General features: G+C 70.8%; 46 protein-coding genes and 1 tRNA gene (2 of these 47 cut by a window edge). 23 read left to right on the forward strand and 24 right to left on the reverse strand.

Translation table 11 applies throughout. The features are described 5' to 3' along the window. Positions 1-2887, reverse strand: partial view of an FAD-binding and (Fe-S)-binding domain-containing protein gene (locus ABD912_RS07895; RefSeq protein WP_345149833.1) — the 5' portion only. 134 nt of this gene lie to the left of the window's left edge; 2887 of the gene's 3021 nt are visible here — the first part of the coding sequence; it begins with the start codon at positions 2885-2887; the stop codon falls past the left edge of the window. 34 nt (positions 2888-2921) lie between these two features. Next, positions 2922-3944 carry a hypothetical protein gene (locus tag ABD912_RS07900; RefSeq protein WP_345149834.1) on the reverse strand — a complete coding sequence of 341 codons (1023 nt, stop codon included), beginning with the start codon at positions 3942-3944 and terminating at the stop codon, positions 2922-2924. A gap of 170 nt (positions 3945-4114) precedes the next feature. Between ABD912_RS07900 and ABD912_RS07905 the strand changes: the two genes are divergently transcribed. Further along, positions 4115-4789, forward strand: a complete 675-nt coding sequence (locus ABD912_RS07905) for a GntR family transcriptional regulator (protein WP_345149986.1) — start codon at positions 4115-4117, stop codon at positions 4787-4789. Positions 4790-4937: 148 nt separating this feature from the next. Then, positions 4938-6323: an MFS transporter gene (locus ABD912_RS07910; protein ID WP_345149835.1), complete on the forward strand. Its 1386-nt coding sequence runs from the start codon at positions 4938-4940 to the stop codon at positions 6321-6323. A 111-nt stretch (positions 6324-6434) separates the two neighbouring features. On the opposite strand, the gene tgt is transcribed toward ABD912_RS07910, so the two are convergent. Beyond that, positions 6435-7781, reverse strand: coding sequence for a tRNA guanosine(34) transglycosylase Tgt (gene tgt, locus ABD912_RS07915; RefSeq protein ID WP_345149836.1), 1347 nt, complete (start codon positions 7779-7781; stop codon positions 6435-6437). 184 nt (positions 7782-7965) lie between these two features. Between tgt and ABD912_RS07920 the strand changes: the two genes are divergently transcribed. Then, positions 7966-9129, forward strand: a complete 1164-nt coding sequence (locus ABD912_RS07920; RefSeq protein ID WP_345149838.1) for an FUSC family protein — start codon at positions 7966-7968, stop codon at positions 9127-9129. Between the two features lie 32 nt (positions 9130-9161). On the opposite strand, the gene ABD912_RS07925 is transcribed toward ABD912_RS07920, so the two are convergent. After that, positions 9162-10013 carry a DUF6707 family protein gene (locus tag ABD912_RS07925; RefSeq protein ID WP_345149840.1) on the reverse strand — a complete coding sequence of 284 codons (852 nt, stop codon included), beginning with the start codon at positions 10011-10013 and terminating at the stop codon, positions 9162-9164. Between the two features lie 10 nt (positions 10014-10023). Continuing rightward, complete coding sequence (locus tag ABD912_RS07930) at positions 10024-10563, reverse strand: NUDIX hydrolase family protein (RefSeq protein ID WP_345149841.1); 540 nt, start codon at positions 10561-10563, stop codon at positions 10024-10026. 103 nt (positions 10564-10666) lie between these two features. Here ABD912_RS07930 and ABD912_RS07935 point away from each other — a divergent pair, with 103 nt between their 5' ends. Beyond that, positions 10667-12151: a DHA2 family efflux MFS transporter permease subunit gene (locus tag ABD912_RS07935; RefSeq protein ID WP_345149842.1), complete on the forward strand. Its 1485-nt coding sequence runs from the start codon at positions 10667-10669 to the stop codon at positions 12149-12151. Between the two features lie 97 nt (positions 12152-12248). Here the strand turns inward: ABD912_RS07935 and ABD912_RS07940 are convergent, their stop codons facing one another. Continuing rightward, positions 12249-13364 (reverse strand): oxidoreductase, encoded by a 1116-nt coding sequence (locus ABD912_RS07940; protein WP_345149844.1) that lies wholly within the window; start codon positions 13362-13364, stop codon positions 12249-12251. Positions 13365-13461: 97 nt separating this feature from the next. Here ABD912_RS07940 and ABD912_RS07945 point away from each other — a divergent pair, with 97 nt between their 5' ends. The 3 genes from ABD912_RS07945 to ABD912_RS07955 all read left to right on the forward strand — a co-directional run bounded on the left by ABD912_RS07945 (position 13462) and on the right by ABD912_RS07955 (position 17284). Further along, a complete protein-coding gene (locus ABD912_RS07945) occupies positions 13462-15117 on the forward strand; it encodes a hypothetical protein (protein ID WP_345149846.1) in 1656 nt (551 codons plus the stop codon). A 188-nt stretch (positions 15118-15305) separates the two neighbouring features. After that, the gene (locus ABD912_RS07950) at positions 15306-16085 is read left to right on the forward strand and encodes an SDR family NAD(P)-dependent oxidoreductase (protein WP_345149847.1); all 780 of its coding nucleotides are present in this window, start codon (positions 15306-15308) and stop codon (positions 16083-16085) included. Positions 16086-16120: 35 nt separating this feature from the next. Beyond that, positions 16121-17284 carry an acyl-CoA dehydrogenase family protein gene (locus ABD912_RS07955; protein WP_345149849.1) on the forward strand — a complete coding sequence of 388 codons (1164 nt, stop codon included), beginning with the start codon at positions 16121-16123 and terminating at the stop codon, positions 17282-17284. A gap of 4 nt (positions 17285-17288) precedes the next feature. Here the strand turns inward: ABD912_RS07955 and ABD912_RS07960 are convergent, their stop codons facing one another. Next, a complete protein-coding gene (locus ABD912_RS07960; protein ID WP_345149850.1) occupies positions 17289-18131 on the reverse strand; it encodes a DUF1684 domain-containing protein in 843 nt (280 codons plus the stop codon). Positions 18132-18161: 30 nt separating this feature from the next. Between ABD912_RS07960 and ABD912_RS07965 the strand changes: the two genes are divergently transcribed. Further along, positions 18162-18467, forward strand: a complete 306-nt coding sequence (locus ABD912_RS07965) for a hypothetical protein (protein ID WP_345149852.1) — start codon at positions 18162-18164, stop codon at positions 18465-18467. A 95-nt stretch (positions 18468-18562) separates the two neighbouring features. Here ABD912_RS07965 and ABD912_RS07970 read toward each other — a convergent pair whose 3' ends face one another. The 5 genes from ABD912_RS07970 to ABD912_RS07990 form a co-directional block, all read right to left on the reverse strand. Continuing rightward, positions 18563-20422 carry a hypothetical protein gene (locus ABD912_RS07970; RefSeq protein WP_345149853.1) on the reverse strand — a complete coding sequence of 620 codons (1860 nt, stop codon included), beginning with the start codon at positions 20420-20422 and terminating at the stop codon, positions 18563-18565. Beyond that, the gene (locus ABD912_RS07975) at positions 20403-21026 is read right to left on the reverse strand and encodes a DedA family protein (RefSeq protein ID WP_345149854.1); all 624 of its coding nucleotides are present in this window, start codon (positions 21024-21026) and stop codon (positions 20403-20405) included. Before ABD912_RS07975 ends, ABD912_RS07970 begins: the two co-directional genes overlap by 20 nt. Next, positions 21023-22018, reverse strand: a complete 996-nt coding sequence (locus ABD912_RS07980) for a pseudouridine synthase (protein WP_345149987.1) — start codon at positions 22016-22018, stop codon at positions 21023-21025. The genes ABD912_RS07975 and ABD912_RS07980 overlap by 4 nt, the downstream gene beginning before the upstream one ends. Positions 22019-22155: 137 nt before the next feature. Further along, a complete protein-coding gene (locus ABD912_RS07985; protein ID WP_345149855.1) occupies positions 22156-22950 on the reverse strand; it encodes an Fpg/Nei family DNA glycosylase in 795 nt (264 codons plus the stop codon). Positions 22951-22988: 38 nt separating this feature from the next. Further along, positions 22989-28016 (reverse strand): ATP-dependent helicase, encoded by a 5028-nt coding sequence (locus ABD912_RS07990; RefSeq protein WP_345149857.1) that lies wholly within the window; start codon positions 28014-28016, stop codon positions 22989-22991. A gap of 439 nt (positions 28017-28455) precedes the next feature. Between ABD912_RS07990 and ABD912_RS07995 the strand changes: the two genes are divergently transcribed. Beyond that, entirely contained in the window at positions 28456-29769 is a 1314-nt protein-coding gene (locus ABD912_RS07995) for an ATP-binding protein (RefSeq protein ID WP_345149858.1), read from the forward strand. A gap of 164 nt (positions 29770-29933) precedes the next feature. After that, positions 29934-30980, forward strand: a complete 1047-nt coding sequence (locus ABD912_RS08000) for a zinc-binding dehydrogenase (protein ID WP_345149860.1) — start codon at positions 29934-29936, stop codon at positions 30978-30980. 191 nt (positions 30981-31171) lie between these two features. Here the strand turns inward: ABD912_RS08000 and eda are convergent, their stop codons facing one another. The 4 genes from eda to ABD912_RS08020 are packed head-to-tail and all read right to left on the reverse strand — an operon-like array spanning position 31172 to position 35781. Further along, positions 31172-31867 carry a bifunctional 4-hydroxy-2-oxoglutarate aldolase/2-dehydro-3-deoxy-phosphogluconate aldolase gene (gene eda / locus ABD912_RS08005; protein ID WP_345149861.1) on the reverse strand — a complete coding sequence of 232 codons (696 nt, stop codon included), beginning with the start codon at positions 31865-31867 and terminating at the stop codon, positions 31172-31174. Beyond that, positions 31860-33734, reverse strand: coding sequence for a phosphogluconate dehydratase (edd, locus tag ABD912_RS08010; RefSeq protein WP_345149863.1), 1875 nt, complete (start codon positions 33732-33734; stop codon positions 31860-31862). Before edd ends, eda begins: the two co-directional genes overlap by 8 nt. 47 nt (positions 33735-33781) lie before the next feature. Then, positions 33782-35239: a GntP family permease gene (locus ABD912_RS08015; RefSeq protein ID WP_345149865.1), complete on the reverse strand. Its 1458-nt coding sequence runs from the start codon at positions 35237-35239 to the stop codon at positions 33782-33784. Next, positions 35236-35781 (reverse strand): gluconokinase, encoded by a 546-nt coding sequence (locus ABD912_RS08020; protein WP_345149867.1) that lies wholly within the window; start codon positions 35779-35781, stop codon positions 35236-35238. Before ABD912_RS08020 ends, ABD912_RS08015 begins: the two co-directional genes overlap by 4 nt. 175 nt (positions 35782-35956) lie before the next feature. On the opposite strand from ABD912_RS08020, the gene ABD912_RS08025 reads away from it, so the two are divergent. Continuing rightward, positions 35957-36679, forward strand: a complete 723-nt coding sequence (locus ABD912_RS08025; RefSeq protein ID WP_345149869.1) for a FadR/GntR family transcriptional regulator — start codon at positions 35957-35959, stop codon at positions 36677-36679. A 176-nt stretch (positions 36680-36855) separates the two neighbouring features. Here the strand turns inward: ABD912_RS08025 and rlmH are convergent, their stop codons facing one another. Next, positions 36856-37314, reverse strand: a complete 459-nt coding sequence (rlmH, locus tag ABD912_RS08030) for a 23S rRNA (pseudouridine(1915)-N(3))-methyltransferase RlmH (protein ID WP_345149870.1) — start codon at positions 37312-37314, stop codon at positions 36856-36858. A gap of 95 nt (positions 37315-37409) precedes the next feature. Here rlmH and ABD912_RS08035 point away from each other — a divergent pair, with 95 nt between their 5' ends. Then, a complete protein-coding gene (locus ABD912_RS08035) occupies positions 37410-38183 on the forward strand; it encodes a phosphatase PAP2 family protein (protein ID WP_345149871.1) in 774 nt (257 codons plus the stop codon). A gap of 87 nt (positions 38184-38270) precedes the next feature. Here the strand turns inward: ABD912_RS08035 and ABD912_RS08040 are convergent. Continuing rightward, positions 38271-38361: transfer RNA gene (locus tag ABD912_RS08040), tRNA-Ser, on the reverse strand. A gap of 70 nt (positions 38362-38431) precedes the next feature. On the opposite strand from ABD912_RS08040, the gene ABD912_RS08045 reads away from it, so the two are divergent. Next, positions 38432-39325: a patatin-like phospholipase family protein gene (locus ABD912_RS08045; protein ID WP_345149872.1), complete on the forward strand. Its 894-nt coding sequence runs from the start codon at positions 38432-38434 to the stop codon at positions 39323-39325. Then, a complete protein-coding gene (locus ABD912_RS08050) occupies positions 39322-40521 on the forward strand; it encodes a lysophospholipid acyltransferase family protein (protein WP_345149873.1) in 1200 nt (399 codons plus the stop codon). The genes ABD912_RS08045 and ABD912_RS08050 overlap by 4 nt, the downstream gene beginning before the upstream one ends. A gap of 38 nt (positions 40522-40559) precedes the next feature. Here ABD912_RS08050 and ABD912_RS08055 read toward each other — a convergent pair whose 3' ends face one another. Further along, positions 40560-41972, reverse strand: coding sequence for an FAD-binding oxidoreductase (locus tag ABD912_RS08055; protein ID WP_345149874.1), 1413 nt, complete (start codon positions 41970-41972; stop codon positions 40560-40562). A 136-nt stretch (positions 41973-42108) separates the two neighbouring features. Continuing rightward, positions 42109-42558, reverse strand: a complete 450-nt coding sequence (locus tag ABD912_RS08060) for a nucleoside deaminase (RefSeq protein ID WP_345149989.1) — start codon at positions 42556-42558, stop codon at positions 42109-42111. A 230-nt stretch (positions 42559-42788) separates the two neighbouring features. Between ABD912_RS08060 and upp the strand changes: the two genes are divergently transcribed. Then, positions 42789-43427, forward strand: a complete 639-nt coding sequence (upp, locus tag ABD912_RS08065; RefSeq protein ID WP_345149876.1) for a uracil phosphoribosyltransferase — start codon at positions 42789-42791, stop codon at positions 43425-43427. Positions 43428-43495: 68 nt separating this feature from the next. On the opposite strand, the gene ABD912_RS08070 is transcribed toward upp, so the two are convergent. Continuing rightward, positions 43496-43996, reverse strand: coding sequence for a DUF3237 family protein (locus ABD912_RS08070; RefSeq protein WP_345149878.1), 501 nt, complete (start codon positions 43994-43996; stop codon positions 43496-43498). A 109-nt stretch (positions 43997-44105) separates the two neighbouring features. Between ABD912_RS08070 and ABD912_RS08075 the strand changes: the two genes are divergently transcribed. After that, positions 44106-45002: a LysR family transcriptional regulator gene (locus ABD912_RS08075; protein ID WP_345149881.1), complete on the forward strand. Its 897-nt coding sequence runs from the start codon at positions 44106-44108 to the stop codon at positions 45000-45002. Positions 45003-45031: 29 nt separating this feature from the next. Here ABD912_RS08075 and ABD912_RS08080 read toward each other — a convergent pair whose 3' ends face one another. Continuing rightward, positions 45032-45844 carry an alpha/beta fold hydrolase gene (locus ABD912_RS08080; protein ID WP_345149882.1) on the reverse strand — a complete coding sequence of 271 codons (813 nt, stop codon included), beginning with the start codon at positions 45842-45844 and terminating at the stop codon, positions 45032-45034. Positions 45845-46144: 300 nt separating this feature from the next. Here ABD912_RS08080 and ABD912_RS08085 point away from each other — a divergent pair, with 300 nt between their 5' ends. The 5 genes from ABD912_RS08085 to ABD912_RS08105 all read left to right on the forward strand — a co-directional run bounded on the left by ABD912_RS08085 (position 46145) and on the right by ABD912_RS08105 (position 52549). Then, complete coding sequence (locus ABD912_RS08085) at positions 46145-47113, forward strand: alpha/beta hydrolase (RefSeq protein ID WP_345149883.1); 969 nt, start codon at positions 46145-46147, stop codon at positions 47111-47113. Between the two features lie 113 nt (positions 47114-47226). Next, positions 47227-48804 carry an ABC transporter substrate-binding protein gene (locus tag ABD912_RS08090; protein WP_345149885.1) on the forward strand — a complete coding sequence of 526 codons (1578 nt, stop codon included), beginning with the start codon at positions 47227-47229 and terminating at the stop codon, positions 48802-48804. A 39-nt stretch (positions 48805-48843) separates the two neighbouring features. Beyond that, positions 48844-49785, forward strand: coding sequence for an ABC transporter permease (locus ABD912_RS08095; RefSeq protein ID WP_345149887.1), 942 nt, complete (start codon positions 48844-48846; stop codon positions 49783-49785). Beyond that, a complete protein-coding gene (locus ABD912_RS08100) occupies positions 49782-51707 on the forward strand; it encodes a dipeptide/oligopeptide/nickel ABC transporter permease/ATP-binding protein (RefSeq protein ID WP_345149889.1) in 1926 nt (641 codons plus the stop codon). Before ABD912_RS08095 ends, ABD912_RS08100 begins: the two co-directional genes overlap by 4 nt. Beyond that, entirely contained in the window at positions 51704-52549 is an 846-nt protein-coding gene (locus tag ABD912_RS08105; RefSeq protein WP_345149891.1) for an ATP-binding cassette domain-containing protein, read from the forward strand. The genes ABD912_RS08100 and ABD912_RS08105 overlap by 4 nt, the downstream gene beginning before the upstream one ends. Before the next feature lie 102 nt (positions 52550-52651). On the opposite strand, the gene ABD912_RS08110 is transcribed toward ABD912_RS08105, so the two are convergent. Together ABD912_RS08110 and ABD912_RS08115 are read right to left on the reverse strand one after the other, a co-directional pair. Next, positions 52652-54199 (reverse strand): sensor histidine kinase, encoded by a 1548-nt coding sequence (locus ABD912_RS08110; RefSeq protein ID WP_345149893.1) that lies wholly within the window; start codon positions 54197-54199, stop codon positions 52652-52654. Positions 54200-54213: 14 nt separating this feature from the next. Continuing rightward, the gene (locus tag ABD912_RS08115) at positions 54214-54954 is read right to left on the reverse strand and encodes a response regulator transcription factor (RefSeq protein ID WP_345149895.1); all 741 of its coding nucleotides are present in this window, start codon (positions 54952-54954) and stop codon (positions 54214-54216) included. Positions 54955-55154: 200 nt separating this feature from the next. On the opposite strand from ABD912_RS08115, the gene ABD912_RS08120 reads away from it, so the two are divergent. Together ABD912_RS08120 and ABD912_RS08125 are read left to right on the forward strand one after the other, a co-directional pair. Next, entirely contained in the window at positions 55155-56294 is a 1140-nt protein-coding gene (locus ABD912_RS08120; protein WP_345149897.1) for a hypothetical protein, read from the forward strand. A 661-nt stretch (positions 56295-56955) separates the two neighbouring features. Then, positions 56956-57303: the start of a winged helix-turn-helix domain-containing protein gene (locus tag ABD912_RS08125; protein ID WP_345149899.1), read on the forward strand. The gene runs 465 nt beyond the window's last position; only the first 348 of its 813 coding nucleotides appear in the window; it begins with the start codon at positions 56956-56958; the stop codon falls past the right edge of the window.

The following is a 57303-nucleotide window of genomic DNA, read 5'->3' on the forward strand; positions in this document are numbered from 1 at the left end:
CGAAGGACTGTTCGGCGACCTGCATGCTCAGTCCGAAGTGCTCGGCCTCGAAGCCGAAGTTCCCGGCGACGCCGCAGCAACCGCTGGCCTCGCGCACCGCGACCCCGGCGGCCTCAAGCACCTTTCGCTGCACGCCCGCGCCGAACGTGGCGTACTCGTGGCAGTGCGTCTGCAGCACCACCTGCCCGGGCAGCGCCGCGGCGGGTTCGGGCAGCCGGCCCGCCGCCGCCATTTCCCCGGCGTGGGCGGCGAAGCTGCGCACCCGGGCGGCCACCCGCCGGGCCTGGTCGGTGGGCACCAGCTCCGGCAGGTCCTTGCGCAGCGCAGCGGCGCAGGAGGGCTCCACCACCACGATCGGCCGCTGCGTGCCGTCGTCGAGGGCCGCAGCGGCGCCGGCCAGCTTCTTCTTCGCCGTACCCAGCTGCCCCGTGGTGATCCACGTCAGCCCGCAGCAGGCGTCGGCGGCGCATTCCACCCGGCCGCCGGCCGCGAGCACCCGCGCCGCGGCACCGGCCACCTCCGGCCGGAAACCGCGCGTGAACGTGTCCACGAACAGCACGACGCCGGTCTCCTCCGCACCTGCCGTGTCCGCGGCCGAACCTTCCACGTCCGTGGCCAAGGCCGGCGCGCCCGCTTCCGGCGAACCCACTCCCGGCGTGGCCGTGGGGCCGGCACCCGGGGGCCCGGACCGCGCGGGCTGCGCCCCGGCGTCGTGCACGGCCTTGCGCCAGGCCGAAGCGGGCGCGAAGTCCGGCAGCGGGCGGGCCGCCGTGACCCCGGCCAGGGGGGCCAGCTTGCGCAGCGGGGTCGCCAGCGCCGCGTTGACCAGCGGGGCGATCGGCCCGGCGAGCCTGAGCCAGCGGGGCAGCCAGCCCAGCGAGTAGTGCGAGGCCGGGCGCAGCCGGCCGCGGTAGTGGTGGGAGAGGAACTCGGCCTTGTAGGTGGCCATGTCCACGCCGACCGGGCAGTCGGTGGAGCAGGCCTTGCAGCTCAGACACAGGTCCAGCGACTCCAGGACCTCCGGCGAGCGCCAGCCCTCCTCCACGGTGCGGGCGCCGCGGACCATCTCCTGCAGGACCCGGGCCCGGCCCCGTGTGGAGTCCTTCTCGTCCCGGGTGGCGCGGTAGCTCGGGCACATGAACCCGCCCGCGTCGGTGCGGCAGCGGCCCACGCCGATGCAGCCCTGCACCGCGTGCGTCCAGTCGTCGAGTCCGGCCGGGGCGCTGCCCGGGTCGTGGCCCGTGGGAACCCGCTGGCCCGCCCCGCGCGGGTGCAGCTCGAAGTGCGTGCGCCACTGCCGGTCCGGGACGCCCGCCAGGGCCAGGTCCGCGTCGATGGGCGGCGGGTCCGTCGGGGCGCCCGGGTTCAGCAGTCCGGTGGGGTCCCAGATCCGGCGGAACCGGGAGAACAGTTCCAGCATCCGGGGCGAGTACATCACCGGCAGGAACTCGGAGCGGGCCCGACCGTCGCCGTGCTCGCCGGAGAGCGAGCCGCCGTGCGCCACCACCAGCTCCGCGGCGTCGCGGCTGAAGGCCCGGAACACCGCGCGGCCGGCCTCGCTGCGCAGGTCGTAGGTGATGCGGATGTGCATGCAGCCGGCGCCGAAGTGCCCGTACATGACCCCCTGCAGTCCGTGCCGTTCCAGCAGGAGGCGGAAGTCGGCCAGGTAGTCGGCCAGCCGGTCGGGGGCGACGGCAGAATCCTCCCAGCCCGGCCAGGATTCCCCGCCGGTGTGCAGGCGGGAGGAGAGCCCCGCGCCGTCCTCGCGCACCCGCCACAGCGAGGCGCGCTCGGCCGGGTCCGGCACCGCGCGTCCGTCCATGAGGCGCCCGGCCGCGCGGAGCCTGCCCAGCAGGGCGTCGGCCTGTGCCCGCACCTGGTCCGGGTCCTCCCCGTCCAGGTCCACGTACAGCCAGGCCTTGCCGTTGGGGAGTCCGGTCACGGAGTCCGCCCCGCGGCGGAAGCGCATGGTCTGCACGATCGCGTCGTCGATCCCTTCCACCGCGGCCGGGTTGAAGGTGAGGATCTCGGGGACGTCGCGGGCCGCATCCACCACGTCCGCGTAGCCCAGGCACACCAGCAGCGCGCTGGCCGGCTTCTCCACCAGGCGCATCCGCGCCCCGACCACCACGGCGCAGGTGCCCTCGGAGCCGACCAGCGCGCGGGCCACGTCGAACCCGTGCTCGGGCAGCAGGGCCGCCAGGTGGTAACCGGAGACCTGCCGCGGGATGCGTTCGAGTTCGGTGCGCAGCGGGGCGAGGTTCTCCCGGGCCAGCGTCTCCAGTTCCTCGGCGAGCCGGGCCGCGCGGGCCGCGGCTGCGGCGTCGTCCGGATCGGTGGCGCGCAGGAAGCCGCGCCCGGCGGTCAGCCGGAACCCGTCCGCCGTGACCAGATCCAGCTCGGCGACGTGGTCCGAGGTGCGCCCGTGGCGGACCGAGTGGTTGCCGCACGCGTCGTTGCCCAGCGCCCCGCCCACGGTGGCGCGGGTGCGCGAGGACGGGTCCGGGGCGAAGGTGAGCCGGCCCCCGGTGGCCCGCTCGACGTGGTCCGTAAGCCGGGAGAGCACGGCGCCTGCGCCGGCCTGCACGGTGCCGCCGTCCTCGTCCACTGCACCCAGCGCGTTCAGGTGCCGGGAGAAGTCCAGGACGACGCCGGAACCGATCGCGCTGCCGGCCATCCCGGTGCCGCCGCCGCGGGCGGTCAGCGGGGTGCCGGTGGCGCGGCAGGCGTCCAGGACCCCCAGGACGTCGCCGGCGCTGCGCGGAAAAACGACGGCGGCCGGCGGGACGCGGTAATTGGAGGCGTCGTAGGAGTACTCGGCCAGCCGGCGCGGCGAGGTGTCGGCGTCGAGGCCTGCGGCGGCCAGCAGGTCGGTGAAGGAGGGCATGGTTCGGGTCTACCACATCCGGGCGGCGGGCCGGTCAGCCCACCTTGACCGTGTGCGTCTTGCTGGTGGTCCCGGAGACCTTCGTGGCCGTGGTCAGGTAGAGGTCCTCGGGGGCCGTCATGGTGTGCTTGAAGGCGGTGCCGACCGTGGCGCGGGAGAGGCTGAAGGACGCGGGTCCGCCGGCCAGGTAAAAGACGAATTCGCGGCCCTCGGAGGATCCGGACGCGCCGCTGGTGTCCGGGAAGTAGTAGCCGTTCCCGGCCAGCTTGCCGTCGAACCCGCCGGTGCACGTCCACGAGATGTCCTGGTACTTGCCCTCGACGTAGCTGCCGATGCTGCCGTACCGCAGGGTGCCCAGGCGGGTGACCACGCAATCGGTGGTGACTGCGGTGCCGGCGGCCGCGGCCAGCGACGTGGATTTGCTGGTGAACGAGTACTTGGCCGTGGTTTTGACCATGTAGGTGCCCTTGGGCAGCTTGGCGGAGGAGACGTTCCGTTTGATCGTCTTGCCGTTCCGGGTCACGGTGATCTTCTTGGAGGTCAGCTTGGCCCCGGTGGCGGCGGAGACCGTGGGGGTGACCGTGCGCCGGGACACCGTGGGCGCCTTGACCCCGACGGCCGGACGGACCGTGAGCTTCTGCGCCGAGGTGTAGGAATAGGTCTTCCCGTCCAGGCGGCTGCGCACCTTGGCCGTGGTGGTGACGGTGTAGGTTCCCGCCGTGACCTTCACGGAAGCCTTGTTGGTGGCGTCCGGGAGGCCCTTGACCGTCACCAGGCGGGAGAGGAGTTCGCCCGCGCTGGCGTCGACGGTGACCTTGGCCGGCCTGATGGTGCGCGTGCCGCCGGCCTTCACGAGCGGGTTGGCGATCGTGCCGAACTTCAGCCCCAGTTCGGCGGCCGTGGGTACGGCGGCCGGGAGGGGAAAGGCCGCCGGAGCGGCGGAGGCATGGGCGGGAGCTGCGGCCAGGGGAGCCGGAGCCGCGCAGGAGGCCGATCCCAGAAGCAGCGCGGCGCAGGCCAAGGCGGCCGCGGACGGACGGATGAAGGCGGAGCGCACTGTGGATCCCCCGATGTTCCCCCTGTGCGGCCGCTCAAAGCCCCGGGCCGCATCGCGCCGAACGACGCGATTAGCCGGATCCTACCGCCGCCGGTCCGGGGGTTGGCAAGGGGTTTTGGCTGTGACCCCGCCCGGGGCCCGCCCCGGGCGGGTAGGCTGACGAGTTGAGCATGCCTGGAGGGGGAATCATCGAATCGCTGGCCGACGTCGCATACAAGGTCATTGCCGACCGCATCATCACCCTCGAGATCCGCCCCAACGAGCCCGTCAACGAGTCCCAGCTGTCCAAGGAAATGCAAATGGGACGGACGCCCATCCGCGAGGCCCTGCGGCGGCTTGAGGGCGAGTACCTCGTGGTGACCCGGCCCCGGAAAGGCTCCTTCGCGGCACCCGTCGATCTCACCGACCTCTCGGAGGTCTCGCAGATCCGCCAGATCCTCGAACCCGTTGCCGCGGGCATGGCCGCGGAGAATCTCCGCCCGGGGCAGGATGAGGAACTTCGCCGGTACCTCGTCCTGCTGGAGTCGCTGGATTCCCGGTCCGTGGACCAGAACGAGCTCATGCGGTTCGACCTCGCGGTGCACCGCCTCATCTACGGGCTGGCCGGAAGCCGGCACCTCGAGGACACGCTTCTGAGGTACGCGCACCTGTCCACCCGCATCTGGACCCTGGTCCTCGAGCGCCGTCCGCTGGTGACCGAACATGTCCTGGAACTCGGGGCCATCATCGACAGCATCCTGGCCAAGGACGCCGAGCGCGCCCGGCTCCTGATGGGCGAGCACGTCCGCAACTTCAACAACTACGTGACGGGCATCGTCTCCGGCGCCACGCCGCCACGCCCTTAACAAACCGCGCACTTAACAACCTGCGCCCGTAACAAGATGTCCCCCGTTGACATGTGATTCACTGCACTTTAGTGTCTGATATATCAACTGTCGCCAGGCTGTCGGCAACTCACGCGGCCGCGACGCACCCTTGGTACAAAGGAGTTCGATGGACATCCATGCCGCCATTGACGAAGCGCGTTTCACGCGGTTCCACAAGAAGCTTGTCGCCGCCTGCGTGGGCGGTCCGATCCTCGACGGCTACATCCTCAGCATCATCGCGATCGCCCTCATCGGCATCTCGGCCGACTTCCAGACCACCCCGCTGGAGACGAGCCTGATTGGTGCCTCCGCGCTGGTCGGGATCTTCCTGGGTGCCGTCTTCCTGGGCCCGCTCACCGACCGCATCGGCCGGCAGCTCATGTACACCATCGACCTCTGGGTCCTCGTGCTCGGCTCCGTCCTGCAGTTCTTCGTCCAGGACTCGTTCCAGCTCATCGTGGCGCGATTCATCATGGGCCTTGCCATCGGCGCGGACTACCCGATCGCGAACTCGCTCCTGGCCGAATGGCTGCCCCGCAAGCGCCGCGGCCAGATGCTCGGCGTCCTGCAGGTGGGATGGTTCATCGGCGCGGCCCTCGCGTCCCTCGTCGGATACTTCATGTTCGAGCTCTTCGGCGGCGAATCCTGGCGCTGGATGCTCGTCTCTTCCGCCTTCCTCGGCACGATCGTCATGCTCCTGCGCCTCGGAACCCCCGAGTCCCCGCGCTGGCTCCTGCATCACGGCCGGGTGAAGGATGCGAAGGCGGCCCTCCGCGCCGCGCTCGCCGACCAGCTCAGCGTCGAGCACGTCGTTTTCGACTCCGCGGCGCAGCAGGGTGCCGAGGCCGGGAAGGTCAACCTCCGGGTGCTTCTCCAACCGCCGTACCTCAAGCGGATCATCTTCTGCAGCGGCTTCTACACCCTGCAGGTCGGGCCGCTCTTTGCCATCTTTACCTTCGGACCCACGATCCTCTCGGCGTTCGGCCTCGGCGAGGGCAACGCCTCCAACCTCGGCTCCGTGGTGATCGACCTGGTGTTCCTGGCCGGCTGCATCCCCGCCCTCAAGCTCATCGAAACGTGGGGCCGACGTCCGCTGATCATCTGGTGCTTCGCCCTGATGGCCATTCCGCTGTTCATCCTGGGCTTCGCCCCCTCGGCCCCGGTCGGCGTCGTCGTGGCCTGCTTCTGCGCCTACGCGCTGTTCTCCGGCGGGCCGAGCATCCTCGAGTGGGCCTACCCGAGCGAGCTGTTCCCGACGAACGTGCGGGCCAGCGCCGTGGGCATCACCACCGCCGCCAGCCGCATCGGCGCCGCGCTGGGAACCTTCGGGCTCCCCTTCGCGCTCGCCGCGTGGGGCATCGGCCCGACCATGCTCCTCGCCGCCGTCGTCACGGCCGCCGGATTCCTCCTGTGCCTGTTCATGGCGGAGGAGACCCGGGGAATGACGCTGGCCCAGGCGGGCGGCGAGGCGGAAACCCTCCCGTCCCCGGCCCCGGTCCAAGAGACCGTCTAGGCCTTCCCGCATGCGACGGCGGCCGGTGCTGCGGAAGATCCCGCCGCACCGGCCGCCGTCGTACTTGTTTGGCCCAAAACCGGCCTGCAACGCGCCCTAGGCGCGTTGGTCCTAGGCGCCTTGGGGGTCCGGCTTCCCGGCGTAGTAGGCCGCCAGGGTCCGCTCCTTGAGCTCGAAGAAGGTGCCGTCCTCGATGGCCTCGCGGGCGTCGTCCACCATGCGCACCACGAAGCGTTCGTTGTGGATGGAGATCAGCGTGTGGGAGAGCATCTCCTTGGCCTTGTGGAGGTGGTGGATGTAGGCGCGGGTGTAGTGGGTGCAGGTGTAGCAGTCGCACCCTTCCTGCAGCGGCGTGAAGTCCTTCTTGTACCGCTGGCCGGAGAGGTTGAAGCGCCCGTTGGGCGTGTAGAACGCGGAGTTGCGGGCCACCCGGGTGGGGGAGACGCAGTCGAAGGTGTCCGCGCCGTTCTCGATCGCGGTGAAGATGTCGTCCGGCTCGGAAATGCCCAGCAGGTGCCGCGGCTTGTCCTCCGGCAGCGTCTCGGAGCACCACCCCACGATGGTTCCGAGGTTCTCCTTCTCCAGCGCCCCGCCGATCCCGAATCCGTCGAAGGGCATGGCGCCCAGGTCCGTGCAGGCCTTCCGCCGCAGATCCTCGTACTGGGCGCCCTGGATGACCCCGAACAGCGCCTGGTAGGGCTTGGCCCCGCGCTCGTCGGTCAGCCGGAAGTGCTCGGCGATGCAGCGTTGGGCCCAGCGCCGGGTGCGCTCCAGCGATTCCACCTGGTAGCCGCGGGAGTTGTGCAGCGTGGTCAGCTCGTCGAACGCGAACATGATGTCCGCGCCGATCTGGTGCTGCACGCCCATGGAGATCTCGGGGGAGAAACGGTGCATGTCCCCGTTGAGGTGGGACTTGAACCAGACGCCGTCCTCGTCCACGTTGGCCAGCCGCTCCTTGCCCGGGGCGACGGCATCGTCCGCCCCGGAGGTCTCCACGGGAGTCATGTCGATGACCTTCTTGAACCCCGAGCCCAGGCTCATCACCTGGAAACCGCCCGAGTCGGTGAACGTGGGCCCGTCCCAGTTCATGAACGCGCCCAGGCCCCCGGCCTCGTCCAGCACGTCCGAGCCCGGCTGCAGGTAGAGGTGGTAGGCGTTGGCCAGCACCGCCTGCGCGCCGAATTCCTTCACGGACTCGGGCAGCACGGTCTTGACCGTGGCCTTGGTGCCGACCGTGATGAATGCGGGGGTGCGAATCTGCCCGTGCGGGGTGGTGATGGTGCCGGTGCGGCCCAGCGCCGGGGTGCCGTCGGGGCCGCTCAGGCGCGTGCCCACCTCGAACCCGAACTCGTCCTGGCGCGGATGCTGCCGGACGGACGACGCCGGTACCTCCGAAGGCGCGGTGGGGGACGGAACCTCGAGGGGCGGGCTGGCGAGGGAATCGGTGTGTGAAGGCATCCCCTCCATTTTGCCCCATGCGGCCAAAACGCCCGTGTGGCCAAACCGCTCCTGTGGCCAAATTGCCAGCGTGGATGCGGTGCGTCACAGGCACCCGACGCCTCGCTCACAACCGCGGGATGGATTCGTCACACCTACCGGGGCCACGCAGCGCAGCTCCCCGGTGGGGACGTACCGTTGTTGGGTGAACGTCCCCGAGTCCCTCCCTGCCGCCCCCGGCCCAGAGCGCAGTGCTCCGGCCGGCAAGGCCGGGCATGCGGGCCGGGACGCCGCCGCCGCGCACCCCTTCTCGTGGCGCGCCATGTTCCGGCTGGCCCCGGCCAACGAGGACCACTTCATTGCCCTGCGCGTGGCCCTTGGCGTGTTCCTGCCGCTGACCTTCCTGATCGTGATCGACCGGATGGACCTGGCGGTGTTCGTGGTCTTCGGTGCCTTCACCGGCGTCTACGGGCGGGTCAAGGGGCACCGGGACCGGCTCAACGCCCAGCTGCGCGCCGGCGCGCTGTTCTGGGTGGTGATCCTGGCGGCCTGGCTCAGCTCCGCCCTGCTGGTGGAACACGGCACCCAGGCCGGGCTGTGGACGCTGGTGGGCCTGACCACGGTGGTGGCCGGGGCCTGCGCCCTGGCCGCGGCGTACCTGCGCATCCGTCCCGGCGGGTCCCTCTTCCACATCTTCGCCTTTGCGGCGATCGCCTCCATGTCCGCCCTGCCCCCGCTGGGCGAATCCCTGTTAACGGTGACGCTGGTTGTGCTGCTGTCCCTGGTGATCGGCCTGGCGGGCTGGCTGCTGCCGCGGCGCCGCACCCCCTGGGTCCGCACGCCACCGGCCCGGATGACCCCGCTGGTGCGCCGGGCCATCCGGGCGGAATCCTTCGAGCACCTGCTCGCCGCCGGCCTGGCCGGCTCCGCGGCCGCGCTGCTTGCCCCGGTGCTGCACATGGGCCACATCTACTGGGCCATGGTGGCCGCGGTGGTTCCCCTGGTCGGCCAGACCACCCGCCACCAGGTGCTCCGCGGCATCCACCGCGTGCTGGGCACCCTCGCCGGCCTGCTGGTGATGGGCGCGGTCATCCTGCTGGACCCCAACCCCTGGGCGGCGGTGCTGATCATGGGGCTGATGCAGTTCGCCACGGAGATGCTGATTGCCCGCAACTACTTCTGGGCGCAGGTGTTCGTGACCCCGCTGGCCCTGGTGGGAACGTCCCTGGGGGCGGGGCTCTCCGCTGGCCTGCTCTATGACCGCATGCTGGAAACGGTGATCGGCGCCGTCGTCGGCATCGGCGTGGTGCTGGCTGGCGCCGCCTACGCCGCGCGGGTGCGCCGCGGGCTGGGTCTGGAAAGCGCCTAGCTATTCCCGTTCGCAGGGGCACGGACTCGGGCTCAGCCGCGCAGCGCGTCCAGCTCGAACCGGATCAGGCGCCCGAGCTCGTCCGCGTCCAGCGTCCGGGACCCGCCGTGGGCGCGCAGGAAGAGCAGCGTGCGCAGGCGCCGGTTGCGCCAGACGTGTTCGGCGTCGGTGTTCCCGGCGGCGGCCGCGCGGCGGATCTCGCGGTCGAACAGGTCGGGCTCGTCCATCCGGCGCTGGAGCACCTCGGCCTCGAGCCGGGCGCGGGCGGGATCCCCCGACGCGGCCTCGGCCGCACGCAGCAAGGCCCCGAAATGGGCCGAGGCCACCGCATCGCCGTCCTGGTCGGCGAGGAACGCGGCCAGCGCGAGCGCCGACTGCACGTGCTTCCAGCGCCCCAGGTTCCCGTCGAAGTCCAGCCCGGTCAGCAGGCCCAGGACGCACCAGGCGCTTTCCTGGTCGTCCAGCTCGACGAACAGCAGGTGCGCCAGCTCGGCGACGTCGTGCAGGTGGGCGCCCGACTTCACGTTCAGGCCGCGGCTGAGCCGCGCCACCGAGGCCACCACGCGGGGATCGTGCGGGTGTTCGCGCGCGACCGCCACCAGCACTGCCTCCGGGGATCCGTCGGCGGCGTTCGCGGGCAGGTCATTCAGCGTGGGCTCCGGGGCGGGCTCGTTGGTGTGCACGCGGATCGTGGAGCCGTAGGCAATGCGCACCGCCCGTCCGCCCTCGAGCCTGGCCTCCACCATGGCGGGGGTGCCGAAGCTGTCGTGGATGGTGCGCACGGACACCACCGGGGCGCTGGGCGTGCCGGTGCGGGTGATGAACCGGTTTCCCGCCACCACCTTCTCGGCGCGAACGCCGCGGACAAAGGACTGCGCAGCCATGGGGAACCCCCTAGTGGTACCAGCCCATGTGGGCCAGGGCCTGGCGGACTAGGTTACCGCGTCCGCCCGCGAATTCTTCCTGCACCGCCGGGCTCAGCGCCTCTTCCGGGGTCAGCCAGGTCAGTTCCAGGGCATCCTGGCGGGGGCTGCACTCGCCGCGCATCGGAATGATGTAGGCCAGCGACACGGCGTGCTGCCGGTCATCCGTCAGCCCGGTTTCCGAGGGCGAGGGGAAGTATTCGGCGACAGTGAACGGCACCGGGCTCGGCGGCAGCTGCGGCAGGGCCATCGGGCCCAGGTCCTTCTCGATGTGCCGGATCAGGGCGGCCCGGATCGTCTCCCGGTAGTGCACCCGGCCGGAAACGAAGGTGCGCATCATCTGCCCGGATTCGTTGGCCTGGTACAGCAGGCCGATCTCGGACACGTAGCCGAGCGGATCCAGCCGCACCGGCAACGCCTCCACGTAGACCATGGGCAGCCGGCGGCGGGCCTCGTAGAGGTCCTCGGCGGAAAGCCAGCCGGGATTGGGGTCCGGAGTGCGCACGTTCATACCCTATGTTTACCATCTCAAGCCGGGGGTGGCGGCTACCATGTTAAGGACCCCCGCAACCCTAACGGGCAGCCCGATCGGCTGGCCCGGAACAGGATGGCCCGTGCCCTCACCCCAGACCACCGACCGCCTCTCTCCCCGGGAAGTCACCACGATCGGGGTCCTGCTGCTGTCCTCCTTCGTGGTGATCCTCAACGAAACCATCATGAACGTGGCCCTGCCGCGCCTGATGGTGGAGTTCTCCGTTTCCCCGGAAGCCGTGCAGTGGCTGGCTACCGCGTTCATGCTGACGATGGCCGTGGTCATCCCGGCGACCGGCTTCCTGTTGCGCCGTCTCTCTACGCGCCGCGCCTTCCTGCTGGCGATGGGCCTGTTCAGCGCCGGCACGCTGCTGGCGGCGCTGGCCCCTGGCTTCACGGTCCTGCTGGCCGCACGGGTGGTCCAGGCCAGCGGCACCGCGATCATGATGCCCCTGCTGATGACCACCATCCTGGACCTGGTCCCGGTGTCCCGCCGCGGCGTCGTCATGGGCAACGTGAGCATCGTGATTTCCGTCGCCCCGGCGATCGGCCCCACTCTGTCCGGGCTGGTGCTGCACTTCCTCACCTGGCGGTTCATGTTCCTGCTGGTGCTGCCGATCGCCCTGGCCGCGCTGCTCGTCGGCGCCCCGCGGCTGCCCGGCAACAACGCCGAGTCGACGGGCCGGCTGTCCATCGGCTCGGTGCTGCTGTCGGTGCCAGCATTCGGCGGGCTCGTGTTCGGGCTGTCCAGGCTCGGCGGCGGCGGGCACGGCTCCGGCACGACGGCGGGCGCATCGCCGGATCCGGCGGCACTGATTGCCCTTGCGGTGTCCGTCGTGTCCCTGGCGGGATTCGTGGCGCTGCAGCTGCGCCTGCAGAAGCGCGACGCGGCGCTGCTGGACCTGCGCCCGTTCACCTACCGCCCGTTCACGCTGAGCCTGGCGCTGATGGTGCTGGCGATGGTGTCGCTCTTCGGGGCGATCATCCTGATGCCGATGTACCTGCAGAACGTGCGCGGGCTGGACACCCTGGCCACGGGGCTGCTGCTGCTTCCGGGCGGCCTGCTCATGGGCGTGCTGGCCCCGTTCGTGGGCCGGCTCTACGACAAGTTCGGGCCCCGGCCGCTGACGGTGCCCGGCTCGCTGATGCTGGTCCTGGTGCTTTCCCAGTACGCGCGCCTGGACGGCTCCACCCCGCTCGGGTGGGTGCTGGCGCTGAACGTGCTGATGTCCGCCAGCTTCGCGTTCATCTTCACCCCGGCGTTCACCACCGGGCTGAACCCGCTGCCGCACCGCCTGCACTCGCACGGCAGCGCGCTGCTGAGCACGCTGCAGCAGCTGGGCGGGGCCGCGGGCACCGCGCTGCTGGTGGCCCTGATGGTGGCCGGTGCGGCCACCGCGGCCGCCGGGGGAGCGGAAGCCTCCGCCGCGCAGGTGGCGGGGCTGCAGCTGGGATTCGCGGCCGCGGCCATCGGCAGCGGCGGCGTCTTCCTGCTCAGCCTGTTCATGAAGAAGTCCGCCGCGGAGCCGGGGGCCACCGTGGAGCAGGCGGCCCCGGCCGCCCACTAACGAACCAGGCCACCTGCCCAGTCCGCCGCCCCGGGAGCGCTAGCGCTCCCGGGGCGTTGCGGTATCCGGGCCCGGCGGCCTGGGAGCGCTCCGGGCGCTACCAGGCCGCGCGCCAGTACTGCTGCGCCCGCGGGACCAGGTCGCGGGCGACCCCCAGTTCGGAGGCCGCAACGGCGGCCCAGTTCGGCTGCACCAGCGCGGCCCGCCCGATGCTCACGCCGTCGGCCTGACCGCTGACCAGCACATGCTCGGCCTGGGCCGGGGCGGTGATCAGCCCCACCGCCGTCACGAAGGAGTCCGTCCCGGCCAGCGCGGCCTTCACCGCGGCCGCGAGCGGAACCTGGAAGCCGGGTCCGGTGGGGCCGCGGAACGGGCCGATGCCGGCACTGGAGAGGTCAAAGAGCGTCACCCCGAGCTCGCGCAGCTCGCTCGCCAGCTGCACCGTGTCGGAGATCCTCCAGCCCTCCTCCACCCAGTCGTCGCCGGAGAGGCGCACGGCCAGCGGCTTGTGCGCCGGCCACGCGGCCCGCACGGCGGCGACGACCTCGCGCACATAGCGGGTGCGGTTCGCGTAGCTTCCGCCGTAGCCGTCCGTGCGGTGGTTGGTCAGCGGGGACAGGAACTGGTGGATCAGGTAGCCGTGCGCGGCGTGGATCTGCACGACGTCGAAGCCTGCCGCGTCCGCGCGCGCGGCCGCAGCGGCCCAGGCCTCCACGGAGGCCTCGATCTGAGCAACCGTCATTTCCCGCGGGGACGCCAACCCGAAGATGTCCGTTTCGGAAGGACCCAGGGTCTGCCAGCCGCCCTCGTCGTAGGGCATGGTGCCGCGGGATCCACTCGCCGCGTGCGCGGGCAGCCAAGGGTAGGTGGAGGCCTTGCCGCCGGCGTGCGCCAACTGGATGCCCGCGACCGCCCCCTGGGAATGGATGAACGCCACCACCGGTCCCCAGGCCTGGCGCTGCAGGTCGTTCCAGATCCCGGTGTCCTGGTCGGAAATCCGGCCCTCCGGGACCACCGCCGTCGCCTCGGTGAACACCAGCCCGAACCCGCCGGCGGCGCGCGCGCCCAGGTGCACCAGGTGCCAGTCGTGCGGCAGCCCGTCGCGGGCGGTGACCGAATACTGGCACATCGGGGCCAGCGCGGCGCGGTTGCGCAGGGCCAGGCCGGGGCCGGCGGGCGCGGAGAGGGTGGCGGGTTCGAAGAGCAGGCTCATGTCAGGTGCCAACCCGCCGTGGGGAGGGGCTATTCCCGGACATGCCAGCGGCGCCGGGGTGCCCGGACGGGACATTCCGGCCCGCTAGGCTCGACACATGTCGCCTGCCAGAAAAGCCGCCGTTGCCGCCGCCGGGGCTGCGGTGGTCCTGTTGCCCCTGCTGGACCCGCTGACCCGGGCCCGCGTCCTGAACGGCATCCTGTTCCAGCAGGGCGTGTGGATCCTGGCGGGGCTGGTCCTCCTGGCCGCCGCGCTCTGGGTGCTGGTGGACGCCGGGGCCCGGCTGCAGGCCAGCGAGAAGGCGCGCAAGGCCAAGAAGGCCCGCAAGGCAGCCGAAGGCAAGGGGAAGGGGGCAGGGGAGGAGGCAGCGGAGGATTCAACCGCCGCTGCACGGGTCGCCGTCCAAACCCTCCAGGCTCCTTCGGCGGAGAACGCCCCGGCGGGACAGATGCCGGCCCGCCCGGGCAACCCGGCCTGGCTGCCCTCCGCGGTGCTGGGGGTCCTGATCCTCGGGACGGCCGCCGGGGCCCTTGCCCAGTGGTGGGACCGTGCCACCGCCCTGCGCGACTCCGTGGCTGTTTCGGCCGAACCGCTGCCGGAGATGGCGCTGCGCGCCCCCTTTGTGGTGGCCGAACGCCAAGCCTCCTCGAACCTCTCCGGCACGGTGGGCAACATCGGCGAGACGGACTACCTGCCCCCGCAGGACGCCTACAGCACCCTGGTGAACCGCCCCGGCCTGTTCCAGCCCGGGTACGAGGTCCTGCTGTCCCAGCGCCTTGCCCTCACCGGCCAGGCCGAGGGCACCAGATGCAGCTTCTCCGCGGCCGCCCAGAAGCGCATGGGTGGGATGTTCGGGCACTCGCTGGAGCGTGCCATCGCGGCCCGCGACTTCATGCTCATCGCCAAGGAACGCGATGCCTGGGGCTACTGCGACGGAGACTCCCCGGTGGTCGTGGTGCCCCTGACCAAGCTGCACAACTGGCTCTCCCCGCGCGATGTCCCCGCCGGCGTCGCCGTCTACAACGGGACCAGTGGCGAGCTGCGGATCCAGGACACCGTCGAACCCGGGGACCTGCCGGGCCCTGCGGTTTCCATCTCCCAGGCCGAGCGCATCAACGACTCCCTGCAGACCTATGGCGGGTCGTTCTGGAGCACCCTACTGGTCCAGACCGGGCTGACGGACCAGCCCAAGGACGAGGACGACACCAACCTGGGCAACTTCACCAACTTCAGCCTCGCCGTCGGCCCGCAGGGCGGGGAAGGCTACGTCTCCCCGTTCACCTCCCGGGCGTCCTCACGCTCCATCGACGTGGTCACCGTGCTCGATACCGCCCGGGCCACCGCCGGCCAGCCCGCCAGCGTGGCCCTGTACCGGCTGGCGTCCCCGCGCCAGTCCAATGCCGCCACCGCCGACCGCATCAAGGCCGACTACGCCAGCCTGCCCGGCTGGGCCACCGGCCTGGAGATCATGGAGATCGTCCCCGGCGGGGAAGGTACCTGGCACGCCTCGATCGGGCTGAGGCAGAACGTCACCCACCGGGTGGAGCTGAAGGCCGACGGGTCCTCGTGCCTGCTGACGGCCACGGGGCAACGGCTTTCCTGCTCCGGAACCGCCGGCCCCGCGGAGCCGGTGGAGGGCGGCGGTTCGGGCGTGGACACGGGCACCGACCTGTCCACCCTCGATGACGCGGAGCTGATGCGTTTCCACGAGGCCGTCGTGGCTGAACTGCACCGCCGCCTCACCACGCCGTAGTGGAACTGCCCGTACCCACGCCGACCGCATCCGTCCCGCGCGGATCCATCCCGCCTGGGAGCCCGGGCGAGGCGATGGCGGCATGGCGCGCGTCACACTAGGCTCTATCCCAATGGGCCGGGCCGTGGCGCCGCAGCGTCGGCGAACCGGCGGATGCCGGTCCGGGGCCGATCGGGGGAAGGGCGAGGATGCTGATCGACGGAGCCAGCGTGATCGTGACCGGGGGAGCCTCCGGCCTGGGGGCGGCCACCGCCCGGAAACTGTACGACGCCGGGGCCCACGTGGTGCTGGTCGACCTGCCCTCCAGCGCGGGGGAGGAGGCGGCCTCCGCCTTGGGGCAGCGCGCACGCTTCGCCGCCGCGGACGTGACGGACGAGGAGCAGGTGCGGGCCGCCGTCGGGCTGGCCTCCTCGCTGGGACCCCTGCGCGTGGCAGTGAACTGCGCCGGCATCGCCACTCCCGGCAAGGTGCTGGGCAAGGGCGGCCCGCTGCCGCTGGCGGACTTCGAACGCGTGGTGCGCATCAACCTGGTCGGCACGTTCAACGTCCTGCGGCTGGCCGCCGAGGCGATGGCCGCCACCGACCCGTGGACGGATCAGGCAACCGGCAGCGCCGAACGCGGCGTGGTGGTGAACACCGCCTCCGTGGCCGCGTTCGAAGGCCAGATCGGCCAGCCGGCGTATGCGGCGTCCAAGGGGGCGGTGGCGTCGCTGACCCTGCCGGCCGCCCGCGAACTGGCGCACCACCTGATCCGCGTGGTCGCGATCGCGCCGGGACTGTTCGAAACCCCCATGCTGGCTGGGCTGCCGGCGGAGGCGATGAGAGCGCTGGCGGCGACGGTGCCCCACCCGTCCCGGCTGGGGCGGCCGGAGGAGTTTGCCGCGCTGGTGGCGCACATCCTGGACAACCAGATGCTCAACGGGGAGACGATCCGGCTCGACGGCGCGGTCCGGATGGCCCCCCGGTAGGCGGAAGCCCGAACCCAGGAAAGCAGGGAAACGCGATGGAGGCACGGCTGCCGGGGGCGGATTTCCTGGACATCGAGTCCGGGCTGGCGCCGCACGAGCGGCGGAAGCTGGGGCAGGTGCGGGCGTTCCTGGCCGAGCGGGTGCTTCCGCACGCGCCGGACTGGTGGGACCGCGAGGAGTTCCCGGCCCACCTGCTGGTCCCGTTCGGGGAACTGGGGGTCGGCACGCCCACGCGGCGCGGATATTCCCACCTCTTCCACGGACTGGTGATCGCCGAGCTGGCCCGCGCCGACGCGTCGCTCGCGACGTTCTTCATGATCCACCACGACCTCTTCGTCGAGTCGCTGCATGCCTTCGGGACCGACGCGCAGCGCGAACGCTACCTGTCCGACGCGGCGGCGCTGCGCACCACCGGCGCGTTCGCCCTCACCGAGCCGGACCACGGCTCCGACGTGGCCCGCGGGCTGGGAACAACGGCCCGCCGGGACGGGGACCACTGGGTCATCAACGGCGGCAAGCGCTGGATCGGGAACGGGACCTTCTGCGACCACCTGCTGCTCTGGGCCGCCGACGAGCACACCCGGCAGGTGCGCGGCTTCATCCTGGACATGTCCCTGCCGGGGGTCGCCTCCACCCGGATCGAGCACAAGACGGCGCTGCGGATCGTGCAGAACGCGGACATCGTGCTGGAGGACGTGCGGGTGGCCGAGGCCGACCGGTTCCCGGGCATCGACTCCTTCGCGGACGCCAACGAGCTGTTGCGCTCCAGCCGGATCATGGTCGGGTGGGAGGCCGTGGGGCAGCAGCTGGCCGCGTTCGAGATCGCCCGCGCGTACGCGTTGGAGCGGGAGCAGTTCGGCCGGCCCATCGCCTCCTTCCAGCTGATTCAGCAGCAGCTGGTGCAGATGCTCGGCAACGCGACCGCGTCGATGGCGATGATGGCCAGGCTGGCGCAACTGCAGGAACGCGGGGCGGCCGACATGGCGCAGGCGGCGCTGGCCAAGGCCTACTGCAGCGCGCGCATGCGCGAGTCCGTGGCCCTGGGCCGGGCGCTGCTGGGCGGCAACGGGATCCTCACCGACCGCCGCATGGCCAAGGTTTTCGCCGACGCCGAGGCGATCTATACCTACGAGGGCACCTACGAGATCAACTCGCTGATCGTCGGCCGCGCGGTCACCGGCATCTCCGCGTTCTCCTGACCGGTCAGGCGCCGGGCGGTTCCGGGGACTTTTCTCCGGCCGTGACCGCGAGGTCCAGCCGGTTGCCTTCCGGCGGGACCGGACACACCGCGTGCCCGGTGAACGCGAACGGATAATCCAGCGTGCGGTTGAAGTCCAGGTCCACCGTCCACCCGCCGGCCGGGTCCGGCGCCGGCGGCTGCAGCGGCAGGAAGCGCCAGGCCGGGGTGTCCACCCCGTTGGTGGCGTCGCGGAAGGCCACCGTCAGCCCGCCGGTGGCCGATTCCTCCGCCGCCAGCCGGTACTCGCGCCCACCGATCCCGAACACCACGTCGCCGGCCAGCAGCACCGTTAGCCTGGTGTCCGCCCGGATCGAATCCACCGCGACCTCCCGCTCCGTCGGGTAGGGCTCGAACCTTCCGCGCAGCACCCACTCCGGGGCGTAGGCGAACGTAGGCACCCCGCGGAACGCCGCCCGCGCCGCCGAATCCCGTTCCCGGGTGCGTACCATGTACCGGCCGCCGCGCAGCCCCAGCTCCACCAGCGTTGAGCCGTGGCGCACCCAGTGCACCGACTCGTCCTCGCCGACCGCCCGCACCAGCGTTCCCACCACGGGAGCGCCCGGGCCGTCCCCGTCCACCAGCCCGTCAGCCGCGGTGGCGCTGAGCCGGGCGACGGGTGTTCCGGCGTCGTACTTCCCGTCCTCCGCGCCGGCCGGACCGGCGCTCCACAGCCCCGGCAGGCCCTCCAGGCGGCCCGGGGACCCCGGCAGCCACTGGTAGGAGGTTACGGTCAGCCAGCCGTGCTCGGCCGCGAGCCCCTCCTCGCGGAGCCGGCGCCAACGCTTCCAGGATTCCTCATCGCCCATGCCTCCCAGTGTGCCAGTAGGCTGGTCGGCATGCCCTCCTTCCGTGCCCAACTCAACATCGTCGGGCTGCGCCCCGGATACCGGCCCGAGGCCGTGATGGACACCGCGGTCGCCGCGCTCGCCGAGCGCCACCACGTGGAGGCGAACCAGTTGGACATCGTGGCCGGGATCCCCCGGATCACGCTGCGGTTCACCGTCGAGGAGCCGGAACGGGGCGCCGAGAACCGCACGGCCCGCGAATCCGCCGCCCTCATGCGGGCGGCCGTGGAGGCGGTGGCCGTCACCCAGCGGCTGGCCGTGCTGCGGCGGGTGCGCGGCACGTGGGTGGCGGTGTAGGGGCAGGAAACGGAAAACGCCGGAGCCCCCTTCTCGGGGGCTCCGGCGTTCCGGGCCTCGACTACGTTTGATCCCGCAGGCCTAATGCCGCACGCCTAATCCCGCAGGGCGTTCGCCTGCCGGCGGGCGGCCAGGCGTTCGGCGTGGGTGATCTGGTAGCGGCGGTTCTCCGTGGCCAGCAGCACCACGAAGGCGCACATGCTGGCGGTGATCGCCACCACCGTGGACCGCTGGTCGCCGAGCAGGCGCTGGCCGAGGATCCAGAACAGGCCCCACGCGAAGCCGGTCGCGACCGCCATGCGGCTGCGCTCGCTCAGCGCGAAGGTCAGGGCGGCCCACGCCGCAACCACCAGGGTCACGGCCGCCCAGAGCGAGTCGCCCAGCACCACCGGCAGGCCCAGCTTTGTTGCCCAGACTCCCAGCGTCCACGGCAGCACCGTGAGCATCCACCCCAGGTAGAGGGCGATCGGCACGTCCATCCCCAGCCGTTCCCGCGGCGTGCGTGCGGTGCGGTCGTTGAGCCGGCGCAGGCAGTAGCCCAGCGCGCCGGTGGCCGCGGCTGCGGCCAGCAGGGCCAGGAACACGAGCCCGGCGCGGGCGGAAACCATCCACACGCCGCCAAGCAGCGTGGCGGCCGCGGCCGGGTACCCGACCGAGCGCTGGCGCAGGGACGAGCGCTGTCCCGGCTGCCACTGGAACCACGCCATGGCGCCCATTCCCAGGAACACCACGGGCCAGATCAGCAGCGCCCCCCTGGCCGGGGAGAGCAGGGAGAAGTCCGGGGCGAACACGCCGCCCGGGGAGGTGTGGAGGCTTCCGCCGCCAAAGGCGCCCAGCCCGAGCAGCCCCAGCAGGAACGCCAGGCCCGCGGAGGCGGCGACCACCCTGCGGCGGCGCTCGTCCAGCGGGGTCTCCTCCGGGTCGGGTTCGGTCGAGGGAAGGTTGTAGGGCGGAATGTAGACCGGATCGGCCTGCTCCTCCGTCCACAGGGACCGGGACTCCTCCGGCTGGGGCGCGGGAATGGAGGCCTCCTCGGCCTGCGCGGCCACGATCGCCTCCCGGGCCCGTTCGACCAGCACCCCCAGCTGCTCCGCCTCCGCCGTGCCGTCGGCGATGTCCGGGCGCCCGGCATTGGCGGGCAGGGCGCGTTCCGCCTCATGGGCCTGCTCTGACTGTTCGGCCTGCCGGGCACGCTCCGCCTGCCGGGCGAGGACGGCGGCGAGCGCGGCCTTTTCGGCGGCGGCAAGGCGGGCCTCCTGCCGCCGGGCGGCCAGCGCCTCGGCCTGGATGCGGGCGGCCTCCGCGTCGCGGGCAGCGGCCTGCAACGGGCGGGCCTGCGCCGGAGGGACCTGCGCCTGATCGGCCTGCAGGGGAGGGACCTGCGTGGAACGGTTGTGGAGCGCCCGGTCCTGCAGCACATGCTCCTGCAACGCACGCACCTGCAGGGCGCGGGTGGTGGCCCGGTCGCGCGCCTCCTGTGCGGCTGCTCCCGGGTGGGCCGCCTCGAGTGCGGCCGCCTGCTCGGCGGCTTCCCGTTCGGCCGCCTCGCGCTCGCGCCGTGCGGCACGCTCGGCAGCCTTCCGGCGTCGTTCCGCGGCCGCCGCGCTGACGCGCCGGCCCACCTGGCCGGGCAGGGCCAGCAGGTGGTCGCCGACCTTGTGCCAGTCGGGTTCGGGGAGATGGTCGAACCAGTCGCTGAGGCTGTGGATCTCGGAATCGCCGGAGGGCTCGTGCTGGCCGTGCCGCGCGGCCAGATGCCGGAAGCCGGAGGCCGGTGCAGGCCGTTCCTGGGGGGCCGAGCCTCGTCCCGGGGACTGGTGGAACCGCGGCATCCGCGTGGATGGCCGGGGTGAATCACGGGGTGAATCGTGGTGCGGTTCGGGAGCGGGCTGCCCGGCCCTCAACCGCTCCAGTGCCGCCGCTGCGGCCGACGGTTCATCCGACGTGTTGGTCATGTGAAAGAGCCCCTTTCCTGCGCGCCCGGATGGCCATGCCCCCCGCAATAACCAACCCGACCAGCGTACCCAACCCCATCCCGATCACAGCCGAGATCCACGGGGAAAGGCCAGTACTGTTACCAGTTACATACCCCAAGGCCACCATCCATGTCGACCACAGAAGGGCACCGGTTCCGGACAGGGCCAGGAAAGGCCCCAACGGGAGGTTCGCCATCCCGGCCGCGGCCACCGAGGCGGTCCTTCCGCCGGAGAGGAACCGGGCGCCGACCAGGCCTGCGTAGGTGGTTTCGCGGCCGGCCTTGCCCATGAGGCGGAGGATGTTCCGGTGACCCCAGCGACCCCAGCGGAAGCGGCCGAACCACTGGGTCAGGCCGTTGCGGAAAACAAGGTAGAGGGCGATGTCGCCGGCCCAGCATCCGGCGGCGGCGGCCAGGACCGCGGCGACCGGGTTCAGGGATCCCTGCGCGGCCATCGACCCCGCGCCCAGGACCAGCAGTTCGCTGGGGACCGGGGGCAGCGCGGCATCCAGGGCCACGAGCACCAGCATCAGCGGGTAGTACCAGGGCCCCAGGTTTCCGGCCAGGGCCGCGTCCAGGTTCACCGGGCGGCCGCGCCGGCGGGTTCGTGGCGGGACTTTTCCCCGGATTCTTCGGAGCCGGGGCGTTCCTGGAGCTCGAGCCGGGACCGGAAGGTGCGTTCGGTGCCGGTGAGCGGGTCGGTGAAGGCGATCGAGCGGGCCAGCAGCTGCAGCGGCCGCGCGTGGTCGTCCGGCACCTTGTCCCACAGCACGGGGTAGAAGGGGTCGTTGAGGATGCCCAGTCCCAGCGCCGCCATGTGCACGCGCAGCTGGTGGGTCTTCCCGGTGCGGGGGCGCAGCCGGAAGTGCCCGACGGCGGCGCCTGCGTGGGTGCCCGCGCTCGTGCCGGTGCGGATCAGGTCGATGCCGCTTTCCGCGTTCGGCTCCCCGTCCTCGACGATCGCGAGCAGGTGGCCCTTGCGCTTGGTCATCCGGTTGCCGTAGGTGAGGGGGAACTCGAGTCCCTCCGGCACCACGCCGTGGGGGAGGGCGCTGACGCACTCGTATTCCTTGCCGATGGCGCGGCGCTCGAACAGCGTCTGGTAGGCGCCGCGGGTTTCCGGGTTGGTGGAGAAGAGGATCACCCCGGCGGTGGCGCGGTCCAGCCGGTGCATCGGGATCAGTTCCGGCAGCCCCAACCGGTTGCGCAGTCTGACCAGCGCCGATTCCTGCACGAAGCGGCCGCCCGGGGTGGTGGGCAGGAAGTGCGGCTTGTCGACCACCAGCAGGTGCCCGTCCTGGAAGAGGATGTCCTCGGTGAACGGGACAGGCTCCTCAACGGGCAGGTTGCGGTAGTACCAGAGGAACTCGTGGCCGCCCAGCGGCGTGGCGGCGTCCAGGGGCTCGCCGCCCAGGCCCACGACCTCGCCGGTCTCGAAGCGGCGCACGATCCCGTCCGGGTCCACATGCCCGAACCGGTGCAGCACGTAGTCCATGACGGTTCCCCACGGACCCTCCTGCGGAAGGCGCAGGCGCGTCGCGTTGACGCCGTCGCGCACGGGAAGGGGGGATTGCATGGCCATGGGTTCCAGTGTCCCACGGGCGGCGAGCCGCCCTGGTCGGGACCCGCGCCGTTCTCGATCCGTACCGTCCGGGCCCCGGACATGCCACGGCGGCCGCGGAAAGCCGCGGCCGCCGTGGCCTGATGCTCCGGCTACGCCTCCGTCTGGCAGCGCGGGCAGAAATAGATGTCCCGCTCGCCGGCCGCCGGCCCAAGCGCCGGATCCCCCAGCTTCTGCATGACCACCGGGGTCCCGCAGCGCTGGCACGGCTCGCCCGACCGCCCGTACACCCAGTACGGGTCCCTGCTGGCGGAACCGGTGGTCACGCGCCGGGCGCGGTCCTTGTTGGCGTGCAGCAGCTTGTGGGCCAGTTCAACCATGTGGGGCAGGTCCTCCACCTCGCCCACCGGCGTCAGCGGGTGCGTCTTGGCCAGGAACAGCAGCTCGCACCGGTAGATGTTGCCCAGCCCGGACATGAGCTTCTGGTCCAGCAGGGCCAGCCCGATCGGACGCTCGGGATCCGAACCCAGCCGCCGTTCGGCCTCGGCCGGGTCCCACGAGTGACCCAGCGGGTCCGGACCCAGGTGCCCGACGGCCTCCGGCTCGTCAGCGGTGCGGATCACCCGCAGGAAGCCCAGCTCGAACCCGACCGCCTGGAAGTCGGCGTTCTTGAGCACGCAGCGGGCCTTCACCGACGGGGCCCGCCAGCGCTCGCCGGGGGCGTAGACGTCCCAGTGGCCTTCCATCATCAGGTGCGTGTGGATGCTCAGGTCGCCCGCCCGGATCAGCAGGTGCTTGCCGCGGGACACCACCGACTTCACCACGGCGCCGGAGAGGTCGAGTGTCGCGTATTGCGGTACGCGGAAGTCGCTGGACAACAGGGGGCGGCCGCTGAGCGCTGCGTCGAGGCGGCGGGCCGCCCGGTAGACGGTATCTCCCTCAGGCATGGGTTATCACCTCGGTGACTTTGGACAACGTGTTCGGATCATGCACGGAATCTCACTCCGTTCGGTGACGAATAGAACCCCGCGTCCAGCAGGGCGGTGGCGACGGTTGAATCCAGAATGGACCTCCCGTTGACCTTCTCCACTGTCATCTTAGTCACATTCGCGGTGCGCAGGGCGGAAACCAGCGAAAACGCGGCGGCCTCCAGTTCGGCCGGCCCGTCAGTGAACGCCAGCAGCGTTTTGCCGCCGCGTTCCATGTACAGCGCCAGCGCCCCGCCCACCAGGACGACGACGGCTCCGGCCTTGCGTCCCGGCCGGTGCCCGGTGGGGGTGGCCCCGCCGGACGACCCGCCGTCGGGCCCCGCATCGAGCGCCGGCCAAGGCAGCGCCGCACCGTAGGGGTTGGCGGGATCTGTCGCGGCAAGGGCCAGGGCCTCCGGCCGCCGCCCGGCCGCGTCCAGGTCGGTGTCCTGGACCTGCCCACGCAGCCGGTCCACGGTGGCCGGAACGGAGAACTGGGCGGCGCCGAGCCGTTCGATGAAGTAGCCCCGGCGGGCCCGGCCGGCCTCCTCCAGCCGCGCCAGCACCTTGTACATCAGGGCGAAGCCGCCGGGCACGTTCTCCGCCACGACCGACCCGCGGGTCAGGACCCCGTACCGGTCCAGCAGGTACTCGGCGCCCGCGTGGGCGCGCACCGTCGGATCCTGCTCCGGTTCCGGCAGCAGGCTCCACCGGCCCGCGGCCCGCGACGCCAGCGGCGCGCCGCCGACCGGCCGGCCGGCGTCGTCCCCCATCCCGGAGACCGGACGCAGGCCCGCCCCCAGGCCCACGCCGGCGCCCAGTCCGCCGCGCAGGCCGCCGGCGATCCCACGCAACCGTCCCGGCCGCGCCGGACGGGCACGCGGGGTCCCGGGCCGCTGCCGGTGGGCCGTGTGCCCGCCGCCCAGCAGTCCGCGCACCGGAGCGAAGGTGTCGTTGCCCAGGCGCCCGGCCCAAACCAACTCCCACAGGGCGCCCAGCAGGGCCTCCTCGGAGGGCAGGTCCGCCCCTCCGGCCTGGCCCCAGCCCAAGGGGCCGGCCAGCTGCTCCCGCAGCTGCCGGAAGAAGAACGCACCGCCCCCGGCCAGGGCGTCCAGGATCCGCTGCTGCAGCGGATCGGGCTCGAAGTCGGCCTGCGGGGCCAAGGTCAGCGGCGCGGTCTCGGCCAGGTGCAGGGCGATCCACCCGTCGTTCCCGGAGAGCGCCCCCGCCCCGGACCAGAGGATCTCCCCGGTGGACATCAGCTCGTCCAGCATCGCCGGCCGGTAGTCGCGCACCCGCGCCGGCAGCACCCACGACTCCCACGCGCTCGCCGGCACCGGAACCCCGGAGAGCTGGTCGACGACGGCCGCGACGCCGTCGAGCCCGCGCAGGTTCTCCCCGACGTACTGCCACCCGGGCAGGAAGCGCCCGTAGGTTGCCGCATCCACCGGTTCCACCTCGGCGCGCAGCGCGGCCAGCGAGCGGCGCCGGATCCGGCGCAGGACCTCGGCGTCGCACCACTCCTCCCCGGCGGTGCCTCCGCCCTCGCCCGGGCGGAACTCACCTTCCAGCACGCGGCCCTCGCCGGCCAGCCGGCGCAGCACGGTGAGCACGACGGCGGGTCCCAGCCCCAGCCGCGCCGCCGCCTCCGGGGCCGTGAACGGCCCGTGGGTGCGGGCGTAGCGGCCCACCAGGTCCCCGAGCGGGTCCGCGACCGGTTCCACGAACGCCAGCGGCACGCCCATCGGCAGCGGCACCCCGAGCGCGTCGCGCAGCCGGGAGGCGTCCTCGATCGCCGCATGGACCTCGCGCCCGGCGACGTGGACCTTCAGGGCGCGGTTGGTGCGCAACAGCTCCGCGGCATATCGCTGCGCGGCGGCCTCCCGCGCGTCCCCGGCGGCGTCGCCGGCCTCCGGGGCTGCGGTCTCGGGCCCCTCCGGGACTCCGGTCTCGGGTCCCTCCGGGACCAGCCGTTGGGCGATTTCCCCGACGGTAAGGGGGCCAAGCAGGCGCAGCAGGTCCGCCGTCCCCTCCAGGCCCTTGAGCTGGCGGTCGGGGGTCAGGCGCTGGAGCTGGGCCTCGGTCTCCGCAATGACCTGGGGGTCCAGCAGTTCGCGCAGTTCGGTGCGGCCCAGCAGGTCGCCCAGCAGCCCGGGGTCCAGGGACAGTGCGGCGGCGCGGCGCTCGGCCAGCGGTGAGTCGCCCTCGTAGAGGAACTGGGCCACGTAGCCGAACAGCAGCGACTGGGCGAACGGCGAGGGCTGCTGGGTGGTCGTCTCCACGATGCGCAGCTTCCGCGCCTCGATGTCCGCGGCGATCCCGCGCAGCGCAGGCAGGTCGTAGACGTCCTGGAGGCATTCGCGCACCGTTTCCAGGATGATCGGAAAGCTGGGGTACTTGCGGGCCACGTCCAGCAGTTGGGCCGAGCGCTGGCGCTGCTGCCACAGCGGGCTGCGCTTGGCCGGGTTCTGCCGCGGCAGCAGCAGGGCCCGGGCCGCGCACTCGCGGAAGCGGGAGGCGAACAGGGCGGAACCGCCGACCTCGTTGGTGACGATCGCGTCCAGTTCGTCGGCATCGAAGAGGAACAGTTCCGCTCCGGGCGGCTCGTCCTCCATCATCGGCACCCGCAGCACGATTCCGTCGTCGGAGGCCATCGCGGATCCGTCCAGCCCGTAGCGGGCGTGCAGCCGGGCCCCGACGGCCAGCGCCCACGGGGCGTGCACCGGCATCCCGAAGGGCGAGTGCAGCACCACGCGCCAGTCGCCGAGCTCGTCGCGGAACCGCTCCACCACCAGCGTCCGGTCGCTGGGCACCACGGAGGTGGCCTCCTGCTGCTCGCGCAGGTAGGCCTGCAGGTTGGACGCGGCCCACGGGTCCAGGCCGGCGGCACGCAGCCGGTCGCCGGCGTCGTCCGCAGCGACCAGTTCGCGCCGGAAGGCACCCAACGCCCGGCCCAGCTCCACGGGACGGCCCAGCCCGTCGCCCTTCCAGAACGGCAGCTTGCCGGGCTGGCCGAAGGCGGGGGAGACCAGCACCCGGTCGTGGGTGATGTCCTCGATCCTCCAGCTGGTGGCGCCGAGCGCGAAGACGTCGCCCACGCGCGACTCGTAGACCATTTCCTCGTCGAGTTCGCCGACCCGGCGCCCGCCCTTGGCGGTGTCCTCGGACCCGACCAGGTAGACCCCGAAGAGCCCGCGGTCGGGGATGGTTCCGCCGCTGGTCACTGCCAGGCGCTGGGCGCCGGGGCGCCCGGTGATGGTTCCGGCCTCGCGGTCCCAGACGATGCGCGGGCGCAGCTCGGCGAACTCGTCGGAAGGGTACTTGCCGGCCAGCAGGTCCAGGGTGGCCTCGAACGCGGAGCGCGGCAGCGCGGCGAACGGCGCCGAGCGGCGGACGACGTCGAACCACTCCTCCGTGTCCAGGTCGCCGAGCGCGCAGGCGGCCACGGTCTGTTGCGCGAGGATGTCCAGCGGGTTGGCCGGGACCGAGAGCGGCTCGATCCGGCCGGCCAGCATGAGCTCCACCGCCACCGCGGTGTTGACCAGGTCCCCGCGGTGCTTGGGGAAGAAGAAGCCGCGGCTGGTTTCGCCGACCTGGTGGCCGGCGCGGCCCACGCGCTGCAGGCCGGAGGCGACCGACTGCGGGGACTCGACCTGGATGACCAGGTCCACCAGGCCCATGTCGATGCCCAGCTCCAGGCTGCTGGTCGCCACGACGCAGCGCAGCCGGCCGGACTTGAGGTCGTCCTCGATCCCGGCGCGCTGTTCCTTGGACACGGACCCGTGGTGGGCGCGGGCCAGCAGGGGCTCGGCCCCGGAGGTCTGCCCGGCCTGGGCCATCATTTCGGCCGGGGTGCGCGTGGGGGAGGCCTTGAGCAGGGGCTGGCCGGGGATCAGGGCCACCGCAGCGGAACCGAGACCCGGCGCGCCGGGGCTTCCGCCGCCGTTGTCCTGTGGGCCTCCGCCCGCGGCGGGCGCCTGGGCCAACATGCCGCGATCGGCATGGATCTCGTTGAGGCGGCCGGTGAGCCGTTCGGCCAGCCGGCGCGAGTTCGCGAAGACGATCGTGGACCGGTTGGCCTCGATCAGGTCCACGATCCGTTCCTCGACGTGCGGCCAGATGCTGGCCTGCGGCTGCAGCCCGCTGGCCGGACCGAGGTCGTGCGCCGCGGCCGCGGCGGGCAGGTCCGTCATGTCCTCGACCGGGACGGTGACCGTCAGGTCCCAGGTCTTGGCCGCGGGCGGGGCGACGATGCGCACGGGGTGGGTGCCGCCGAGGAAGCGGGCGACCTCCTCGCGCGGTTCGACCGTCGCGGAGAGTCCGATGCGTTGCACGGGCCTGCGCAGCATCGCGTCCAGCCGCTCCAGCGAGACGGCCAGGTGGGCCCCGCGCTTGGTGCCGGCCACCGCGTGGACCTCGTCCAGGATGACGGTGTCCAGGCCCGTGAGCGTTTCCCGCGCCCGGGAGGTCAGCATCAGGTAGAGAGATTCGGGGGTGGTGATGAGGATGTCCGGCGGGTTGGTCAGCAGCTTCCGGCGGTCCGACGCCGGGGTGTCGCCCGAGCGGACGCCGACGGTGATCTCCGGGGCGGGCAGGCCGATCCGCTTCGCGGTCTGCGTGATGCCGATCAGCGGGGCGCGCAGGTTCCGCTCCACGTCCACGCCGAGGGCCTTCAGCGGGGAGATGTAGAGGATGCGGGTCTTGCGCTTGGGTGCCTTGGCCCGGGGGTTTTCGGCGTCGTGCTCCCCGGCCGCGGCGAGCGGAAACCCAGCAGGGGAGAGGGAGACCGGGGAGAGGGAGCCCAGCGGGAGTTGTGCCTGTTCGGGCGGGGCGCCGCGCAGGAACGAATCCAGCGCCCAGAGGAAGGCCGAGAGCGTCTTGCCGGAACCGGTCGGGGCGATGACCAGCGCGTTCGCGCCAGAGGAGACCGCGTCCCAGGCGCCCACCTGGGCCGCCGTCGGCGCATCGAAGGCACCCGTGAACCACTCGCGGGTTGCGGGCGTGAACCTCTCAAGGACCGCCTGCGCGGACGTCTTCCCAGCCATTGCCCCAGCCTACGCCGGGCCCCCGACACAGTGCTCCGAACACCATGCCGCAACCGCCCTTCCCGAAGGAGTCCTGGCTGTCCGCGCATTCACGCCCATCGATGTCCGATCCCCTGGGCGCTTCGGTCAATGTCAGGGGACAAGGAGGGCCTGCCCGGAAGGAGAGGGCATCAGGCTGATCAACGCCAACCCGTACGGCAACGGCACCGCGATCTTCACCTCCCGCTGGCCCGAAGCCAGTCACGCTTCAGGGGCTTAATGCAACTTCCCCCAAACTGACGAATTGAGTCGCCGTGTCGGCCGGTGACCCACGCCTGGCAGGCCGACATGGTGACACCGCGTGGCCCGCCACGGTTGAATGGGCCAACTTGAAGAGTGCCCGCCGGATGCTCCATCATCCGTGAAACCGCCAAACGCGATCCACCAAGGAGACACGGCCATGACCAACTGGCGTATCAGGGACTTCCATTCGTCCGACCTCGACGGCATCCTGCACCTGTGGGAGTCGCTCAAGGCCGATGGCGTGGAGCCCGTGTACGCGCTGTCCGAGGTCGTGGCGTCGTGCGAAAAGGACCACGCGGTGGTGGCAGTCCAAGGTGACCAAGTGGTGGGCGCCGCCGTCGGACGCGCAGCGCACGACCAAGGCTGGATCGTCTTCCTCGCCACGCTGACCGAGTACCGCGGCCGCGGCATCGGCACCTCGCTGCTGGCCGCCGTCGAAAACCGCATGGCCCCCCACGGCCTCAACAAGCTGTCCGCGCTCATGCCCGAAACCGAAACCCGCGTCGAGGCGTTCCTGGGCCGCGGGTTCGTGGTCAAGAAGAACCTGCGCTACTTCGAGCGGACCATTCCGGTGCAGCGGCAGGAGCTGGGGCCGTTGAGCCTGCTCGGCGGGCGGATCCTGGCACGTGATCTCTGGGAGAACGTGGCCGGCATGAAGCGTGAGAAGGAACTGCTGGAACGCCGGCTCGTGCTGCCGCTGGCCGAGACCGACCTCGCCGATGAATACGGCGTCGTGCCTCCGCGCGCCGTCGTGCTCTTCGGCCCTCCCGGCACCGGCAAGACGACCTTCGCCAAGGCCATCGCATCGCGACTGGAGTGGCCGTTCGTGGAGGTCTTCCCCTCGCGACTGGCCTCCGATCCCAAGGGCCTGGCCGGCGCGCTGCGCGAGACGTTCCTGGAGATCGCGGAGCTGGAACACGCCGTGGTGTTCATCGACGAAGTGGAGGAGATCGCGTCCCAACGGGCAGGTGATCCGCCGTCGCCACTGCAGGGCGTCACCAACGAACTCCTCAAGATCATCCCCGCCTTCCGCGAACAGCCCGGCCGCCTGCTGGTCTGCGCCACCAACTTCATCCGCGCGCTGGACAGCGCGTTCCTGCGCCATGGCCGCTTCGACTACGTCATCCCCATCGGCCTGCCCGACGTCCACGCCCGCGAGGCCATGTGGCAGCGCTTCATCCCGGCCACCGTGGTGGATTCAGTCGATATTGCCCAGCTGGTGGCCCGCACCGAGGGCTTTTCGCCGGCCGACATCGAGTTCGCTGCACGAAGCGCCTCCCAGCGGGCCCTGGAAAAGGCCGTGTACGACGACGGGGGCGCTTCGGGCTCCTCGTCTGACCTTGCGTCGAACGGGCGTAAGGGGCCCGTCACCCAGGACTACCTCGACGCGATCGCCGATACCCGCATGACAGTGAGCGCCGAGGTGTACCAGGAGTTCCTCGAAGACATCGACGTGCTGGGGCGCGTCTAATCACTCGCCGCAATCCGGCGAGGGGGCTGGGGCAGTGCAACGTATGGGCCGTCGAAGCGCCCGCCCAAGGGTTCCGCCCGGTCGCGGGCGCGGCTAGCTTGGTGGCCGTGGGCGCCGCCCCGGGCCCACGGAAGATCCGTCCCCACGTTCCGAAGGGAAACCCCATGAAGGCACTGGTCTACCACGGTCCCGGCAAGAAGTCCTGGGAGGAGGTCCCCGATCCGGTGATCCAGGAACCGACGGACGTGATCGTGAAGGTGGAGACCACCACCATCTGCGGCACCGACCTGCACATCCTCTCCGGGGACGTCGCCGCGGTGACCGACGGGCGCATCCTCGGCCACGAGGCGGTGGGCACCGTGACCGAGGTCGGCTCCGCCATCGGCAGCTTCAAGGTCGGAGACCGGGTCCTGGTCCCGGCCATCACCAAGTGCGGGCGCTGCGACTACTGCGTGAAGGGGATGCCCTCCCACTGCCAGACGGTCGGCGGCATCGGGTGGATCTTCGGGCACCTGATCGACGGCACGCAGGCCGAATACGTGCGCGTCCCGTTCGCGGACACCTCCCTGTATGCGGTGCCGGAGCACGTCACCGACGAGCAGGCGATCTTCCTCGCCGATTCGCTTCCCACCGGCTACGAGGTGGGCGTGCTTGCCGGCGGGGTCCGTCCGGGCGACACCGTCGCGGTGGTCGGGGCCGGCGCCGTGGGCCTGTCCGCGATCCTCACCACCGGCCTGTGGGGAGCGTCCCGGGTGATTGCGATCGACACCAACGAGTTCCGCCTCGAAAAGGCCAGGGAGTTCGGGGCCACGGACACCGTGGTCGCCGGACCGGACGCGGCCGCCCAGGTCAAGGCGCTCACAGACGGGCTCGGCGTGGACGTGGCGATGGAGGCCGTGGGTTACCCGCAGACCTTCGCCACCGCGGTGGACCTGGTCCGTCCGGGCGGGCGCATCGCCAACATCGGCGTGCACGGGGTTCCGGTGGAGCTGCCGCTGCAGGATCTGTGGATCCAGAACCTGACCATCACCATGGGCCTGGTGGACACCAGCAGCGTCCCGATCCTGCTGAAGATGGTCGCCTCAGGCAAGATCCCCGCCGAGAAGATGGGCACCCACACATTCACCTTCGGGCAGATCGATGAGGCCTACCGGGTCTTCAAGGAATCCGCGGCGGAGAAGGCGCTCAAGGTCATCATCAAGCCCGGCTGACCCGGGCGGGCGCATCGCGAGGGGGCAGCGAGCCCGGCAGGAGAACGACGGCGGCTGGCAGGTTCCGCGTGCGCGGAACCTGCCAGCCGACGCACTCATGCGTCAGGATTCTGTTCCGCACCCGCACTTTCGCGTCACGATTCGGGAGAACACCCGCACTTGCGCGTCATTTTTCGTGAGGTGGTCGAGCATCACCTGGCCGCCGCCGCGGTCCTCTTTGCCGGCGGATGGGTTTCAGTCGAGGAAAGGACCGCTGCCTTGGGTGAGGACGGAGCGAGCGCCGAAGCGGCCCGGGCCAGCTCGGCGACGGTGGCCCAGTCCTTCCGCGCAATGACGTCCGACGGGGTGATCCACGTTCCCCCGACGCAACCGACGTTCGGCAGCGCGAGGTACGAGGCGGCGGTGGCCGCGGTGATCCCCCCGGTGGGGCAGAACCGCGCACCGGGAAGAGGGGCGTGGATCGACTTCAGCAACCCCAGGCCTCCCGACGCCTCGGCCGGGAAGAGCTTGAGCTCGGTGTAGCCGAGTTCAAGAAGGGCCATCACCTCCGAGACGGTGGCGGCCCCGGGAAGGAACGGAAGACCGGTGTCGCGGAGTCCGGCCAGGAGGCTGGGCGTGGCACCTGGGGAGACCAGGAACTGCGCGCCGGCATCCGCTGCCAGCTTCGCCTGATGGGGGGTGACGACGGTGCCGGCACCCAGCAGGATCTCGGGGACCGAGGCGCTGATGCGGCTCATGGCCTCCAGCGCGGCCGGGGTCCGCAGGGTGAGCTCGATGACGGGCAGCCCTCCCTCGACCAGCGCTCGTGCCAGGGGAACGGCGTCGTCCGGATCGTCGACGACGACGACGGGAACGACGGGGACGTGATCGAGGAGGGAATCAGACAAGGTGGGGCTCCTGTGCGGTGGAGTGGGCGGGGCGGGTGGAGTCGGTCGGGCGGGTGAAGAGCGAAGCGCCGCGGTCGGCGGGGCCGACGGCGTTGCGGAAGGCGGCGAAGAGTTCCCGGCCGGTGCCGGTCCATTCCTCGGGGGACGGAGCGAAGCCGTTGGCTGGACGGCCGGCGAGTTCTTCCGGGTCGACGTGGAGGGTCAGGGTTCCTGTCCGCGTGTCGAGGGTGACGAGGTCCCCGTCGCGCACCTTTCCGATGGGTCCGCCGTGGGCAGCCTCGGGGGTGATGTGGATGGCTGCCGGCACCTTTCCCGAGGCGCCGGACATGCGTCCGTCCGTGACGAGGGCGACGCGGTGGCCACGATCCTGCAGCACGCCCAGGGCGGGCGTGAGCTTGTGCAGCTCCGGCATGCCGGTGGCGGCGGGTCCTTGATACGGCACGACCGCCACGAGGTCGCGGTCGAGCTCCCCTTCGGCGAAGGCGCGGAGGAACTCGGCCTGGTCGGTGAAGACCAGAGCGGGGGCTTGGATGAAGCGGTGGTCGTCCGGCACGGCGGAGGTCTTCACGACGCTTTGGCCCAGGTTCCCGCGGAGTATCTGCAGCCCGGCGTCGGGCGTGAACGGGTCCTCGTGGGTGCGCAGCACGTCGCGGTCGAGGCTATTGCGAGGGCCCTCCTGCCATTGGAGGCCCTGGGCGGTGAGCCGGGGCTCGGCGGTGTAGCGCCGCAGGCCAGGGCCGGCGATGGTGTTGACGTCCTCGTGGAGCAGGCCCGCGTCCAGCAGGGTGTGGATGAGCAGGGCCATGCCTCCGGCCGCGTGGAAGTGGTTCACGTCGGCCGTTCCGTTCGGATACATCCGCGTCAGCAAGGGGACCACGGCGCCCAGCTCGGAAAGGTCGTCCCAGGTCAGGGTGATGCCGGCGGCGGCCGCGATCGCGACGAGGTGCATCGTGTGGTTCGTCGACCCGCCGGTTGCCAAGAGGGCCACGGCGGCGTTCACCAGCGCCTTCTCGTCCACGATCTCCCCGATCGGCGCCACGTGGCCTCCGAGCGACAGCTCGACGACCCGCTTTCCGGCTTCGTCGGTCAGCGCCTCGCGCAGGGAGGTCCCGGGGTTGACGAAGCTCGCTCCGGGAAGGTGCAGGCCGAGCACCTCCATGAGCAGCTGGTTGGAGTTGGCCGTGCCGTAGAACGTGCACGTGCCGCTGCCGTGGTAGGAAGCCGCTTCGGCGTTGAGGAGCTCCTCACGGGTGGCCTTTCCCTCGACATACAGCTGGCGGACCTTGGCCTTCTCCCCGTTGGGGATGCCGGAAGTCATGGGGCCGGCCGGCGCGAAGACCGTGGGGAGGTGGCCGAACGAGAGTGCCCCGATGAGCAGTCCGGGAACGATCTTGTCGCAGACACCCAGCATGAGCGCGCCGTCGAACATGTCGTGTGAAAGGGCGATGGCGGTGGACATCGCGATGACGTCGCGGCTGAAGAGGGAGAGCTGCATGCCGTCCCGGCCCTGGGTGATGCCGTCGCACATCGCCGGGACGCCACCGGCGACCTGCGCGATGCCGCCGGCCTTGATCACGGCGCGCTTGAGTTGCCGGGGGTAGGTTTCGAAAGGCTGGTGCGCCGAGAGCATGTCGTTGTAGCTGGTGACAATGGCAATGTTGGGCTTGACGAGCCCGCGCAAGGCGGCCCGGTCGGGCTCCTCCGTCGCGGCGAAGCCGTGGGCGAGGTTGGCGCATGCCAGCCGGCCGCGGGCAGGCCCCCGGGCGTGGGCTGCCCTGATGCGCTGGAGATACGCCGCGCGGTCAGCGTGGCTTCGTTGTGAGATCCGGTCCGTAACGGCGAGGACAACGGGGTGGACAGGCGACATGGTGGCTGCTTTCGGGTGAGTGAAGGCGGAGCGAGGGGCGTGCGGTGTCAGACGAACGCGCCGACGGCGAGGACAAGGACCAGGCCCACGACGGAGATCAACGTCTCCATCACCGACCAGGTCTTGAGGTTCTGGGCGATGTTCAGCTGGAAGTACTCCTTGACGAGCCAGAAGCCGGCGTCGTTGACGTGGGAGAAGAAGACCGATCCGGCGCCGATCGCGAGCACCAGCAGGGACGTTTCCGCCGGCGGCAGCCCCGCCGCCAGCGGTGCGAGGATACCGGCAGCAGTGATCGTTGCCACGGTGGCCGAACCGGTGGCGAGCCGGATCACTACGGCAACCAGCCAGCCCAGGAACAGCACGGAGATGTTGGAGCTGGTCGCGAAGTCGGTGATCACCGTGCCGATGCCCGTATCGATCAGGGTCTGCTTGAAACCGCCGCCGGCGCCGACGATGAGCAGGATGCCCGCGATGGGAGGCAGGGACTTTTCCAAGGATTTGGCGATGCCGCGGCGATCCATTCCGGAGCCGCGTCCGAAGGTCACCAAGGCAACCAGCACGGCCAGCAACAGGGCGATCAGCGGGGTGCCCAGGAAGTCGAGCACGACGCGGACCTGGTTCTCCTTGGGGGCCGCGATGTCCGCGATCGCCTTTCCCATCATCAGCACGACGGGCAGCAGCACGGTGGCCATCGTGGTGGCGAACGGCGGCCGGCGGGTGCCCGCACTGTCAGGGTTGATGCCGGCGCCAGCGTGGATTGCGGCGGTCGGCGTGGCGTGGCTGCTGCCGTGGCCCGCCCCGACGAGCTGCTGCTCCCGCTCGGTGACGAACAGCTGGGGCGCCGCGACGTCGACCCAGCGGCTGGCCACCTTGGCGAAGAGCGGACCGGCGATCACGACGGTTGGGATCGCGATGAGGACCCCCAGGATCAGGGTGATCCCCAAGGGGGCGTTCAGGGCGTTGATGGCCACCAAGGGCCCCGGGTGGGGCGGCACGAGGCCATGCATGGCCGACAGGCCTGCCAGGGCGGGGATGCCCACCCGGATGAGGGAAAGCCCGGAGCGCATCGAGACCAGCATGATCACCGGCATCAAGAGGACGAGGCCGATCTCGAAGAACATTGGGAGGCCGATCAGCGCACCGACCAGACCCATGGCCCAGGGAAGCATCCGGGGGCCTGCCCGCCCGATGATGGTGTCGACGATCTGGTCGGCCGCCCCGGAATCGGCCAGCAGCCGTCCGAACATCGCGCCCAAGGCGATCAGCACGCCTACTCCTGCGACGGTCGAGCCGACCCCGGCCGAGAAGCTGGCCACGACGTCGGCCATGGGCATGGCGGCCAGCGCACCGACCGTCAGCGCGCCGATGGTGAGGCTCAGGAAGGGATGGAGCTTGAGCCAGCTGATCAGCACCACGATCAGCGCGATGCCGAGTAGGGCTGCGGTGACAAGCTGCAGCGTGCCGGCGTGGGGCGTGATGGGGTCGGTGACCGCGAACAGCGTCATGAAAGGGCTCCTAGCGAACGGGGCTGCAGGGTGGTGGTGCGGTGGATCAGTGCCGCCGCCTGGTGGACGATCTGGTCGACCGGTTCGTCGAAGCGGACGGTGATCCCGTCCTCGTCCGGGCCGAGGGGTTCGAGCGCCGCGTACTGGCTGTCGACCAGGGAGGCCGGCATGTAGTGATCGGTCCGGGCCTCGACGCGTGCCCGGACCACCTCGGCGGGCCCGGCCAGGTGCAGGAACCGCACTGGTCCGGCATGCAGGCGCAGGATGTCGCGGTAGGACCGGCGCAGGGCCGAGCAGCTGATCACCGCTCCCTCGCCCTGGAGGGCCAGCCAGGTTCCGACGGCCGCGAGCCACGGTGCCCTGTCGCTGTCATCGAGTGCCACGCCGGCGCGCATCTTCGCCACGTTCTCCGCGGGGTGGAAATCGTCGGCGTCGCCACAGGGGACGTCCAGATGGGCAGCCAAGGCGTGGCCGGCAGTGGTCTTGCCGGCTCCCGCGACGCCCATCACGACCCAGAGGCCTGATCCGGAGGAATGTTTCATGTAAGTCGGTTCCTTTTCTGTGGCGCCCCTCACTGGCGAATGTGACGAGCATCGCATGATTGATCATACGAATCAACCTTTTTGCCCTTTAAAAGTCATACGAACATGCCGCTTAGTCATACGAATCTGGATGCGTATGGCCTGTTAGTCGGCTTGATCAGGCAAGATAGGAACCATGACGGCGATCGATGGTGGACTGCACGTCCACGTGCTGGACCGGGTAGGACCCGACCTTCTCTGGGGGGACCTGCGCGGTGTCGGTCAGCTTCGGCTGGAGACCATCGAGGAGCGGTACGGCGTCTCCCGCTCGGTGGCCCGGGAGGTGGTGCGGGTGCTTGAGTCGATGGGGCTGGTGGCGAGCCGGCCGCGCATCGGGATCACCCTTCGGCCGCGCGCCGAGTGGCACTTCCTTGACCCGCGCCTCATCCGATGGCGGCTCGCGGGTCCGGAACGGGCCGACCAGCTCCGATCCATCACTGACCTGCGGCGCGGCATGGAGCCGGTCGCCGCGGAGCTCGCAGCCACCCATGCCACGCCGGAACAGTGCGGCGCACTCACCGGCGCGGTGATCGGCATGTCCGTCACCGGGAGGGAGGGAAATCTCGCGGCCTACCTCGCCCACGACATCACGTTCCACCAGACGCTTCTCCAGGCGTCGGGGAACGAGCTCTTCGCCAGCCTCGGCGACGTCGTCGCCGAGGTGCTCACCGGACGTACGCAGCACCATCTGATGCCGGAGCATCCCGAACCTGCGGCGATCCGCCTCCATGCCGACGTGGCGGAGGCGATTTCCTCCCGAGATCCTGCCCGAGCCGGCCGGTTGATGCGCGAGATCGTCAGCGAAGCCGGGCAGGCCATGGAGGCGGTGCTTCACGACACCCGCGACCACTCCGGGTGAGGCTGGTCGCCGTCGTGCCCCGCTCCAAGATTTTGCTATCTCCGGGGCGGTCCGCCGGAAATTTTGCTACCTCCCGGGCGGGTGGCGGACCTGTGGGTCAGGATCCGATTCCGCACTCGCATCAACGCGTCATGATTCGGTAGAGCACCCGCACTTACGCGTCACTTTTCGTGGGGTCAGACGTGGTGGTAGGGGCGGCCTCCGGCGATCTCCTGCGCCCGGTAGAGCTGTTCGGCCAGGATCAGCCGCACCAGCTGGTGCGGAAACACCAGCTTGGACAGGCTCCAGACGAAGTCGGCGCGCTGGTGGACGGAGGCGTCCACCCCGTACGCGCCGCCGATCACCAGCGTGATGGTGCGCGAGGTGTCCAGCGGCCGCTGCAGGGTCGCGGCCAGGGTGGGGGAGTCGATGTTCTTGCCGCGCTCGTCCAGCAGGACCAGGAAGTCCTGCGGCCCGAGCTTGGACAGGATCCGCTCGGACTCCTCCGCGCGCGCCGCATCCCCTTCGCGGGCCGAATGCGGAAGCAGGAGCCAGGACACGTCGAAGGGCTTCTTCATGCGCTTGCCGTAGCGTTCGATGCCCTCGGCGACCCAGGACTCGTGCTTCTTACCGATGGCGAGGATACGCAGTGACATGGGGACCATTTTCGCAGGTACGCGGCGGGCGCCTGCGTCTCTCCCGCCGGGCGCCTTCCCTGCCCTGTGCGGCCCGGCCCGCATAGGGTGGTGGCGTGCCACTGAACTCGCTGCCCCCGCCGCTGCGGCGCCTCATCGAGGCCCTCGCCCTGCGAATGGGCCCCTACGCCGCCATGTGGGTGACCCTGATGGCGGGCGCCGCCGTGGTGCTGACCCTGGCCGCCTTCGCCGGGGAGATCTACGAGGACGTCACCGAAGCCGACGGGGTTTCCGGCTTTGACCTGCCGATCCTCGGATTGATGGTGGCCGGGCGCACGCCGTGGCTGGCGGCGGCGGGGACCGCGTTCACCAACCTCGGCGGCCCCGTGGGGTCGACGCTGCTTGCCGTGGTGGCCCTGGCGGTGCTCTCGCTGGCCTCGCGGTCCTGGCGCCCGACGATCCTTCTCGCCGTGGCCGCGGGCGGCTCGCTGCTCATGACAGTGGCCGGCAAGGACCTGATCGGGCGGCTTCGTCCGGACACCACGATGGCGGTCCCCCCGTTTGAGACCTCCCCGTCCTTTCCCAGCGGCCACACGCTGAACACCACCACCATCATGGCGGTGGTGGCGTACCTGACCTGCCTGCTGGTGCACCGCACGTGGGTCCGCACCGCCGTCATCCTGGCCTGCGGGACGTTTGCGGTGGCGATGGGCCTCAGCCGCGTGTTCCTTGGGCACCACTGGTTCACGGACGTGCTGGCCGCTTGGGTGCTGGGGCTGGCCTGGGCCGGCATGGTGATCCTGGCCCACCGCGTGTTCCACATCGTGGGCAAGGTGCGGGCGAAGGCCAGGCTCGAGGCCGGGCGCGGCCGCGGACCGGCGCCGCACTGACCGGCACGGGCCTGACCCGCGTTTGATCCGGGACGGCAAAAGGGCCCCGTTTCCTTGGTTTTCCAAGGAAACGGGGCCCTTCGCCGCTGGCGGTGACGGAGGGATTTGAACCCTCGGTACGGGGTTACCGTACACAACATTTCGAGTGTTGCACCTTCGGCCGCTCGGACACGTCACCAGACCCGGCCACTCTACCGGAAGTTCCCGCCCGCCCCCAAAACGGGGCGGTTCAGGTGCAGAATGGGAACATGGCTGGCGGGCAGGACGGGGCCGGCGGAGACGACTCCCAAAGGACGCCGCGGGGCGGCCAACGCCCGGTGGCCTTCGTTTTGGGCGGCGGCGGGATCCGCGGCGCCGTGCAGGTGGGCATGCTCGAGGCGCTCTTCGAGGCCGGGATCGCCCCGGACCTGATCGTGGGCACGTCCATCGGGGCCATCAACGGCGCCATCGCCGCCAGCGACCCCTCTCCTGCGGTGGTTGCCAAACTCGTCGGGGCCTGGACGTCGCCGGCCGCCCGGGCGGTCTACGGGACCTCGTTCGGGCAGCGGCTGCGCACGTTCGCGAGCAGCCGCACCCACGTGAATTCCCCCGAACCGCTGCGCCGCCTCCTGGCGGACGCCCTCGGGGAGAACGCGACCTTCGAGGGCCTCGCGGTGCCGCTGATGGTGGGGGCGGCCAACATCGAACGGGCGGCCGAACACTGGTTCCATTCGGGGCCGCTCATCGACGCCGTGATGGCATCGTCCTCGGTTCCCGGGCTGCTGCCGCCGACCCGGGTCGAGGGGGAGCACTACATCGACGGCGGGATCGTGAACTCGATCCCGATCGAGCAGGCCGTGACGGCGGGGGCCCGGACCATCTACGTGCTGCAGGTCGGCCGGGTGGAGCAGCCGTTGAGCGCTCCCACGGGCGCCTTCGAAACGGCGAAGGTGGCCTTCGAGGTGGCCCGCAGGCACCGCTACGCCCGGGACATGAGGCTGCTGCCCGAAGGCGTGGACGTGCACGTCCTGCCCACCGGCGGCGCCATCGAGGGGGACGAGAAGCTCGGTTCCTACCGGCGCATGGGCCCCACGCTGCAGCGCATCGAACAAGCCCATGCGGCGTCCAAGCAGTACCTCGCCTCGTTCCTCCAACGGCCGTGAAGACTCCGCCGCGGTGGGTCCGGCGCCTGCTCCTGGCCCCCGCCGTCGTCGCCCTGGCCGCCGTACTGCTGGCGACGGCGCCCTTGTGGCTGCTCGCCGCGCTGGGCCTGGCCTCGCTGGTTCCCCGGCACTTCCGCCTGCCCCGCGTCCTGTGGATGTTCATCTTCTACCTGCTCTGGGAATCCGCGGCCCTGGTGGCCGCGTTCGTCCTGTGGGTGGCTTCCGGCTTCGGCTGGCGGCTGCACACTCCGGCGTTCCAGCGAGCCCACTACGCGCTTGCCGGAGCGCTCCTGAGGGTCCTGTTCTGGCAGGCCCGGCAGGTCCTGCGGCTGCGGATCAAGATCCCGGGCGACGTCCCGCACACCGGGACCCCCGACACCCAGGCCCCGGACTCCGATCCAGCGCACAGCGGCGCCGAGGCCAGCCCCCTGGCGCCGGGCCGGCCGCTGATCGTGGCCAGCCGGCATGCCGGTCCGGGGGATTCGTTCATCCTGGTCCACCTCCTGATCAACCACTACCGGAGGCAGCCCCGGATCGTCCTGCTCGAGGCGCTGCAGTGGGACCCTGCGATCGACGTCCTGCTCCACCGCCTGCCCAACCGGTTCGTCACCCCGACCCGATGGACCATGGGTGAGCCGGGCCCGAGGCCCGCCTTGGAGGAACCCGGCCGCAGGCCCGCCCCCGGGGCACCGTTCCGAAGGCCCCTCCTGGGGGAATCGTTCCGCGGGTCCGCCGCGGCGGACCCGCCCCGCCGGACGACCGCGGAGGAGGTCGGGGCCCTGGCCCGCGGACTGGACGGAAACGGCGTCGTGCTCATCTTCCCCGAGGGCGGCAAATTCACGAAGGAGCGCAAGCTTCGCCGCATCGAACGGCTCCTGCGGGCCGGGTGGGTGGGGCACGCGCGCCGCGCGGCGGCGCTCTCCAACGTCCTGGCTCCCCAGCCGGGAGGAATGCTTGCGGCCCTGGACGCGGCCCCGGACGCGGACGTGGTGTTCATCGGCCACACCGGGTTGGAGGGCATGGCGACCCTCTCCGACGTCTGGCGCGAACTGCCCATGGACAAGCAGATCGTCATCCATGCCTGGCGCGTGCCCCACGGCGACATTCCGCACGGCGCCGAGGCACGGAACGAATGGCTCTTCAGCTGGTTCGAGCGGATCGACGGATGGATCGAGGCGAACCGGCCGGTGCAATGAGGCGGGCGTGAGGCGGGAAGCTGCCCCTGGGACGGCGGCTAGGCCTGCGGCCCGACCGGAGGGATGTTGTGGTTCAGCCGGAACACGTTCTCCGGGTCGTATTCGCGTTTCAGCGCGGAGAGCCGGGCCAGCTTCTCCGGCCCATAGACGGCGAGCGCCTGCCGCCACGGATCGCGGTCGTGCTCCGCGCCGAGGAAGTTCACGTAGGTGCCTCCGGAGGAGAACGGCTGCATCTCGTGGGCGAAGGCCTTCACGAACGCGGTGAGCCGTTCGTCGTCGGCCCGGTTCCGCCAGAACCCGTAGATGTTCAGCCAGTAGGCGGCCGAGCGGTCGGGGAAGGCGGTGGCGTCCTCCGGCACCCGGGCCATGGCCCCGCCCATGACATGGATGTCGAAGGCGGTGCCGAAGAGTTCGTGCTCGGCCAGCCGCCGGGTCAGCACGTCGACCGCCCCGGCATCGAGGCGGTCGAAGGACGTGTTCTTCCAGTACCCGCGCGATCCGTACGGAAAGTACACGTCGACCTGGGACTGCCATTCGGTCCAGGGCACGGGGCCGAGGATCCGCTCCTGCGTGGGCAGCTGCCTGAGCAGGGACTCGAACCACGCAGCGCCCGCCTCCGCGTCCGTCCCGGCCCACACGGCGCCCAGGATCAGGATCGGCTCATTGCCGAGTCCCCAGTCCGGCGGCGGGACCAGGCCGGTGAAGATCGGCGAGACCTCCTCCGGCAGGTCCGCGAACACGGTGTCCGCGGCGGCGAGGACCTTCTCCCACTCCGGCCGCCGGTAGACCAGGTTCCCGGCGTAGACCTGGCTCGGCAGCGGGTGGGCGTCGAAGGTGAAGGACGTGACGACGCCGAAGTTCCCGCCGCCGCCCTTCAGACCCCAGAGCAGTTCGGGGTTCTCCGCAGCGCTGGCGCGCACGTGCTCCCCGGAGGCCGTGACGACCTCCGCCGCCACCAGGTTGTCGATGGTCAGCCCGTGGGTGCGGGTCAGCCAGCCGAAGCCGCCGCCCAGGGTCAGCCCGCCCACGCCCGTGGGGGAGACGACGCCGGCCGGGACCACCAGGTCCTCGGCGATGGTGACGGCGTCGATCTTTCCAAGGGTCGCGCCGCCGCCGACGCGGACCCGCCGGGTTTCGGCATCGACCTGGACCGAGTCCAGGGCCTTGAGGCTGAGGACGATCCCGTCGTCCACCGTTCCGTTGCCGGCCACGTTGTGCCCGCCGCCGCGCACGGCCAGCCGCAGTCCGTGCCGCCGGGCGAATTCGATGGTGGGTGCGACGTCGTCCGCTCCGGCGGCCAGCACCATCAGGCGGGGGGTCTTCTCGATCATGCCGTTCCAGACGGGGCGGGCCTCGTCGAAGCCGGGTTCACCGCGGGCCAGGACCTGCCCGCGCAGGCGCTGGCTCAGGGACGCGACCTCGCTGCCGCCCAACGGATTGTGACCAGTCATCGGAACCACCTCGGGGAGCAGGCGTCGGGACCGTGCGGTCCGGCCATTGCCCATTGTGGGAGCCGGGTGCGGGGGAGTCAACGGCGGCCCGGCACCGAATCCGCCGGACCCCGGGAGGCGGTAAGGGCCGGCGCGGCTAGCGCTTGGCGCGGAAGAAATCCAGCAGCAGCTGCGCGCATTCCTGCTCGCGCACCCCGGAAAAGACCTCGACCCAGTGGTTGAGCCGGGGTTCGCGCAGGATGTCGAACACGGACCCGGAAGCCCCGGCCTTCTCGTCCCACGCCCCGAACACCACCCGCGGGATCCGCGACAGCACGATCGCCCCCGCGCACATCGCGCACGGCTCCAGGGTCACCACCAAGGTGCAGTCCTCCAGCCGCCAGCCGTCGTCGTGCTCCGAGCCGCGCAGGGCCGCCGCCGCTGCACGGATGGCCACCACTTCCGCATGCGCGGTGGGGTCCCCGATCGCCTCGCGCTCGTTGCGGCCCGCCGCCAGGATCTCCCCGGACGGGCCCACGATCACCGCCCCGATCGGCACGTCCTCCGTCAGCAGCGCCAGCCGGGCCTGGGCCAGGGCCAGGCCCATCCACTCCTCGTGGCCGGGCAGGGGCGCGCCGCGCCCGCGCGTGCGGCCGGGGACGCCATGCGCGGCCGGGACACCATGCGCTGCGGCGTCGTCGTGCAGTGCGGGCTGCGGCGCGGGGTCGTTCACGGGGTCCAGCCTACGGGGTCCACGCTGCGGGGCCGGGGTGTCGCTCGCCTCAAAACCCCGGCGCACCGGGAGGGCGCGGGTGTCCCGGCTGGTAGCTTTGACCCATGCGCGTTCAGGTAGTCGACCACCCGTTGGTGGCCCACAAGGTCTCCGTTCTCCGCGACAAGAACACCCCGTCGCCCGTCTTCCGCCAACTCACCGACGAACTGGTGACCCTGCTGGCCTACGAGGCCACCCGCGAGGTCAAGACCGTGGAGGTGGAGGTCCAGACGCCGGTCGCCACGACCACCGGCACCGCCTTCGCCAAGCCCACCCCGCTGGTGGTGCCGATCCTGCGCGCCGGCCTGGGAATGCTCGAGGGCATGACCCGCCTGGTCCCGACGGCGGAGGTCGGGTTCCTGGGGATGGCCCGCAATGAGGAAACTCTGGACATCATCACCTACGCCGAGCGCCTGCCGCAGGACCTCACCGGCCGCCAGGTGTTCGTGCTGGACCCGATGCTCGCCACCGGAGGCACCCTGGTGGAGGCCATCAAGTTCCTCTTCGACCGCGGCGCCGCCGACGTCACCTGCATCTGCCTGATCGCGGCCCCGGAGGGCATCGCCAAGCTCGAGGCCGCCCACGGCGGCAACGACAACGTGCACCTGGTGCTGGCCTCCCTGGACGAGAAACTCAACGAGAAGGCGTACATCGTCCCCGGCCTCGGCGACGCCGGCGATCGCCTCTACGGGGTGGCGCACTAGAGAGCCCCGCCCAGCCTCGGCGGCCCCGTCACGGTGTTGGCCGGGCGTTCGGGGCTTCCGCCGCCGCGTCAGGTGAGGACGAAGACCCGGACGAGGACAGCTTGCCTGGCCGGGGCCAAGGGGTGCAGCGTGCCGACGAGTACGCGTCGGTTCAGCCAGTCGTGCGGTCCCTCCGGCGCCACCACGTCCACAACCGACCGGGCGTAGCCGCCCTCGGCCACCACGCCGTCGACCGTGACCCTGTTGGTGACGGAGAGGACGGCGCCGTCGTCGGTCCGCAATTCATAGACGGCTTCGAGCAGGCGGATGCCGTCCGCCCGCAGAAGCTGCCGGTCAGCGCCGCCGGGCAGGACGACGCCGGTGATGGCCGGGCCCTGGAACCGGCCGCCGAGGATCGGAACGATCCGCCGGTGGCCCAAAGGCCCGAACCCGAGGTCGTACATCTCTCCGACATCCACCACGGCCTCGAAGGCCAACTCGGCGGCCGGGGCCACAAGCGGCACACCGGCGGAGAACGCCGCCACATCCAAGGGCGCATGGTTGGCGGTTAGTTCTTGTGGAGGGAGCATGCTGTTTCCTTAACTGGGTCGTGCCGCAAGCGGGCGGGTGGAGGAGGACTGTGGCCGCCTCACCGGGCGGGGCCCTGCATAGAATTGACGGGGAAGAGGAGCAAATCTAATGCAGATCGCGTGGATGCAGACGTTTGTTGCGGTGGCCGAGGAACTGCACTTCGGCCGTGCCGCGCAGCGTCTGAACGTGGCCCAGCCGGCGGTCAGCCAGCAGATACAGAACCTCGAGAAGGACTTGGGGTCGCGCCTCTTTGACCGGGACAAGCGCTCGGTCCGCCTCACGGACGCCGGCGAGGCGTTTCTTGAGCCCTGCCGCAAGGCCTTGATGGCCATCGATGACGCAGCGAGCCGCGCGCGCAACGCCGGCACGGGCGAGTTCGGCCGGCTGCGGGTGGGCCATAACTCCGGCTTCGGCGTCGACCATTTCATCCGGTTGATGCAGGTCGTCAGCAACGAGTACCCGAACATCCAACTGGAGGTCGACAGCTCCCGGACGAACGCCGAGAACCTCGGCCTGCTGCAGGAGGGGCGCCTTGACCTTGCCATGGTCGGCGGCCCGATCACCGGTGCGGGCATCGCCTGGCAGCCCTTGGAGGAGACCGCATTCGGCGTTCTGCTCCCCAAGGATCACGCGTTGGCCGGCCGGACGCAGGTCTCCATGGGGGAGCTCGCCGCGGAGACGTTCGTCCTCATGAAGCCCGCCGCCGGCCGGACACTGCGCTACTTCGTCGAGGAATTGTGCGAGGAAGCGGGGTTCGTTCCGCGAAAGGTCATGGAGGTCAAGGACGCACTGTCCCTCCTCACCCTTGTTGCGTCGGGGCTGGGCGTGGGCTTCAGCCCCTCCCCGGCACGGGGCACCACCCCCGCCACGCTGGTCGTGGTTCCGCTGACGGAGAGCCCTACGGCGCAGGTCGGCATCGCGTGGCGAGAGGCGGCGGAGACCCCGGCGTTGTCCAACGTGGTCCGGCTGGCCCGGTCGCGCTTCGCCCTCGGCACTGAGGGCTAGGACACGACCGGACCGCACCGCGCCGTGTCTCAGGCGGTCGGTGCCGGGGCCGTCATCTCCCGGAACGACTCCAGGAGCAGGTCCCGCTCCTGGTAGTAGGCGTTGTGGGCGGCGCCCTCAACAACCACCAACCGGCTGCCCTCGATGAGGCTATGCGCATTCTTCACGGCCGCGAAGATCGCCGGAGACTCCTGGTCCCCGGCAAAGAACAGCACCGGGCTGGCGATCCCACGCAGTCCGGCCTCGACCTCGGCCATGTCCTCGGGCTTGTCGGAGAAGAAACCTGGCTGGGACTCGGCAATCGCGCGGGGATGCCGGGCGGCCTCGATGGCCGCTGCGGTCGAGCGGATGCGGATGTACCGGGCGAATTCCAAGGGATTGGCGTCGATCCAGTCCTGCGTGAAGGATGCGCCGACGCCCAGCCAAATCCGTTCCTCCGGGTCCAGGGAGCTGGCCACGTCGTTGGTGGGAGCCAACAGCGGCCAGCCCATGCCGCACGCCACCAGTGCGCGGGCGCGGGTGGGGTTGCGCGAGGCCCAACGCAGCGTCGTCATGCTGCCCATCGACTGGCCAAAGACAATGGGGCGCTCTAGGCCCAGCCGGGAGATGAACTCCTCCAGTTCGTCGGCGCGGTCCACCAGTTTTCCGTCCCGCTGCGAGTTGGAGGAGAACCCGTGGTCGTAGCTGTCGTAGGCGAGCACGCGGTTTGTCGCAGACAGTTCCGCGATGAACGGCTCCCAGCACGCGGCGGTTGAACCGAGCCCGTGCACCAGCACGATGGGTTCGCCGGCTCCGGTGTCCGTGTAGTGGATGTCGTTTCCCAGCAGGTCAATCCAAGGCATGTTCCGTGCTCCTCTTTGGTTGATTGATTGGTTTCAGCCGCAGCAATAGCAGGCCGCGGTCCGGCGGCGGCTGTGGGCCGAAAACCCTTCCCCTGAACTGTCGCAACCCGCAGTGATTCCCGTCCAACATTAGAAAATGATGATTTTTATGCTTTTTCCTTATTGATCACAGCGCGAGTCATCCGGCCTCAAATCGCATTTGCTTATTACTGCGGTCAATAATTGCTGTTGGACAACGATCAGCCGCATCCACCAGTGTCTAGGGGAGCAGTATGACCCAGCCCACACCGAGGAGTGACGTTGTCCAACACATCGCTGAGCGAGCCTGGACCCCTGACCGAGGGCGTCGCCGCGTTCCCCTGTCCGCTTCCCGCGGACGCCCGGGAGTCGGCCGTCTTCTACGAGAACATCCCCTACGCCGCCGAGGAGGGCTACCGTCCGCAGTTCCTGGACCTGCGGGTGCCGGCGGGCACCGGCCCCGCGTCGCCCGCTCCGCTGATCGTCTGGGTCCACGGCGGCGGATGGGTCTACGGTTCCCGGCGCCGGCAGGCACCTAACCTGCACGCCCACCGCGTGGTGGAGCAAGCCTTGGACGCCGGCTACGCCGTCGCACTGATCGACTACCGGCTGGCCAAGGAGGCCGCGTTCCCGGCCCAGGTCCTGGACATCCGCGCCGCCATTCGGTGGCTGCGCGCCAACGCGTCCGACTATGCGCTGGACCCGGCCCGCATGGCCCTGCTGGGCGAGTCCGCCGGCGCCCACTTGGTGCTGATGCACGGTCTGTGCGGCAGCATCGACGGCGACCGGAACGGGCGGGTTGGCGAACATTTCGACCAGTCCGAGGACGTCCAGGCCATCGTCGAGTGGTACGGGCCGGCGACCCTCGCGGTTCCCGTGGCTCCGGCCGGACCCGCGGCCGTCTCGGAAGAGAACGGCACGTACACCACCAGCCCCGTCGAGATCCTCCTAGCCAGCAGCAGTTGGAGCGCCGAGGAACTCTCGCCGCTCACCCACGTGCGCGCCGACGCGCCGCCCCTGTTCATCGCCCACGGGCGGCAAGACCGCCAGGTCGACGTCGAGCAAAGCCGCGCCCTGTACCGGGCGATGCTCGACGCCGGGGCCGAGGTCGAATACTTCGAAACCGACGGCGACCACGTGTTCACCGGCGCGGACACGCTCCCGGAAGTGATGTCCCGTTCCCTCGATTTCATCGGGCGCCACCTCGCCCGGCATGGATCCCCGCAACCCGTCTCCTCCCACACGGAGTAGGGGACCCCCGGCCGCGACCCGGCCGCAGTTCCCATCCGGCCTCAGCCCCGCCCGGCGCCTGCCGGACCCTTTCCTTCACCCTGTTCCCGTTCACGACCTCGAGGAAGAGCCCCATGAACAACACCCGCACCCGCACCGTCACCCGCCGCGCGCTGCTCGGCGCCGCCGCCCTGTCCATCTCCGCGCTCGCCCTGACCGCCTGCGCCGGCGGAGGCGGTGCCGCCGCCGGCGCAGGTTCGGCCGACAAGGTGCTGAACATCTCCAACACCTTCGCGCCCGTGAGCATGGACCCGGCGTTCAGCGGCAACGGCCGCGCCGGCAGCATGCTGCAGCCCGCCTACGAGCCCCTGGTGCGCACCACGGCCGACGGCGAACTGGAGCCCGCCCTGGCCGAGTCGTGGAAGATGAGCGCCGACAACAAGTCCGTGACCTTCACCCTGCGCCAGGACGCGGCGTTCAGCGACGGCGAGCCGGTGAACGCGGAGGCCGCCAAGAAATCCATCGAGTACTGGGCCAACGCCGGCGGCCCCTTCTCCGTGAACCTGGCCAATCTCGACGAAGTGGTCGTCGACGGCGAATACGAGTTCACCGTCAAGCTCACCCAGCCCAACCCGGACGTCGCCAGCGTGTTCAACACCTACTGGCTGGCCGGTGACCTGATCAGCCCCAAGGCCCTGGAGGACCCGAAGCAGCTGACGACCAAGACCTTCGGCGCCGGACCGTACGTGCTGGACGAGGCCGCCACGATCTCCGGAAAGACCTACACCTACGTTCCGAACGAGCACTACTACGACCAGCAGGACATCTCCTGGGACAAGGTCGTCATCTCCGTCTACGAGGACCAGAACTCCGCGATCCAGGCCTTCAAGACCGGCCAGCTCGACCTCATGGTCTCCGACCCCGTCACCGGCAACGCCAACAAGGACCAGCTGGGCGAAGGCCAGCGGATCGTCTCCGACCCGGTCCAGTGGAGCGGGCTGATCCTGCTGGACCGCGACGGCGAGACCAACGAGCCGCTGGGCAACCTCAAGGTCCGGCAGGCCATCAACCACGCGCTGGACCGCGAGCTGATCACGACGGCGCTCTTCGGCGACTTCGGCACGCCGACCTCGCAGCTGCAGGTCGAGGGCTTCGCCGGCTACGACGCGGCCAACGACGGAAAGTACGCCTACGACCCGGAGAAGGCCAAGTCGCTGCTCGCCGAGGCCGGCTACCCGGACGGGCTGACCATCGACGTCGGCTACGTGAACAACACGCTGAACGCCACCCAGGCGCAGGCCATGGCCGGCCAGCTGGAGAAGGTGGGCATCACGCTCAAGTTCACCGAATGGCAGAACCTCGGGGAACTGCAGACCGCCACCAACCAGAACGAGGTCGGCGCCATCATCGCCCAGTCCAACTCGGGCGCACCGTTCATGGCGAAGTTCCAGACGCTGGATCCGGAAGGGTCCTACAACACGTTCCACTCCGAGAACCCCGAGCTGACGCGGCTGATCGAGACCGCCGCGGCGAAGCCCGCCGGGCAGGCCGAGGAGGACTGGAAGGCCGTCCATGCCAAGGTCACGGACCTGGCCTGGTTCGGCATCACCTCGGCGCTGAACGTCACCTACTTCGTCGGCAACGGCGTCCAGGTCCCCGAGCCCGGACAGTCCCTGATCATCGACATGGCCGAGATCAAGCCCGCCTCCTGACGCCCCCAGCCGTCCCGACGACGAGAAAGGTACCCGGAGATGTTGAGATTGGTCGCCAACCGGCTCCTGCTGTCCATCCCCCTGCTGTTCGTGGTCACGTTCCTGACGTTCTTCCTGAACGCCCTGGCACCGGGCGATCTCGCCCAGACCATCCTCCAAGGCGAGGGAACCCCGGAACAGGTCGCCGCCCTGCGCGCCGAGCTGGGCCTGGACCAGCCGCTGCTGGTGCAGTACCTCGGCTGGGTCGGCCAGGCGCTCCAGGGCGACCTGGGGTCCTCGGCTATCACCGGGGAACCGGTCACCTACCTGCTCACCACCCGGATGGGGGTGACGCTGTCCATCATGGTCGGCGTGCTGGTCGTCTGCCTGGTGGCCGGGGTCAGCCTGGGCGTCCTCAGTGCGCTGCGCGGCGGCTTCGTGGGCCGTGCGATCGACGTGCTGTCCGTGGGTGGACTCATGTTCCCGTCGTTCTGGGTGGCGCTGGTGTTCATTTCCTTCTTCGCGGTGACCCTGCGCTGGTTCCCGGCCACCGGGTACACCCCCTTCGGCCAGAACCCGGGGCTGTGGCTCGCGGGCCTGGTGCTTCCGGTGGTCGCCGTCGCACTGCACTCGATCACGAGCGTCGCCAAGCAGACCCGCGACTCCATGTCCGACGTGATGGGCAGGGACTTTATCCGCGCCCTGCGCGCGTCCGGGATCCCGGCGCGGAACATCGTGTTCAAGCATGCGTTGCGCAACGCCTCGCTGCCCATCGTCACCGTGCTCGGCCTGATCATGGTGGCCGCGATCAGCGGCACCGTCTTCGTGGAGAAGGTCTTCGTCCTGCCGGGCCTCGGCTCGCTGGCCGTCCAGGCGACCCACCAGTTCGACATCTACCTGCTGCAGGGCGTGACCCTCTTCTTCACCATCCTGACCATCGCCATCAACCTGGCCGTAGACCTCAGCTACGGCTGGCTGAACCCGAAGGTGCGTGTCGCATGAACGAATCCGCTCCCCTTGGCGCCGACTTCGTTGCCAAGGGCCCTGCAGCCCAGGACAAGCCGGCGCGCTTCCTGACCCGGCTGCTGCGCAAGCCGCTGGCCATCGCCGCGCTGGCGTGGCTGGCCGTCGTCGTCGCGGTGGCCGTCCTCGCCCCGTGGATCGCCCCCTTCGATCCGCTGGAGCAGAACCTGCTGGCCATCAAGCAGGGCCCGGGGGACGGGTTCGTCCTGGGGACCGACGCGTTCGGACGCGACGTCCTGTCCCGCCTGATGCACGGCACGGGGCCGACGATCCTGGGGATCGTCCAAGCGGTCGTCGTCGCCTGCGTGTTGGGCTTCGTGCTGGGCCTGACGGCCGGCTACTTCGGCGGCTGGATCGACAAGGCCGTCGGCCAGGTCGTCGACCTGCTGATGGCCCTGCCGGGACTCGTCATCCTCCTGTCGGTGCTGGCGGTGTTCAACCGCGACATGACGATCGCCATGGTCACCCTGGGCATCATGGGCTGTGCCGGCATCGCCCGGATCATCCGCTCCGCGGCCATCAACGTCCGCGAAGAGCTCTACATCGACGCGGCGAAGATCTCCGGACTGGGTGACGCCGCGATCATCGGGCGGCACATCGTGCCGCGCATCGTGGGCCCGATGATCGTGCAGCTGTCCCTGTTCGCCGCGGCCGCGGTGCTGACCCAGACGGGCATCAGCTTCCTCGGCCTCGGCGTGCAGCCGCCGGCCCCCACCTGGGGCGGCATGGTCTTCGAGGCCTCGCAGACGCTCAGCGACCACCCGTGGCTGCTGGCGCCCTCGGGTGGCGCGATCGCGCTGACCGTGCTGGCCTTCGGCCTGCTCGGCGACGCGGCACGCGATGCCGCGGCGGAGGGCTGGACCCGCTCCGCGCCGAACAAGCGCAGGCGCGCCAACGCCGCGGCTGCGGGCGCCACATCCCGCGGCGGCGGCCCGGCGGGTACGACGGCGGGTGCCACGGGGCGGCGCTCAGCCGCGGTGCCAGCGTCCGCCCCGTCCGCGTTCCTCGCGGTGCGCGGGCTGACGATCGTCGCCGAGGGGGCCGACGGCGAGCGGATCCTGGTCGACAACATGAACCTCGACCTGGACCGCGGGGAGACCCTGGGAGTGGTGGGGGAGTCCGGATCCGGCAAGACGCTGACCTCGCTGGCGCTGATCGGGCTGCTCCCGGCCGGCACCCGGGTGGTCTCCGGAACGATGCTTCTGGACGGGACGAGCTACGACCTGACCCGCGACGACTCGCTGCGCCCGCTGCGCGGAGCCACGATCGGGATGATCTTCCAGGAACCGATGGCCGCACTGGATCCGTGCTTCTCGATCGAGCACCACCTGGTCGAGGTCATCAGGCTGCACCAGAAGATGGGCAGGACGGAAGCCAAGCGCAAGGCGGTGGAGCTGCTGGAGATGGTCCGCATCCCCAACGCCGCCGACGTCGTGCGGCGCTACCCGCACCAGGTCTCCGGCGGCATGGCGCAGCGTGTGGGCATCGCCCGGACGCTGGCGGCCAACCCGCGGGTGCTGCTGGCGGACGAGCCGACAACGGCGCTGGACGTGACGGTGCAGGCGGAGATTCTCGACCTGATCCGGGACCTCTCCGCCACGCAGAACATGGCCGTTGTTCTGGTCACCCACGACTGGGGCGTCGTCGCGGACATCTGCGACCGGGCGCTGGTCCTCTACCACGGGGAGACGCTCGAAGCGGCGCCGGTCAGCGACATTTTCGCCGCCCCTCGGCATCCGTACACCCGGGCGCTGCTGCGGGCCAACCCGCACAACGCCGTGGTGGGACAGCCGCTGCCCACCGTCCAGGACTCGCTCCAGCAGCTGCTGGACGAGACCGCAGCCGAGACGCACGCCGGCGTCCGCGCCGTCGACGCCCAAGATAAGGAGCCGGTGCGATGAGTGAGCACCCGATGCTGGAGATCGCCGACCTGAGCGTCATCTACAGGCAGTCCGCCCGCCGGCAGTTCCAGGCGCTGAAGGGCGTGAGCCTGACGATCAACCCGGGCGAGACCGTGGGGCTGGTGGGCGAGTCCGGGTCCGGGAAGTCGACGATCGGCCGGGCGGTGCTGGGACAGACCCCCGTGGCCTCCGGGACCATCCGGTTCGACGGCGAGGACATCACCCATGCCGGACGCCGGCGGCGCCAGCAACTCGGGCGCGAGTTGCAGGTCGTCTTTCAGGACCCCTACTCCTCGCTGAACCCCGCACGCAGCATCGGACAGACGCTGGCGGAGCCGCTGGCCACCGACCGGTCGCTGTCCCGCGAGGACATCCGCGGCAGGATCGCGGACATCCTCCGGCAGGTTGGGATGCCCGAGGACACCGCCGAACGGTATCCGGGCCAGTTCTCCGGCGGGCAGCGGCAGCGCATCGCCATCGCCCGGGCGGTCATCGGCCGGCCGCGGCTGGTGGTCTGCGACGAGCCCGTCTCCGCGCTGGACCTGTCCGTGCAGGCCCAGGTGCTGAACCTGCTCAACGAACTGCAGGAAACGATGGGGCTGAGCATGCTGTTCATCTCACACGACCTCACGGTGGTCAAGCACGTCTCCCACCGCACCGTGGTGCTCTACCGCGGGGAGATCGTGGAGGAGGGCAACGCCGTGGAGGTCAACGACGTTCCCCGGCACCCCTACACGCAGCGGCTGGTCGAGGCGTCGCCGGTGCCGGATCCGGCCGTCCAGCGCGAGCGGCGCGAGGCCCGCCGCAACCGCCGCTTGGCCGAGGTGGGTGCCGGCGTCTGAGGGGCGCTCCGTGGGCCTCTGCGGAGGCGGGCGCCTCCGCAGGGGCCGCGCCCGTTATCGGTGTCGCAGTCAGGGGACTCCCCGCACCGGGGGCGGCCTTCCTCAGGCCCGCGGGCTCGCTTCGACGGCCGGCTTCGGCAGCTTTTCCGGCTTCGGCGGGGCGGCTGGCCGCGGCGGCGCCGGGCTGGCCAGGGGGAGATGGACCTCGAACACGGTGCGGCCGGGCCGGCTGGCGACGTCGATCGAGCCGCTGTGGGACTCCACGATCGCCTGGACGATTGGCAGCCCCAGCCCGGTGGTCCCGTCGGAACCCGAACGCGCCTTGTCCGCCCGGGCAAAGCGTTCGAAGACGTGGGGCAGGAATTCCGGATCGATGCCCTCGCCGTTGTCGGTTACGGTCAGGAGGGCTTCCCGTCCATCGGCGGAGCGGCGCAGCGCCGCCTCCACGGTTGTCCCGTCCCGTGTGTGCTTGCGGGCGTTGGCGAGCAGGTTGTTCAGCACCCGGGCCAACTGGGGGCCGTCGCCGAGCACGGGCACGGAGGCGTTGGGCAGGTCCAGCCGCCACACGTGCCCGGGTGCGGAGACGCTCAGGTCCCGCACGGCGTCGGCGACCAGCGGAACCAGGTCCACCTCCCGGAACGGAGTCTTCTTCCCCTCGTCCAGCCGGGCCAGCAGCAGCAGGTTCTCCACCAGCGATCCCATCCGCCGGCTCTGCTCCACCACCCGATCCAGCGAACGCCTGCCGTCGTCGCTGAGGTGCTCGGTGGCCGCCACCAGCTCCGAGTAGCCCCGGACCGCGGCCAGCGGCGTGCGCAGCTCGTGCGAGGCGTCGCCGACGAACCGGCGCATCTGGGCCTCCGAGCGCTGGCGCACCTCCAGCGCGGACTCCACGTTCTCCAGCAGCGCATTCAGCGCATGCCCCACGTTGCCGACCTCCGTTCCGGGGCGGGAGTCCGCGGGGGCCACGCGTTGGGCCAGCCGCACCTCGCCGGCGTCCAACGGCAGCGCGGCCACCGCCCCCGCCACCGCGGACACCCGCTCCAGCGGGCGCAGCGAGCGCCGGATGATCAGCGAACCGATCAGCCCCGTCGCGGCCAGCCCGGCCGCCGAAACCAGCAGCATGGTCCAGGACAGGGACTCCACGGTGCTCTGGGCCGAGGCCAGGGGCAGGCCGGTGATCACGCTTCTGTCGGGGCCGCTCCGCACGGCGACCAGGCGGTACGGGCCGATCGAAAGCTGCACCTCCACCGGCGCGGCCCCCGGCACCACGGCGGCCAGCTGGGCCGCGTCCTCCGGCGAGATGTCGCGGCGCTCGCCGGTCTGCGGGTCCAGCACGCCGCCAACCATCAGCATGCCGTCCTTCAGCCGCGCGTTGACGGTGCCGGAAGCCATGCCGGACGCGTCGAGGGGGTCGAAATCGCGGCCTTGCTCGCTGTTGCGCCGCTCGAAGGAGACGGCGCGGTCGGAGGCGTAGGAGAGTTGCTGGTCCACCTGCGCGTAGAGGACGCGCTCCATGGCGGTGTGCGTGATCAGGCCGATCACCATGCAGATCAGCGCCAGCAGCGCCACCAGGGCGGCCACCAGGCGCCAGCTGAGGGACATGGAGCGGCGCGCGACGGCGGCGTCCGGCCGGGTGCCGGGTGCGGTCACTGGCCCTGCTTCGGTCATGGGGCCGGCTTCAGGACGTACCCGGCTCCGCGCACGGTGTGGATCAGCGGCGCCCTGCCGGCCTCGAGCTTCTTGCGCAGGTAGGAGACGTAGAGTTCGACGATGTTCGCCTGGCCGCCGAAGTCGTAGTTCCAGACGTTGTCGAGGATCTGGGACTTGGAGACGACGCGGCGGGCGTTTTCCATGAGGTAGCGCAGCAACTCGAACTCGGTGGCGGTCAGCTGGATCTCGTCCCCCGCCCGGAAGACCTCGCGGGTGTCGGTGTTCAGGACCAGGTCCCCGACCACGATTTCCGCGGCGTCGGCGCAGGCCGCCCCGGAGCGCTCGACCAGCCGGTGCAGGCGCAGCAGCACCTCCTCCAGGCTGAACGGCTTGGTGACGTAGTCGTCGCCCCCGATGGACAGCCCCTCGATCCGATCCTCCACCGCATCCTTGGCGGTCAGGAACAGGGCCGGCACGTCGGGCTGGAAGACGCGCACCTTGCGCAGCACCTCGGTGCCCTCGAAGCCGGGCAGCATCCAGTCCAGCACCAGGACGTCGGGGGAGAAGGAGCGGGCCTCCTGGACGGCGGAGGGGCCGTCGTGGGCGACGCGTACCTCCCAGCCGAGCATCCGCACGCCCATGCTCACCAGCTCGGCCAGCGAGGGCTCGTCGTCGACCACCAAGGCGCGCAGGGGCGTGCCGTCGGGGTGCTCAAGGCGGGGAAGCTGGCTGGGGGCGAAGCGCGAGTTCGTCATGGATCCACTCTTTCAACACTCTTTATGCCGATTCTGGGTTCGGGCTGTGACCCGGCTGTGAGACGTCCACTTCCAGCGTACCGAGCGGCTCACAGCGGTGCCCTTTTGCCGCCACAGCCCCGCCACAGCATGGACTTGGACAGTGGGTTCCCGAGGCGGGGCCGGCACGGCCCACCGCCGCACCGTGAAAGGGGATCCTGATGAGCAACGAGAACCGCGACTGGCTGGCAAACCTGCCGCCCTATCCCGAGCGCACTCCGCAGCGCGGGCCGGAGCACCAGCCGGACCCCACGCAGTCGGGCACCTCGCAGTCCGGCGTTCCCGCGTCCGGCGCCCCGGCGCCCGGGCAGGCGACGGAGGCACTTCCTGCGCAGCCCGAATTTGCGCAGTCCCCATTTGCCCAGTCCCAATTTGCACAGCCCGCTCCCACGGCTGCCATTCCCGCCTCCCAGCTTCCCGCCTCGCAGCCGGCCGCGTCGCTGCCGCAACCCTCCGTCGCGGCGCCGGCCTGGACCGGCGGCGATCCGGTACACCCCGCCAACACCTGGGGTGCGGCCGCGGTCAATGAACCCGTCCGGAAGCGGTCCGTCCGCAAGGCCGCCACCATCGTCGGCGTCGCCGCCGCGGTCCTCGTCGGGGGCAGCGTTGCCGCCTACGCTGCGGCAAACACGCCCGCGGAGGCCGCCGCCACCAGCCAGGACGCCGGCACGGGACAGGATTCCGGCACCGATGCCGGCACGGACAGCGGCGAGGGCTTCGGGCCGGGCACGCAGGACGGCACCGGCACCGACGGAGGCGAGGACCTCGGCGGGCCGGGGCAGGGCGGCCTGACGGGACAGGGAGGCCCCCGGGACGGCGGCGTGATGCCCGGCGGTTCCGGAATGCTGGGCGGCGCCTCGCTCCACGGCGAGTACGTCGTTGCGGACGACGACGGCAACTACGTCACCATGGCCACCCAGACCGGGGAGGTCACCGCGGTCTCCGACGATTCGATCACCCTCGCCAGCGAGGACGGATTCTCCCGCACCTACGCCCTGAGCGGGGACACCGCCGTCCGCAGCCTGTCCCGGGGATCCACGGCCTCGGCGGAGGTGGAGGCCGGCTCCACCGCCACCGTTGTCGCCACCAAGTCCGGCAACGCCTACGAGGCCACCACCCTGCTGGTCTCGGGGACGGCGTCGAACGGTTCCTCCGGTTCCTCCTCGGGCTCCGGTTCTTCCTCCAACTCTTCCAGCGATTCGTCAGCCACCACGTCCCAGGACGGGGTCGCCGGGGCGGACAGCGCGGGTGCGGACGGTTCGGCGGCGTCCTCGGCCATCGGCACCGCCACCTACGCCTGACCCGCACGTCCTCCCCGGAGGTCCCGGCCGCCCGGACCCCTTCGACGCCCGACTGTCCGCCCAGCCGCCCGACAGCCTGTCCGCCCAACCGCCCGGCCGCCCCAGGCCCGCCGCCCGGGCATTCCACGCATTCCGCGCACCGCACCGTGCAATTTGCCGGCCCGGTGTGCGGAATCCGTCGTTTCCGGCACCACCCACCGGCCGAAACACGGGTCTTGCGTGCCGGGCTGACCCCGCGTTGGCTGCATCACGGGAGGGGCCATTTTGGTCAAAACGGATAGTGGATGACGTTTTTACTGAACAGTACGTCAGGTGCAAAGGGCCTATTTCGGAGAACTGCCCAGTGTGAATCCAGTCACAATCAAGCATTTTCGTCTCACTATGCGAGACGCGCGAATCTTTATTACTTGCGGTATTCATTTGTTACGGGAACACTGGACATCGTGAACATCGACGCAACAGCACCTGCAGCCGCAGAAATCCAGTGGGGCCACGGCATCGGCCGCGCCCGCAGCTGTTGTCGAATGCAGGCTTAGGACCCCATCCCCCGTCCGCTAGCCACCCGCTCGCACCCTCCGGCCGGCAGCACCACGCCCATGCCGGGAAACCCCATGCATTCGCGCCGATCACAGGCACTTCACACAGTTACAGAGGATCCAAGATGTCCGTTACTTCAGGCTACGTCCACATCTCCATCCGGAACGCCCAGAACCGCGCCGCCGCCGCACAGCGGCAGCCCGCAGGCCGCTCCGCCGTCGCCCCGCAGGGCTTCCGCCAGCTTCATGCGGTGCCGGCCGTCGAGGATCGCCAGCCCATGACGGCGCCGACCCCCATCGTGGCGCCCAGCGGAACGCCGGGCCCGCAGGCCGTCAGCGCAGACACCGCCGCCCGCGGCTTTGTCCTGTACGTCGGGCTGGACGAGGCCGCCGCCCAGGCGCAGGGGACCTCCCTCGGCAAGCTGGCCACCCAGGTCCGCGCCTTCCTGCAGACGCTGGCTCCGGATGCCCAG

Source organism: Arthrobacter ginkgonis (genome assembly GCF_039540195.1).
GTDB classification, from domain to species: Bacteria; Actinomycetota; Actinomycetes; order Actinomycetales; family Micrococcaceae; genus Zafaria; species Zafaria ginkgonis.

Coding starts and splice junctions, on each gene's coding strand:
- ABD912_RS07955 (WP_345149849.1), top strand. CDS start 16,121: ATGGAGGCACGGCTGCCGGGGGCGGATTTCCTGGACATCGAGTCCGGG.
- tgt (WP_345149836.1), bottom strand. CDS start 7,781: ATGCCTTCACACACCGATTCCCTCGCCAGCCCGCCCCTCGAGGTTCCG.
- ABD912_RS08120 (WP_345149897.1), top strand. CDS start 55,155: ATGAGCAACGAGAACCGCGACTGGCTGGCAAACCTGCCGCCCTATCCC.
- ABD912_RS07960 (WP_345149850.1), bottom strand. CDS start 18,131: ATGGGCGATGAGGAATCCTGGAAGCGTTGGCGCCGGCTCCGCGAGGAG.
- ABD912_RS07985 (WP_345149855.1), bottom strand. CDS start 22,950: ATGCCTGAGGGAGATACCGTCTACCGGGCGGCCCGCCGCCTCGACGCA.
- ABD912_RS08115 (WP_345149895.1), bottom strand. CDS start 54,954: ATGACGAACTCGCGCTTCGCCCCCAGCCAGCTTCCCCGCCTTGAGCAC.
- ABD912_RS08090 (WP_345149885.1), top strand. CDS start 47,227: ATGAACAACACCCGCACCCGCACCGTCACCCGCCGCGCGCTGCTCGGC.
- ABD912_RS08095 (WP_345149887.1), top strand. CDS start 48,844: ATGTTGAGATTGGTCGCCAACCGGCTCCTGCTGTCCATCCCCCTGCTG.
- ABD912_RS07905 (WP_345149986.1), top strand. CDS start 4,115: ATGCCTGGAGGGGGAATCATCGAATCGCTGGCCGACGTCGCATACAAG.
- ABD912_RS08025 (WP_345149869.1), top strand. CDS start 35,957: ATGACGGCGATCGATGGTGGACTGCACGTCCACGTGCTGGACCGGGTA.
- ABD912_RS07995 (WP_345149858.1), top strand. CDS start 28,456: ATGACCAACTGGCGTATCAGGGACTTCCATTCGTCCGACCTCGACGGC.
- ABD912_RS08045 (WP_345149872.1), top strand. CDS start 38,432: ATGGCTGGCGGGCAGGACGGGGCCGGCGGAGACGACTCCCAAAGGACG.
- ABD912_RS07980 (WP_345149987.1), bottom strand. CDS start 22,018: ATGCAATCCCCCCTTCCCGTGCGCGACGGCGTCAACGCGACGCGCCTG.
- ABD912_RS07945 (WP_345149846.1), top strand. CDS start 13,462: ATGTCGCCTGCCAGAAAAGCCGCCGTTGCCGCCGCCGGGGCTGCGGTG.
- ABD912_RS08060 (WP_345149989.1), bottom strand. CDS start 42,558: ATGGGCCTGGCCCTGGCCCAGGCCCGGCTGGCGCTGCTGACGGAGGAC.
- ABD912_RS08055 (WP_345149874.1), bottom strand. CDS start 41,972: ATGACTGGTCACAATCCGTTGGGCGGCAGCGAGGTCGCGTCCCTGAGC.
- ABD912_RS08020 (WP_345149867.1), bottom strand. CDS start 35,781: ATGAAACATTCCTCCGGATCAGGCCTCTGGGTCGTGATGGGCGTCGCG.
- ABD912_RS07910 (WP_345149835.1), top strand. CDS start 4,938: ATGGACATCCATGCCGCCATTGACGAAGCGCGTTTCACGCGGTTCCAC.
- ABD912_RS08080 (WP_345149882.1), bottom strand. CDS start 45,844: ATGCCTTGGATTGACCTGCTGGGAAACGACATCCACTACACGGACACC.
- ABD912_RS08070 (WP_345149878.1), bottom strand. CDS start 43,996: ATGCTCCCTCCACAAGAACTAACCGCCAACCATGCGCCCTTGGATGTG.
- ABD912_RS08100 (WP_345149889.1), top strand. CDS start 49,782: ATGAACGAATCCGCTCCCCTTGGCGCCGACTTCGTTGCCAAGGGCCCT.
- ABD912_RS07950 (WP_345149847.1), top strand. CDS start 15,306: ATGCTGATCGACGGAGCCAGCGTGATCGTGACCGGGGGAGCCTCCGGC.
- upp (WP_345149876.1), top strand. CDS start 42,789: ATGCGCGTTCAGGTAGTCGACCACCCGTTGGTGGCCCACAAGGTCTCC.
- ABD912_RS08000 (WP_345149860.1), top strand. CDS start 29,934: ATGAAGGCACTGGTCTACCACGGTCCCGGCAAGAAGTCCTGGGAGGAG.
- rlmH (WP_345149870.1), bottom strand. CDS start 37,314: ATGTCACTGCGTATCCTCGCCATCGGTAAGAAGCACGAGTCCTGGGTC.
- edd (WP_345149863.1), bottom strand. CDS start 33,734: ATGTCGCCTGTCCACCCCGTTGTCCTCGCCGTTACGGACCGGATCTCA.
- ABD912_RS07930 (WP_345149841.1), bottom strand. CDS start 10,563: ATGAACGTGCGCACTCCGGACCCCAATCCCGGCTGGCTTTCCGCCGAG.
- ABD912_RS07970 (WP_345149853.1), bottom strand. CDS start 20,422: ATGACCAACACGTCGGATGAACCGTCGGCCGCAGCGGCGGCACTGGAG.
- ABD912_RS08075 (WP_345149881.1), top strand. CDS start 44,106: ATGCAGATCGCGTGGATGCAGACGTTTGTTGCGGTGGCCGAGGAACTG.
- ABD912_RS07940 (WP_345149844.1), bottom strand. CDS start 13,364: ATGAGCCTGCTCTTCGAACCCGCCACCCTCTCCGCGCCCGCCGGCCCC.
- ABD912_RS07990 (WP_345149857.1), bottom strand. CDS start 28,016: ATGGCTGGGAAGACGTCCGCGCAGGCGGTCCTTGAGAGGTTCACGCCC.
- ABD912_RS08015 (WP_345149865.1), bottom strand. CDS start 35,239: ATGACGCTGTTCGCGGTCACCGACCCCATCACGCCCCACGCCGGCACG.
- ABD912_RS07925 (WP_345149840.1), bottom strand. CDS start 10,013: ATGGCTGCGCAGTCCTTTGTCCGCGGCGTTCGCGCCGAGAAGGTGGTG.
- ABD912_RS07965 (WP_345149852.1), top strand. CDS start 18,162: ATGCCCTCCTTCCGTGCCCAACTCAACATCGTCGGGCTGCGCCCCGGA.
- ABD912_RS08105 (WP_345149891.1), top strand. CDS start 51,704: ATGAGTGAGCACCCGATGCTGGAGATCGCCGACCTGAGCGTCATCTAC.